The sequence below is a fragment of the Streptomyces sp. MGP-P1 genome, assembly GCF_057766565.1.
Map to the genome: position 1 here is coordinate 3,069,213 of NZ_JBYMEM010000007.1, position 57,671 is coordinate 3,126,883.

33 protein-coding genes and 12 pseudogenes (1 of these 45 only partly in view) are annotated in these 57,671 nt (G+C 68.1%); 26 read left to right on the top strand and 19 right to left on the bottom strand.

Annotated features, from left to right (window positions below; translation table 11 throughout):
• Positions 1-47: 47 nt before the first annotated feature.
• The 3 genes and pseudogenes from AC3CH1_RS35460 to AC3CH1_RS35470 form a co-directional block, all read right to left on the bottom strand.
• Positions 48-793 (bottom strand): annotated as a pseudogene (locus AC3CH1_RS35460) (PA14 domain-containing protein); the annotation flags it as partial.
• 123 nt (positions 794-916) lie between these two features.
• Positions 917-1,573, bottom strand: a complete 657-nt coding sequence (locus AC3CH1_RS35465) for a DUF5701 family protein (protein ID WP_488466632.1) — start codon at positions 1,571-1,573, stop codon at positions 917-919.
• 604 nt (positions 1,574-2,177) lie between these two features.
• Positions 2,178-2,741, bottom strand: a complete 564-nt coding sequence (locus tag AC3CH1_RS35470) for a DinB family protein (RefSeq protein ID WP_488466633.1) — start codon at positions 2,739-2,741, stop codon at positions 2,178-2,180.
• A 593-nt stretch (positions 2,742-3,334) separates the two neighbouring features.
• Between AC3CH1_RS35470 and rph the strand changes: the two genes are divergently transcribed.
• Positions 3,335-6,010 carry a rifamycin-inactivating phosphotransferase gene (gene rph, locus AC3CH1_RS35475; protein ID WP_488466634.1) on the top strand — a complete coding sequence of 892 codons (2,676 nt, stop codon included), beginning with the start codon at positions 3,335-3,337 and terminating at the stop codon, positions 6,008-6,010.
• Between the two features lie 73 nt (positions 6,011-6,083).
• On the opposite strand, the gene AC3CH1_RS35480 is transcribed toward rph, so the two are convergent.
• Entirely contained in the window at positions 6,084-6,872 is a 789-nt protein-coding gene (locus tag AC3CH1_RS35480; protein WP_488466635.1) for an SDR family NAD(P)-dependent oxidoreductase, read from the bottom strand.
• Between the two features lie 74 nt (positions 6,873-6,946).
• Positions 6,947-8,755, bottom strand: a complete 1,809-nt coding sequence (locus tag AC3CH1_RS35485; protein WP_488466636.1) for a flavin-containing monooxygenase — start codon at positions 8,753-8,755, stop codon at positions 6,947-6,949.
• Between the two features lie 197 nt (positions 8,756-8,952).
• Between AC3CH1_RS35485 and AC3CH1_RS35490 the strand changes: the two genes are divergently transcribed.
• Complete coding sequence (locus AC3CH1_RS35490; protein ID WP_488466637.1) at positions 8,953-9,972, top strand: SMP-30/gluconolactonase/LRE family protein; 1,020 nt, start codon at positions 8,953-8,955, stop codon at positions 9,970-9,972.
• 13 nt (positions 9,973-9,985) lie between these two features.
• Here the strand turns inward: AC3CH1_RS35490 and AC3CH1_RS35495 are convergent, their stop codons facing one another.
• Positions 9,986-10,576: a TetR/AcrR family transcriptional regulator gene (locus AC3CH1_RS35495; protein ID WP_488466638.1), complete on the bottom strand. Its 591-nt coding sequence runs from the start codon at positions 10,574-10,576 to the stop codon at positions 9,986-9,988.
• 667 nt (positions 10,577-11,243) lie between these two features.
• Between AC3CH1_RS35495 and AC3CH1_RS35500 the strand changes: the two genes are divergently transcribed.
• The 4 genes from AC3CH1_RS35500 (at position 11,244) to AC3CH1_RS35515 (ending at position 14,128) form a co-directional block, all read left to right on the top strand.
• Entirely contained in the window at positions 11,244-11,816 is a 573-nt protein-coding gene (locus AC3CH1_RS35500) for a hypothetical protein (RefSeq protein ID WP_488466821.1), read from the top strand.
• Positions 11,817-11,910: 94 nt separating this feature from the next.
• Positions 11,911-12,803 (top strand): IS5 family transposase gene (locus AC3CH1_RS35505; protein ID WP_488466822.1). Its coding sequence is split into 2 segments (ribosomal slippage): positions 11,911-12,261 and positions 12,264-12,803, totalling 891 coding nucleotides; the frame shifts between segments, so codons are not numbered across the junction.
• A 406-nt stretch (positions 12,804-13,209) separates the two neighbouring features.
• Positions 13,210-13,383, top strand: a complete 174-nt coding sequence (locus tag AC3CH1_RS35510) for a hypothetical protein (RefSeq protein ID WP_488466639.1) — start codon at positions 13,210-13,212, stop codon at positions 13,381-13,383.
• Between the two features lie 184 nt (positions 13,384-13,567).
• The gene (locus tag AC3CH1_RS35515) at positions 13,568-14,128 is read left to right on the top strand and encodes a hypothetical protein (RefSeq protein ID WP_488466640.1); all 561 of its coding nucleotides are present in this window, start codon (positions 13,568-13,570) and stop codon (positions 14,126-14,128) included.
• Between the two features lie 62 nt (positions 14,129-14,190).
• Here AC3CH1_RS35515 and AC3CH1_RS35520 read toward each other — a convergent pair whose 3' ends face one another.
• The gene (locus AC3CH1_RS35520) at positions 14,191-14,829 is read right to left on the bottom strand and encodes an HAD family hydrolase (protein WP_488466641.1); all 639 of its coding nucleotides are present in this window, start codon (positions 14,827-14,829) and stop codon (positions 14,191-14,193) included.
• Positions 14,830-15,374: 545 nt separating this feature from the next.
• On the opposite strand from AC3CH1_RS35520, the gene AC3CH1_RS35525 reads away from it, so the two are divergent.
• Positions 15,375-16,001 carry a hypothetical protein gene (locus tag AC3CH1_RS35525; RefSeq protein ID WP_488466642.1) on the top strand — a complete coding sequence of 209 codons (627 nt, stop codon included), beginning with the start codon at positions 15,375-15,377 and terminating at the stop codon, positions 15,999-16,001.
• Between the two features lie 255 nt (positions 16,002-16,256).
• The gene (locus tag AC3CH1_RS35530; protein WP_488466643.1) at positions 16,257-16,523 is read left to right on the top strand and encodes a hypothetical protein; all 267 of its coding nucleotides are present in this window, start codon (positions 16,257-16,259) and stop codon (positions 16,521-16,523) included.
• Positions 16,524-17,080: 557 nt separating this feature from the next.
• Here AC3CH1_RS35530 and AC3CH1_RS35535 read toward each other — a convergent pair.
• Positions 17,081-18,046, bottom strand: a complete 966-nt coding sequence (locus tag AC3CH1_RS35535; RefSeq protein WP_488466644.1) for a hypothetical protein — start codon at positions 18,044-18,046, stop codon at positions 17,081-17,083.
• A 123-nt stretch (positions 18,047-18,169) separates the two neighbouring features.
• Here AC3CH1_RS35535 and AC3CH1_RS35540 point away from each other — a divergent pair.
• The 3 genes from AC3CH1_RS35540 to AC3CH1_RS35550 all read left to right on the top strand — a co-directional run bounded on the left by AC3CH1_RS35540 (position 18,170) and on the right by AC3CH1_RS35550 (position 23,095).
• A protein-coding gene (locus AC3CH1_RS35540; RefSeq protein ID WP_488460925.1) for an IS5 family transposase occupies positions 18,170-18,978 on the top strand; the annotation gives its coding sequence in 2 pieces (ribosomal slippage) (positions 18,170-18,518 and positions 18,518-18,978; 810 coding nt in all).
• 401 nt (positions 18,979-19,379) lie between these two features.
• The gene (locus AC3CH1_RS35545) at positions 19,380-21,092 is read left to right on the top strand and encodes a UvrD-helicase domain-containing protein (RefSeq protein WP_488466645.1); all 1,713 of its coding nucleotides are present in this window, start codon (positions 19,380-19,382) and stop codon (positions 21,090-21,092) included.
• A gap of 743 nt (positions 21,093-21,835) precedes the next feature.
• Positions 21,836-23,095: a DUF6357 family protein gene (locus AC3CH1_RS35550; RefSeq protein WP_488466646.1), complete on the top strand. Its 1,260-nt coding sequence runs from the start codon at positions 21,836-21,838 to the stop codon at positions 23,093-23,095.
• A 557-nt stretch (positions 23,096-23,652) separates the two neighbouring features.
• On the opposite strand, the gene AC3CH1_RS35555 is transcribed toward AC3CH1_RS35550, so the two are convergent.
• The gene (locus AC3CH1_RS35555) at positions 23,653-24,015 is read right to left on the bottom strand and encodes a helix-turn-helix transcriptional regulator (protein WP_488466647.1); all 363 of its coding nucleotides are present in this window, start codon (positions 24,013-24,015) and stop codon (positions 23,653-23,655) included.
• Between the two features lie 114 nt (positions 24,016-24,129).
• Here AC3CH1_RS35555 and AC3CH1_RS35560 point away from each other — a divergent pair, with 114 nt between their 5' ends.
• Complete coding sequence (locus AC3CH1_RS35560) at positions 24,130-24,534, top strand: STAS domain-containing protein (protein WP_488466648.1); 405 nt, start codon at positions 24,130-24,132, stop codon at positions 24,532-24,534.
• Between the two features lie 741 nt (positions 24,535-25,275).
• A complete protein-coding gene (locus AC3CH1_RS35565) occupies positions 25,276-25,722 on the top strand; it encodes an ATP-binding protein (protein ID WP_488466649.1) in 447 nt (148 codons plus the stop codon).
• A gap of 471 nt (positions 25,723-26,193) precedes the next feature.
• Here AC3CH1_RS35565 and AC3CH1_RS35570 read toward each other — a convergent pair whose 3' ends face one another.
• Positions 26,194-26,538 (bottom strand): hypothetical protein, encoded by a 345-nt coding sequence (locus AC3CH1_RS35570; RefSeq protein ID WP_488466650.1) that lies wholly within the window; start codon positions 26,536-26,538, stop codon positions 26,194-26,196.
• Positions 26,539-27,158: 620 nt separating this feature from the next.
• Between AC3CH1_RS35570 and AC3CH1_RS35575 the strand changes: the two genes are divergently transcribed.
• Positions 27,159-27,548 carry a hypothetical protein gene (locus AC3CH1_RS35575; RefSeq protein ID WP_488466651.1) on the top strand — a complete coding sequence of 130 codons (390 nt, stop codon included), beginning with the start codon at positions 27,159-27,161 and terminating at the stop codon, positions 27,546-27,548.
• A 289-nt stretch (positions 27,549-27,837) separates the two neighbouring features.
• Here AC3CH1_RS35575 and AC3CH1_RS35580 read toward each other — a convergent pair whose 3' ends face one another.
• Positions 27,838-27,984, bottom strand: coding sequence for a hypothetical protein (locus AC3CH1_RS35580; protein WP_488466652.1), 147 nt, complete (start codon positions 27,982-27,984; stop codon positions 27,838-27,840).
• Between the two features lie 28 nt (positions 27,985-28,012).
• Between AC3CH1_RS35580 and AC3CH1_RS35585 the strand changes: the two are divergent.
• Positions 28,013-28,129, top strand: a pseudogene (locus tag AC3CH1_RS35585) (class F sortase); the annotation flags it as partial.
• A 28-nt stretch (positions 28,130-28,157) separates the two neighbouring features.
• On the opposite strand, the gene AC3CH1_RS35590 reads toward AC3CH1_RS35585, so the two are convergent.
• The 3 genes and pseudogenes from AC3CH1_RS35590 to AC3CH1_RS35600 all read right to left on the bottom strand — a co-directional run bounded on the left by AC3CH1_RS35590 (position 28,158) and on the right by AC3CH1_RS35600 (position 31,139).
• Positions 28,158-29,552 carry an eCIS core domain-containing protein gene (locus AC3CH1_RS35590; RefSeq protein WP_488466653.1) on the bottom strand — a complete coding sequence of 465 codons (1,395 nt, stop codon included), beginning with the start codon at positions 29,550-29,552 and terminating at the stop codon, positions 28,158-28,160.
• A 408-nt stretch (positions 29,553-29,960) separates the two neighbouring features.
• Positions 29,961-30,428: pseudogene (locus AC3CH1_RS35595) on the bottom strand (transposase); the annotation flags it as partial.
• A 135-nt stretch (positions 30,429-30,563) separates the two neighbouring features.
• Positions 30,564-31,139 carry a GNAT family N-acetyltransferase gene (locus AC3CH1_RS35600; RefSeq protein ID WP_488466654.1) on the bottom strand — a complete coding sequence of 192 codons (576 nt, stop codon included), beginning with the start codon at positions 31,137-31,139 and terminating at the stop codon, positions 30,564-30,566.
• A 207-nt stretch (positions 31,140-31,346) separates the two neighbouring features.
• Between AC3CH1_RS35600 and AC3CH1_RS35605 the strand changes: the two genes are divergently transcribed.
• The gene (locus tag AC3CH1_RS35605) at positions 31,347-32,177 is read left to right on the top strand and encodes a hypothetical protein (protein WP_488466655.1); all 831 of its coding nucleotides are present in this window, start codon (positions 31,347-31,349) and stop codon (positions 32,175-32,177) included.
• Between the two features lie 365 nt (positions 32,178-32,542).
• Here the strand turns inward: AC3CH1_RS35605 and AC3CH1_RS35610 are convergent.
• A pseudogene (locus AC3CH1_RS35610) lies at positions 32,543-32,674 on the bottom strand (hypothetical protein); the annotation flags it as partial.
• Positions 32,675-33,075: 401 nt separating this feature from the next.
• On the opposite strand from AC3CH1_RS35610, the gene AC3CH1_RS35615 reads away from it, so the two are divergent.
• Both AC3CH1_RS35615 and AC3CH1_RS35620 read left to right on the top strand, forming a co-directional pair.
• Positions 33,076-33,618, top strand: coding sequence for a hypothetical protein (locus tag AC3CH1_RS35615; RefSeq protein WP_488466656.1), 543 nt, complete (start codon positions 33,076-33,078; stop codon positions 33,616-33,618).
• 760 nt (positions 33,619-34,378) lie between these two features.
• Positions 34,379-35,134: pseudogene (locus AC3CH1_RS35620) on the top strand (transposase family protein).
• Positions 35,135-35,284: 150 nt separating this feature from the next.
• On the opposite strand, the pseudogene AC3CH1_RS35625 reads toward AC3CH1_RS35620, so the two are convergent.
• Together AC3CH1_RS35625 and AC3CH1_RS35630 are read right to left on the bottom strand one after the other, a co-directional pair.
• Positions 35,285-35,857, bottom strand: a pseudogene (locus AC3CH1_RS35625) (GOLPH3/VPS74 family protein); the annotation flags it as partial.
• 7 nt (positions 35,858-35,864) lie between these two features.
• Positions 35,865-36,125, bottom strand: a pseudogene (locus AC3CH1_RS35630) (hypothetical protein); the annotation flags it as partial.
• A 117-nt stretch (positions 36,126-36,242) separates the two neighbouring features.
• Here AC3CH1_RS35630 and AC3CH1_RS35635 point away from each other — a divergent pair.
• The 5 genes and pseudogenes from AC3CH1_RS35635 (at position 36,243) to AC3CH1_RS35655 (ending at position 51,016) form a co-directional block, all read left to right on the top strand.
• Positions 36,243-37,000 (top strand): annotated as a pseudogene (locus AC3CH1_RS35635) (transposase family protein).
• Positions 36,997-37,924, top strand: a pseudogene (locus AC3CH1_RS35640) (UvrD-helicase domain-containing protein); the annotation flags it as partial. The pseudogenes AC3CH1_RS35635 and AC3CH1_RS35640, both read left to right, overlap by 4 nt.
• A gap of 759 nt (positions 37,925-38,683) precedes the next feature.
• On the top strand, positions 38,684-40,186 hold the full coding sequence (locus AC3CH1_RS35645) for an FG-GAP repeat domain-containing protein (protein WP_488466657.1): 1,503 nt from the start codon (positions 38,684-38,686) through the stop codon (positions 40,184-40,186).
• Between the two features lie 98 nt (positions 40,187-40,284).
• Positions 40,285-43,887, top strand: a complete 3,603-nt coding sequence (locus AC3CH1_RS35650; RefSeq protein ID WP_488466658.1) for a LamG domain-containing protein — start codon at positions 40,285-40,287, stop codon at positions 43,885-43,887.
• A 133-nt stretch (positions 43,888-44,020) separates the two neighbouring features.
• The gene (locus AC3CH1_RS35655) at positions 44,021-51,016 is read left to right on the top strand and encodes an RHS repeat-associated core domain-containing protein (RefSeq protein ID WP_488466659.1); all 6,996 of its coding nucleotides are present in this window, start codon (positions 44,021-44,023) and stop codon (positions 51,014-51,016) included.
• A 648-nt stretch (positions 51,017-51,664) separates the two neighbouring features.
• Here AC3CH1_RS35655 and tpg read toward each other — a convergent pair.
• Both tpg and tap read right to left on the bottom strand, forming a co-directional pair.
• Positions 51,665-52,221 (bottom strand): annotated as a pseudogene (gene tpg / locus AC3CH1_RS35660) (telomere-protecting terminal protein Tpg).
• A 15-nt stretch (positions 52,222-52,236) separates the two neighbouring features.
• Positions 52,237-54,483, bottom strand: a complete 2,247-nt coding sequence (tap, locus tag AC3CH1_RS35665) for a telomere-associated protein Tap (RefSeq protein WP_488466660.1) — start codon at positions 54,481-54,483, stop codon at positions 52,237-52,239.
• Positions 54,484-54,679: 196 nt separating this feature from the next.
• On the opposite strand from tap, the pseudogene AC3CH1_RS35670 reads away from it, so the two are divergent.
• From AC3CH1_RS35670 to AC3CH1_RS35680, 3 genes and pseudogenes are all read left to right on the top strand, one after another.
• A pseudogene (locus AC3CH1_RS35670) lies at positions 54,680-55,894 on the top strand (DEAD/DEAH box helicase family protein); the annotation flags it as partial.
• Between the two features lie 308 nt (positions 55,895-56,202).
• Positions 56,203-57,108, top strand: coding sequence for a helicase associated domain-containing protein (locus AC3CH1_RS35675; protein WP_488466661.1), 906 nt, complete (start codon positions 56,203-56,205; stop codon positions 57,106-57,108).
• A 315-nt stretch (positions 57,109-57,423) separates the two neighbouring features.
• Positions 57,424-57,671: pseudogene (locus AC3CH1_RS35680) on the top strand (GmrSD restriction endonuclease domain-containing protein); its annotated part runs 229 nt beyond the window's last position; the annotation flags it as partial.

The following is a 57,671-nucleotide window of genomic DNA, read 5'->3' on the forward strand; positions in this document are numbered from 1 at the left end:
GGTGACCCCACCGGGCACGGGACGGGCGTCAGGGCCACGACCGGTGCGGCGGGCGGTGGGAGCGCCGATGCGGCCGGCTCCGAGGTGACAGCCGACCGCTGCCACCCCGGAACCGTCAGGTAGAAGAAGCCGTCCCGGTGGAGCAGGCCGAAGGCGAACTCGTGGGAGTTCCCGCCGTACGGCCAGGTCGCCACCGTCCGGCGTTCATCGGTCACGTCGTCGCCGTCGGTGTCGGCCAGCGCGCGGTGAGCTCGTGCTTCTGGGACACGTACAGCTTGCCGTCGACGGCCTCGATGCCCATCGGTTCCTTGAGACCCTCGGCCACCTTGTCTGTGCCGACCCAGGTGGTCACGGCGAGTCGGCCGTCGGGCAGTCAGTCCACCGCGGTGACCTGCGGTTCGAAGCCGCGGGCCGTAGATCGGTGAGCGCGTGGTCCGGGTGCGTCCCGGTCAGCGGCAGCCCGTCGCCGGGGGAGTCGAGGGCACCCTCGCACTCCTTGCGGCCCGGCGCCGTCACCCGTACGACGTCCGTGTTGGTGCTCAGCACGGAGTTCGGCACGACGGCGGAATCACCCGCGCCGGGCGGCTTCCACTCAAGGGTGACCTGCTGGTCACCGGTGCGATCGAAGTGGTCGACCCGCAGGGCGTCATGATCGGCCGTCAGTTCGGCTGCCCCGTCCTTGGGCTGGGCGCCGTGCAGCCCGTCGTGATCGATGACGGTGGAGCCGTCGATCCGCAGCCCGCGAACCGTCGTCGCTGGTCAGGCGGAAGGCGTACGCACTGTCGTCGGCAACAGTCGGAGCTGGGGGCCGCGCACTCCGGGGCAGTGTTCTCGCGCGCCGATGAAGCGGGCCCGCGCGGCCCGCTTCATCGGAGGTGAGTCGACGCAGATGGGTCAACAGCAGGCCGGGCGGGCGCTACTGGGCCTCGCGACCCGTGGCGGAGGCGAATCCCAGCCACGTATGGCGGTTGCCCCACCAACACCAGCCGACCTTGGGGGCGTTACGCCGCTCCTTGCCGTCCCGTCCGGTGCCGTTGCTGATCCAGAGCGCAGGGGTACGCGCGTCCAGGACGCCGTTCGCCTTGCGCAGCCGGGACCCGATGGTCATGAAGCAGAGGTTGCGCTCAAGCACCGCCGGCTGCTGCAGGACCCAGTGGATGCCCTCGGTGAGCACCAAGGGGGTGCGGCCCTCCTCGGTGAGGGCGGGCAACGCCTCTTCGGGGCTCCAGTTGGCCATGTGGTCCCCGCGGTCGGGTCCGGCGACGAAATAGAGAGGCGCGTCGGGAAGTTCGACCGCGTCGGGGGCGAACCGGTCGACGTCGGGCATGTCGACGACGACGAAGCCGGGCTTGCCGTCGCGCAGGAGCAGGGGCGCGAGGGCCGAGGCGGGGGCGCGCTCCGGATGGACGGCGAGCAGAACGTCACGGCCCCGCCCGGCCGTCTGGGCGAACGCGCGGACGGCCTCGGCGGGAATCCCCGCGATCTCGTGCACCCCGAGCTCGATCAGGCGCTCCGCCTGGGCGGAGGGCGACGGGAGCGGGCGCACGGCGTCGGTGGCGGAAGTATCGGGCAAGGCGGTTCCTCGGGTTCACGGTTCACGGTAGGGGCCGGAGGTCGAACGAGAAAGTTCGCCGAAGTGTTCCCGACGCGACCACCTCCCTCCGGGCGGGCCCGCTTCCGTGTTGCCGCCCCGACGCCGGCGGGCACGCGGGCGATCCGCCGTTCACCCGACGCCCCGGACGCCCTGCGAGCCTCTCTGCCGTCCGTCCGCCGGCCCGCCGACGGGACCGCCCCCACCGCCCCCACCGCGCCCGCCGCACTCGCACCGATCCGCACCGGCGGCTCGACCCGTTCAGTCGGCCAGAACGCACACGCTCCGATCCCCGCCGTGGATGCCCGAGCATCGGATACCTCAACCGGTCGGCAGAGACGTCGCGCTGATCCTCCCGAACCGTCCCCGGCCGACGCGAGTCACTGGTGATCGCGTCTTGGCGCGCGGTCAAAAGGTGTTGCAGGTTCGCGGGCGCGGGGGAGACGCCGGCAGCCACCCTGCGCCACTGGCGCGACGAGCTGATACTTCTGCTCGCCGCCCGCGCACCTCGCTTGGACCGCGCATGCAAAAAGACGCTCTCCTGGTCCTCTCGAACCTCGAGTTCTCACGTTGCCAGACGGATCAGTCAGATTCGGCGCGGTACGGCTCCGTCCTGCCGGCGGTAGAGGTCGCGCAGCAGGGAGATCTCGGCGCCGTGATGGATCAGCTCCCTGTTGACGTGCAGGACCCTGTTCTCCATGGGAAACCGCTCGGGACCCACCGCGGGCGGCTCGTCCAGGTCAGCGTCCGAGAGCGAGCGGACCCCCGCGTTCCATCTCCCGTACATCTCATCGAGCTGTTCCAGCGCCTCGTCAGCGGTCCCCGCGTAGGCGATCGCCCGGGACTCGAGGTCCTGGCCGCCGAAGTACCACCCGACCCGATATCCCAGGCAGGAGACGATGATGTGCGCCAGCCGCCAGGCAATCGTGGTCACCGGCGCAGGTACCGGAGCAGGGGACGCGAAGTCCATCGTCCATTCCCCCGGACCTTCCGACATCGGTGCGGTCGACGTGCCACGGGGGCGGATGCTCCAGCAACCGCGCACCGGCTCCCAGAAGTAATCCTCGTCGGTAAGACCCTCCAGCCGTGGCCGCAGGTTCCTGCTCCAGTACCAGTCCAACTGGTCCGCGAGTCGCTCGCTTCTTGTCATTTCCGCACATTACCTACAGCGGAGGCCTGGCTGAGCCCACGGACGCCGTCGCCGGCCGAGGGCCGCGAGGCGTACCGCACCGGGAAATGACTCCGGGGCCTGAAGTGCCCTTCGGGCCGCGTCGCCGCGAGCGGTTCAGCCTCGACCGATGACATGACGGGTGATCAAGACCGCAGAAGTCCGCCCGAGATCGGCGTGACTATCCCGATCGAGTGCCACGCCAGAGCTTCCGACCTGCGTGTTCGAAGACGGCAGAGACTCAATGAACGCGGAGGAGCGCCCCGGCGCCCGGGGAAGCCCAACAACAAAGGCAAGGAGAGAGACCTCTCCTTGCCACTCTCAACTTATAGCTCACCGGGGGGCTTGCGGCAAGACCCCGGTGGCGGCGCAGATCCTCGGGTCGATGCCACCACAGCGGGAGGGGTGGCACGACGTGCGCCGACCGGCCGAGAGGATCCGCCGGTCCATTCGTCGGAGGGAAGACGACCAGGAATGAGTACGTGCCCGACAAGAGGCTCGACAGAGGGCGAGGCGCCGGTGATCCGACCGGCCGCCGCAGTGCAATGTAATACGACCGCTCCGGAGGTGTCGCGATGACGAACCCGTACGTGTTGGACCTCAGCGAGGTCGACCAGACGCGTGTCGCGGCCGTCGGCGGCAAGGGCGCACACCTGGGCGGACTGTCGCGGATCGAAGGCATCCGCGTGCCGGACGGCTTCTGCGTGACGACGGACGCCTTCCGGCGCACCCTCGCGGAAGCCCCGTCGATCGACGAACGGCTCGATGAGCTGTCGCGGCTGAACCCGGAGGACCGGGAGGCGATCCGCACGCTCAGCGCACGAATCCGCCGCATCATCGAGGAGATCGTCGTCCCGGGCGACATCGCGGCGGCGATCACCGGCTCGATCGCCCGGTTCGGCGAGCAAGCCGCGTACGCCGTCCGGTCCAGCGCGACGGCGGAGGACCTGCCGACGGCTTCCTTCGCCGGCCAGCAGGACACCTATCTCAACGTCCTGGGGCCGATCGCGGTCCTCCACCACATCAGCCGGTGCTGGGCCTCGATGTTCACCGAGCGGGCCGTCGTCTACCGACAGCGGAACGGCATCGACCACCGTACGGTCCACATGGCCGTGGTCGTGCAGCGGATGGTCTTCGCGGACGCGTCCGGGATCCTGTTCACGGCCGACCCCGTCACCGGCAACCGGAAGGTCGCCACCGTGGACGCCGGCTTCGGCCTGGGCGAGGCACTGGTCTCCGGCCTGGTGAACCCGGACGTCTTCACGGTCAGGGACGGCGAAGTCGTCACCAGGACCATCGCCGCCAAGGAGCGCGCCGTACACGCCCTGCCCGCCGGCGGTACGAGGGAAGTGGCGCTCGACGCACGACAGCGGGAGCGGCCGTCGCTGACAGAAGAGCAGGCTGTCCGCCTCGTTGGTTTGGGCCGCCGGATCGAAGCGCACCTCGGCCGCCCGCAGGACATCGAATGGTGCCTGGTCGACGACGGCTTCCAGATCGTGCAGAGCAGGCCGATCACCACCCTCTTCCCTCTCCCCGCCATCGGGAACGGCGACGAGGGAAATGATGACGGGAAGAACACCGACGGGAATGACGGGAGGAACCGCGTCTACGTCTCCGTCGGCCACCAGCAGATGATGACCGACCCCATGAAACCCCTCGGGTACTCGATGTGGCAGCTGACGGCCATGGTGCCGATGGTCGAGGCCGGCGGGCGGCTGTTCGTCGACGTCACCCCGCGCCTGACATCGCCCAGGAGCCGCGACAGCCTCCTGGACGCCATGGGGAAGGGGGACCCGCTGGTCAGGGACGCGCTGGAGACCATCCTGGAACGCGACGGCTTCGTCCCCTCGCTCCCGGACGCGGCTCCCGTCGGGCAGCCGTCCACCGGCGCGCCAGCCCCGATCGAGACCGATCCGGCCGCCCCGATCGAGACCGATCCGGCCGTCGTCACCGAACTGATCGAACGCAGCCGGACGTCCATCGCAGCCCTGGAACGTGACATCCGTAGGAAGCAGGGTCCGGCGCTGTTCGACTTCCTGCTGGAGGCTTTCGAGGAGCACAAGCGGGTGCTGGCCGACCCGCTGAGCATGCGGGCGCTCATGGCGGGGATGGACGCCACCTGGTGGCTCAACGACAGGCTGCGGGAGTGGCTGGGCGAGAAGAACGCCGCGGACACGCTGACGCTGTCGGCCCCCGACAACATCACGTCGGAAATGGGACTGGCACTGCTCGACGTCGCGGACGTGATCCGCCCGCTGCCGGAGGTGCTCGCTTTCCTGCGGGACGCCGAGCACCTTGAGGACGCCACCTTCCTGGACGACCTGGTGAAGACCGAGGGCGGAGGCGAGGCACGGGAGGCCATCGAGGCGTACCTCGACCGGTACGGCATGCGCTGCGTCGGCGAGATCGACATCACCAGGCCGCGATGGCGCGAGCGCCCCACCACGCTCGTTCCCGTGATCCTCGACCATGTGCGGAACTTCGGGCCGGGCGCTGCCGAGCAGCGCTTCGAACAGGGCCGGCGCAAGGCCCGGCAGAAGGAACAGGACGTGCTGTCACGGCTGCGGGCCCTGCCGGACGGGGACCGGAAGGCCGGCGAGACCCAGCGGATGATCGAGCGGGTCAGGACCTTCATCGGATACCGGGAGTACCCGAAGTACGGCATCGTCAGCCGCTACTTCGTCTACAAGCGCGCCCTGCTGGCGGAGGCCGAGCGACTCGTGCGGGACAAGGTGCTCAACCAGAAGGAGGACGCCTTCTACCTGACGTTCCAGGAACTTCACGAGGCCGTACGGTCCCACCGGGCGGACGCACGGCTCATCCAGCGGCGCAAGGAGGCGTTCCGGTCGTACCACGCGCTCACCCCGCCCCGGGTCCTCACGTCGGACGGCGAGGCCGTCACCGGCGCGTACTGGCGCGACGACGTGCCGGCCGACGCGCTGACCGGCCTGCCGGTGTCCGCCGGGACCGTCGAGGGAAGAGCCCGCGTCATCCTCGACATGGCGCAGGCCGACCTCGAAGCGGGCGACATCCTGGTCACGACCTTCACGGACCCCAGCTGGTCGCCGCTGTTCGTCGGGATCGCGGGCCTGGTGACGGAGGTCGGCGGTCTGATGACCCACGGCGCGGTGATCGCCCGGGAGTACGGCCTCCCGGCCGTCGTGGGTGTGGAGCGGGCCACCCGGCTGATCCGGGACGGGCAGCGGATCCGCGTCCACGCAACGGACGGGTACGTGGAGCTCCTGCCCTGACCGCCCGCACCGAGGCCCCGGTCTCCGCCGCGGCCCACCCGTGACGCGCCGCGCGCACCTCGGCCCGGCCGTGTCAGACGGCCGACCAGCCATCGTCCACGGCCAGGACGGCGCCGTTGACGAAAGAAGCCGCATCGGACGCGAGCCAGACGATGGCGGCGGCCTGTTCGTCCGCCGAGCCGATGCGGCCGATGTTGGCGTCGATGAGGCTCCTGAGGACGGCGGGACCGTGCGCGTCGGGGCGGCTGTCGACACCGATGCCGGTCGCCGTGGGTCCGGGCGCGATCATATTGGCTCGGATGCCCTGCCCGCGGTACATCACCGCCAGGTTCTTCACCAGCCCGGTGATCCCGTGCTTGGCGACTGTGTAGGCGGCCCCGGCGGCGGCTCCGCGCAGGCCGGCCTCCGAGCCGGTGAAGACCAGGCAGCCGGCGCAGGCGGTCAGCATGTGGGGGAGTACGGCGCGGGTGAGGAGGAAGGGAGCCGTGAGGTCGATGCGCAACACCCGGTCCCACTCGGCGTCGTCGGTCTCGTGCGCCGCCGACATACGGTCCATGATTCCCGCGTTGTTGACCAGGACATCGACGCCGCCGAACTCCGCCACCGCGCGGGCCACCACGGAGTCCACCACCCGCTGCTCGGCCAGGTCCCCGACGGCCGCCAGGGCGATGCCCCCGGCGGCCGTGACCCTCCGTACGGTCTCCTCGACGCCCGCCGCGTCGAGGTCGGCCGCGAGGACCCGGTCGCCCTGCGCGGCGAAGGCCAGAGCGGCGGCCCGGCCGATGCCGGACGCGGCCCCGGTGACGACCACGCTCCGCAGGGCGCGAGAGGCGATGTCCGGTACGGGAACGGGTGTGTTCACGGCTCGGTCCTTCCGGCATTGCCAGGGCTGCGGGCTGAGAGTTCGAGGTCGAGGGGCGGGCCGACCGAGCCGCGTCAGGCGGGTCGGACGGTCCTGCTGCGGAGGACTTCCGTCATGGACTCGTCGCGCCAGCGTTCCAGAAGCTCGTGGAAGGCGACGGCCCCGTGCGGATAGGCGAGGGGACCGTTGGGCCGGCCCCGCCCTTCACGGTTGTAGTAGCCGGGAGTGCACTCGGCGTGGAACCACTCGTGGTCGGGCGCGCCCTCGGCCAGTACGCCGATCCAGGCGTCCTCGGTCTCGGGGGAGGGTTCGATGAGGTCGCCGCCGGCTTCCGCGGCTGCGACGAGGGCGGCGGCGTGGATGGCCTGCTCGTCCAGGATGTGGGTGAAGTTGACGCTGCTGGCGTTCTGGAGGGGCCCCATCTGCAGCAGGTTGGGGAAGCCGTGGCTCATGAAGCCGTGGAGCGTGCGCGGGCCCTGCAGCGCCCACCTGTGCAGCAGTTGGACGCCGCCCCGGCCGTGGACGGGGAGCTTGCCGGAGTGGATGCCGGAGGTCCCGACGTTGAACCCGGTGGCGAAGATCAGGCAGTCGAGTTCGTACGTGGTGCCGGCGACCGTGACGCCCTGCTCGGTGACGCGTTCGATGCCGTGGGTGTCCGCGGTGTCGACGAGAGTGACGTTGTCGCGGTTGAACGTCGGGTAGTACAGGTCGGAGAAGGTGGGGCGTTTGCAGGCGTAGCGGTACCAGGGTTTGAGCTTCTCCGCCGTCCGCGGGTCCGTGACCGTCTGTTCGACGCGGGCGCGGAGCTCGTTCATCCTGGCGGCGTCGGCGGCCTCGTAGGCGGCTTCAAAGGCCTGCCGGTCGCCCTGCCGCCGGAAGCTCGGAAGGAGTTTCTCCAACAGGCCCGCCGACGCGGTCCACCGGTCCGCCACCAGGTCCTGGTCGGCGCTCTCGCCGGAGACGATGCGGAGGTAGTTCTCCCGTCGCTCCCGCGCCCAGCCCTCACGGTCGGCGCCCACGTCCCTGGCGGTAGTGCGGCGGTTGCCGCGTACGTCCACGGTGGAGGGGGTGCGCTGGAAGACGTGGAGGTGGGCGGCGTCCTCGGCCAGCATCGGGATGACCTGGACGCCGGTGGCACCGGTGCCGACGATACCCACCCGCTTGTCGGCGAGTTCGGCCATGCCGCCCTGGGGGGTGCCGCCGGTGTAGGCGTAGTCCCACCGTGAGGTGTGGAACGTGTGGCCGGCGAAGTCCTCGATGCCGGGGATCCCGGGAAGCTTCGGGTCGGTGAGGGTGCCGGTGGCGTTGACGACGTACGTGGCCCGGAAGGTGTCGCCGCGATCCGTGGCCACGACCCATGTCTCGGACGCCTCGTCCCAGCTCAGTGAGGTGACCGCGGTGGAGAACAACGCATCTGCGTACAGGTCGAACTTCCGAGCGATCCGCATCGCGTGGCGGCGGATCTCGTCACCGGGGGCGTACTTCCACTCCGAGACATAGCCGGTCTCGTCGAGCATCGGCAGGTAGACGTGGGACTCGATGTCGCAGTGGACTCCCGGATACCGGTTCCAGTACCAAGTGCCGCCAAAATCACCGCCCTTCTCAAGAATCCGGACGCGCTCGACGCCTTGCTGCCGCAGGTGCGCCCCGGTGAGGACGCCGCCGAATCCGCCGCCGATCACGGCGACCTGGATGGTGTCGTGGAGAGGGTCGCGCACGACCGGGCCCTCCGTGTACGGGTCTGCCGCGTAGTAGCCGAACTCGGCGTCGGCGTCGCGGTACTGGGCGGCGCCGTCGGGACGCACACGTCGTTCGCGTTCGAGGCGGTAGCGCCGCCTCAGTGCGGCGAGCTCGTAGGGAGCCGGTGCTTGAGGAGTCGTCATGTGGGGGTCCTCGATCCGGATGGTGGGGCGGCCCCGGTCGGGCGGCCGTCCGCTACGGTAGCAACTACCGGACAACACTGTCCGGTTGAAGTCGACGCGGGACGGCGACATTCGGCCAGGCATCCCCCTCCCCGCAGGCCGCTTACTCCCTTCCCCCCCCGTAACCCGCCCCACTGGACAGGAAGTGTGATCCCCCCATGCAGCGACTTTCAGCCCGGTCCCTTTCCGCGCTCGCCACCGCGGGCGCGCTGATCCTCACCGGATGCGGTACGGAGAACGGCGACCCCGAGGGCGAGACGGCCTCGGTCTCCGCGGACAGGACCATCCGGGCGCAGAAGGTCATGCGGCTGACCCAGGTGCACAGCGAGACCGGGATGACCTTGCTGGAGGGTCCTGTGTTCGGAGACGACGGCGGCCTGATCGTTGTCGACGTCACGGCGCCCGAGGGCAGGCCCAAAGTCATACGCGTGGACGTCGCGAAGAAGACGTCCCGGACGCTCCACACCGACGGCAAAGGGGCCTATACCTCGGCACAGTTCAGCCCGTACGACGGACGGCTCTACCTCAGCGACTTCGCGCACGGCGAGGTCGTGAGCCTGGCCCCCGACGGCGGCGACCCGCGGACCTTCTTCTCAGGCGAGGTCGACGGAGCGCGGATGAACCCCGACGACATCGCCTTCGACCAGGAGGGAAACCTGTACGTCAGCGACTCACGCGGGCTGTCCGAGGGCAAAGCACACGGGCGTGTGGTGCGGATCGACCGGGAGAACGGCCGGGCCATCGTTCTGGCCGAGGACCTGGCCGCCCCGAACGGGGTCTCCTTCGACGCGGACTACCGAGGGCTGTGGTTCAGCGAGCTCACCGAGAACCGGATCTCCTATCTGCACCTCGACGAGAGGGGTGGGGTGACGTCCCGGCACACCGCCATCCGCGTGGACGGCGGACTCGCCCAGACCGACTCGATCGCCGTGGACGCGGACGGCAACCTCTACCAGGGGCTGCACGGCCGGGCGGCCATGGCCGTGTACGACCGGCACGGTGAGCGGCTGGCGACGGTGGAACTTCCCGCGCGGGCCGAAGGCCTGGAGTCGGCGACCAACGTGGCCATCACTCCCGACGGGACCAGGGCGTACATGACCGTCAGCGGTCCCGCCGGAGGCTACCTGTACGCCTTCGACGCGCTGGCGGAAGGCACTCGGCAGTCCAACGGCGGCTGACCCGGACCTCGGCTCAGCCGCCGAAGGCCCGCACCGGCCCCACCTCGACGCCGAGCAACCGCCAGGCGGCCAGCGCCCGTTGCTCGCGCTCCTCGCGGGTGGGGCCGATGACGGCGGCGGAGACCATGGCGACCGAGAGCACGAGGTCGTCCCCCGCACTCAGCCGATGACCGCGGGGGAGGTGCTTGCGCAGAGCCCACTCCACCCGCTCCGACAGGGCAAGGGCGTGCGCGCGGATGCCCGAGCGCCCGCCCGCCCGGTCGGCGTGCAGAAGACCGATGAAAGCCGCCGATTCGGCAAGATGCCACGTCAGCACACCGAGCACGGCGTCGAAGGTGGCGTCCTCGTCCGCGGCGGCCTGTTCGACCTGCCGCACGTTTTCCTCCAGGACAGCCGCCACCGCGGCACTCCGGTCGGGAAAGTGCCGGTAGAGAACGCCCTGCCCCACCCCGGCCCTGCGCGCGATCGCGGAGAGCGGCGCCTCCAGACCATGCTCGGCGAAGACCTCCCGCGCGGCGATGACCAGAGCGGCCCGGTTACGGGCGGCGGCCTTCGGCCCGTCGTTCGCCGGCCGCCGCCCGTCCTGCTGGATCTGCTCCGTCACTCCGGCAGGGTACCGGCCGGGCAGGCGCCCCTTCACCTCCTACCTCACCTCCTCGGCCGAGCCGGCAGGCGGCAACGCCGCATCGGGGCATGGGCATCGCCTACGACAGTGCCTGCAAGCTGACGGACCACGGCTTAGTGCCGCCCCGACACCTACGCCGCGTCCGCAGGAACACCCCCCACAGCCCAGCCCGGCCCAGCCCGGCTTGGTAAGCGGTGGTCACGAGACCCATCCGAGGCGCGTCGCCCGGCGGCACTCCGTGAGCGCATGGACTCGACTGTCTCCTCGTACGGCCACCGTGCCTCCGCGTGCTGGCTGAGCAGGGTGCGCTGCACGGCCGGGATGTATCGGGACAGTCCCGGTCCAGCAGATGCGCGAGCGCTTCGAGCGGCTGATAGACACGGCCGGCGGACGGACCACGACCCGGCGACGCCGGCTTGCCGCCGCCGGTGCCGGGCCTCGGCCGGATGTGCTCGGTCCAGAACTTGCAGACCAAACTTTTGGCCATCAGCAGAAGGAGCGAACGCATGTGACTGGTGCATACCCCCTCCACGACCGGCGGGAGAGCAACCCAGACGGCTGTTCATGTCACCAGGCGCACGGGCGGCTTGGCTTGATTCGTGTGGGTACCATCGTCGCTACACCCACGTCGAAAGCCGAGGACTACATGTCTGGAAACCTTCCCGCTCCGAGCCTCACGGCAGACTATGCCCAGCGGGTCGCCGACGACCTGTCGGCGACCCGGAGCGAGCAGGAGCGTGTGCGCACCGAACTCGCACGACTGCAGGATGAGCTCGTCCGCCTGGAGGACAGCGAACAGGTCCTGACGAAGATGCAGGATGTGCTCGGCGGCACGCCCAAGCAGACGACCAAGCAGAAGAAGAGCCCCAAGGGAACCGTGGTCCCCGCGGCCCGGCGTTCCAACAGCAAGACAGCAACAGGGAAGCCGACTGCCCCCAAGCACAAGAGTTCCAAGAAGGCGGCCACGCCCAAGAAGGCAGGAGAGCCGACGTGGCTGGAGCTGACCACTGCCTACCTGGGAGATCAGAACGAACCCAGGTCAGCAGCAGAAATCGCAGCGGCGCTCACCGAGGCGCATCCGGAACGTTCGGTTCAGGTGCCGGTGGTGCGTAACACACTGGAACAGGGTGTGGCGCAGGGGCTGCTGGAGCGTTCCAAGCAGGGGCGTTCGGTCTTCTACAGCCCCGCCTCCGCTACCTCGGCCCCGTCCGAGTCCTAGGCACTGTTTCTCGGATCTCCTGACGTGGGTGGGGTGTTGAGGCCAAGCTGGCTGCAGGGGCCGTGGCGATCCGACGAATGCGGAGTGGGATCGGCTGGAGTCGTTCTTGCCTCGTGGTGGTGCGCGTAGTGGTCGGTGGAGTGACCACCGTCGGGTGATCGACGGGGTGCTCTACCGGGTGCGGACCGGCGTGCAGTGGCGGGATCTGCCCGAGCGGTTCGGGCCGTGGGAGACGGTCTACAAACGACATCGTCGCTGGTCAGCTGATGGGACCTGGCAGATGCTGCTGTCCCGCATTCAGGCAGCCGAGGATGCGGCGGGCGGGATCGACTGGGATGTGTCGGTGGACTCGACAGCAGTACGAGCCCACCAGCACGTCGCCGGCGCAAGGAAGGCTCCTCCGGCCACTGTTCCTCAAAAGGGGACCGGTCGAGGGGCGAACCAGGTCGATCCGACCCTGCGGAAACTGGCCGCCCGCTTGGAGTAGGTGGTCAGATCGGCGAATGCCTGGGCCGTTCCCGCGGCGGATTCACCACCAAGATCCACCTTGCCGCCGAGGGGCGATGCCAGCCCCTCACGTTCGTCCTGACACCCGGACACTACGGTGACGGACCCCGGCTCGAGCGGGTCCTGGAGCAGGTATCGGTGCCCCGAACTGGAGTCGGCCGACCTCGAACCCGGCCTGACCGTGTCCTGGCGGACAAGGCGTACACGTCGCGTAGAAAGCGCCGCTACCTGCGACGACGCGGAATCCCGCACACGATCCCCGAACGCCTCGACCAGCAAGGACACCCCAAGAACCGAGGCTCCCGAGGCGGTCGCCCCACCGGCTTCGACAGCGAGCGCTACAAGAAACGCAACACCGCCGAACGCACCATCAACCGCCTCAAGGGCTTCCGGGCCGTCGCCACCCGCTACGAGAAACGCGCCTACATCTACCTCGGAACCGTCACCCTTGCAGCCCTCGTCATCTGGCTCAGAACATGATCCGAGAAACAGTGCCTGGTGCTGCCGGTTCTGTTCCACCTGCTGTGGGTCCGGCGTGCTGAGTGCCGATCTTGAGGGCGAGCTGCTGTCATCCGACAGCCTCGTCGTGACGACGAGGGGAGAACGATGAACGGGCTGCAGCGGCCGGTCGGAATCCAGGTCGGCGCATGGGTGCGCTTCGCCGGGCAGGTCCGTGCCGTTGTGGGCGTCACGGCCAGGACGGTGACGCTGACGGACACGGAGGCCGGCCAGCGCGTCATGGCGGTGGAGGACCTCACAGGCGAGGCGGACTGCGCCATCATCGACATCCCGGTCCGGATGCCGCTTCCGGCCTCGTCACGGCTGGAGACGTTCCCGGCCAAGGCGGTCGAGAAGGCGTTGTGGTGGGAGGGGGCACATCCTCGAGGTGCTGCACGGGCGGCAGCCGGAGGCCGGTCCGGACACCACGCCGCGGCCGGAGTACGGTCCGGACCGCTCGCTGACGGCCCGCCAGCGGGCCAAGGCCGCTGAGCTGACGGCGGCCGGCGACAAGGTGTCGGCCAGCGCGGTCGCCAACCTGCGGCGCCGTTACCAGGCCTAGGGCGTGCTCGGCCTGGTCGACCACCGCCAGGCCGCGAAGCGGCCCGCATTCGGCTCGGTGGACGAGCGGGTGGTGACGGCGATGCGCACGGCCATCAGTCGACGCCTCCACCAGGACGGGATCGTTCATCCTCTGGCGGACCGGGGAAATCCTGCGCGAGACCTCCGGGACCCAGGATCTCGAGGTGCCCTCGGAACGCACCCTCTACCGGCTGCTGGCGAAGCCGACCGGCGGCACCCACACCTTCAGCGCGGCGAGCACCCGCCACTCCAAGGCCCACGGGGCGAAGGCCCCGTTCGGCGAGCTCCCGGCGTTCGCCCCGGGCGAGGTCATGCAGATCGACTCGACCCCGCTGGACGTGATGGTCCTGCTGGACGACGGCGTCCCGGGCCGGGTCGAGCTCACGGCCATGATCGACGTGGCCACACAGCCACTCACCGCGGCGGTGCTGCGGCCCACCACGAAGGCGGTCGACGCGAGCGTGCTGTTGGCCCGCACCGTCACTCCCGAGCTGATGCGGCCCGGCTGGGCGGACGTGCTGAGGATGTCCCGCTCGGTGCTGCCGCACTGCCGACTGCTGAGCCTGGACGAGCGCCTGGAGCACGCCGCGGCCCGCCCGGTGATCCGGGCGGCGACCCGGCGGTCGCGCCTGGTCGCCTTGGGTTTCGGTCCGTTGCCACGCCAGGAACACCCGCACACAACAGGCCGAACTGGCCCTCTACGAGAATTGCGACGCAGCCAATGACGAACCAGGATGACTCGGGCGGGTGCCTGGCCAGCACCCGTTGAAGGCGGGTCAGGGCGACGTCATCCGAGCAGGACATGCCCTCCAGCGCGAGGACCAGTGGCCAGATGAGCCGCGACGCGCGTGATCGTCCGGGCGTTGTCCTCGTACAGATGCGCCTGCATGCCCACCGCCTGAGCAGCCTCTACGTTGGCCGCGACGTCATCGATGAAGAGACAGTTTTCCGGACGCGCTTCCAGGCTGGCGCATGCGGCCTCGAAGGCACGTGGGTCCGGCCTCTCGATGCCGATCTCGTGGGAGTAGACGATCTGCTCGACCAGTTCGTCGAAGCGGTACAGCTCTGTCTCCCGCTCCCGGGCGCCGACAAAGCTGTTGCTCAGGATGCCCAGCCTGCAGCTTCCCCGCAGCCCTCGCACATAGGCGATGAACTCCTCATTGGGCGTCCCCAGATACTCCGTCCAGAGATCAGCCATGAAGGCTTCGACGTGGGGCGCATCCAGCCCCAAGCGTTCCGCCACCTGTTCCTGCACCACTTGTTCACTAACGCTTCCGACGCTCCCTGCCTGCCAGACGTCGTGCATCCGCCCGTGCACAGTGCCCGACGGCAGCTCCAGTCGCTCTTCCCACTGTTGCACCCACCCTGTTTCCGGCGTGATCTCCAGAACGCCGCCGATATCGAGAATGACGCAGTTCGCCATCACGCGAACTTCCTCTTCGTTCTGTCTGACTGATGAGCGCACACCGCCCGCTTACGTGATCTATGCAGACACTGTTGGCGTTCCCCCAGGGACAAGGTCAAGCGATCTTGGAACCTTGTGACAGCCCTGTCACGGTCGTCGACGCGCCTCAGTCGCCGTCAGCGGGGTGCACCTGCCGTCCAGGCTCGTGACGATCCTGGGAGCCCTCGGCCTCGTCGCAAAAGGTGATCGGAGATAGGCGGTCAAACTCATCTGGCAAACGGTCAAGATCTTCTGTCGCAGGTCACTATCCGGCGAAAGTCAAGTCAAGGGGGCTGAAGTCATCGTCGTCTGGCAACCGGGACCTGGCGGCCTGTCACCAGCAGGATGGGTTGCTTCCACCAGCTCCAACGAGCCTAAAATATGGACTTTCTAGCCAAAATTTCTTCAATATATATACTTTCAGACATTGAATCGCATTTTTGAATGTGAAGTATTTTTTTGGACGTAGGTTGATGAAGCGCTAGTTAAGGAACATCCTCGACTGCGCACACCGAAAGGCGTACATCATGCGTGTTACGCGCAGCACCTTCGTCCCCCGGACCCTCCTGATCTCCGCGGTCGCCGTTCTCGGCCTCGCCGCGACCCCCGCTCTCGCTTCCGCGCCCGCCCATACCGAAGCGGGCAGCGCCCGAACCCAGGCCAGTCTCAGCATCCTCGGCCTGCCGGGCCTCAACGGCACCAACGGTGTCGGAACCAACGGCGGCGTCGGTGGCCTCGGCGGCCCCGGTGGCGCTGCCGGGGCCAACGGCAACGGAGGCAACGGAGGCGCAGGCGGCAACGGCGACGGCAGCGCGAGCATCGGTGGCGCCGGGGGCGCGGGCGGCGCGGGCGGCGCCAACGGCAACGGCGGAGGCGGAGGCGCGGGCGGCGCCGCCGCTCTCGGCGGCAAGGGCGGCAAGGGCGGCGTCGGCGGGGCCGGTAACGCCGGTGCTGGCATCCTCGGCGGCAAGGGCGGCAAGGGCGGCGCCTCCACGGTCGGCGGCGGCTTCGCCGGTGGGGCCGGTGGGGCCGGCGGGGCAGCGAGTTCGGTGTGTCCGGGCAAGCCCGGGGGGAACGGCACTGCGGCCACGACCACGGCGAACGGCACCGCTGGTGTCACCGGCGCCGCAGGGAACACCACTCTCCCCTGCTGAGCACGGCACCGGGCGAGGCCTCAAGCCCGTGCCCCGGCCCTCTCACGAGCCGAAAGACGGAGGGTCATGAGCCCCCGGAACACGCGTCCGACGGAACGTGGCGCCAGATGATCACCGCTCAACGACAGATGGTGAGCGCAGGCGAATAAGCGCTCGGCCGGATTTCCCGGCCGAGCGCTTCCTTGTCCGCGGGCTCTGTCCGTGTCCTCCCCGTCCGGCCTACGTACGCGGACTCTGTCCTCACCACCCGGCTCCGTGACGCCCACAGCGGCCTGCAGACCCTCGATATGCCGACCATGCGCGCCTGGTCCGCCAAGCAGTCCGCGACGTCCGCTCCGCGCCGATCCCGCCGCCCGCCGGTCCGCCGGCGGAGATCCCGCGCTCGCCGAACTGCGACGCGTCGTCAACGACCTCGCCACCACCCACCAGCTCGGGGAGCTGATGCTCAAAGTCGCCCCGGCCCACCTCTCCGACACCGCGGCCGCCAACATCCTGGCCCCGCTGTGCGACCAGATCGGCTAGGCCCTCGCCAAACGGCCTCGCCGCCCGCCGCTACGCCCTGTCCGGCGACCGCCGTGCCTCGTCCGGCCGTCCTCTGACGTCGCAGTCGGATCGGCTGACATCGAAGCTGGACGGCCTGGGCCCGCGTTCTATCTCCTGCGCGCCCTGCTCCGCAGAAACGCCACTCCAACGATGACGATCAAACCAACGGCGATGGCCCAGAAGGGCGGGGAGCCTTGCCCCGCTCCTTTGGCCAAGTGCTGTAAGTACGACATGCCGCTTCCCGTCCCATCCTTGCGGTAACTGACCGTGGCCGGGCAATCCGGTGCCCTGTCAACGCGTACCCCAGGAATTCGTCCAGCTTCGATGGCAAACGGTCCAGGTTCACTGGAGAGGACACCGGTGTCCTCTGACATCGAAGCTGGACCGTTTGTCGCTGAAGTCGAATCGAGGAAACGGCTGCCTGTGATTGGTCGCGATCGACGTCGGCCGGAAGAGCGATCATGGTCTTCGGCCTTGTGGTCTGCCCGGATGAGCCGTTGGAAGGCGGCGCCGGGCTGGGTGGTCGTGCTCGGCGGTCAGGCGGAAATGCAGGCTCTGTCCAGGACGGCGGCCATCTCTTCCTCGGGGAGCGCCGGGTTGGCGCCCGCGCTGGAGGCCAGTTCGGGGACGTGAAGTGCCTGGCGGAGCCGATGGAGCGGGAGGCGTGGGTCGCCGACCGCCGCCTGGCGCGTCCAGACCTCGGGGTCGTGGCTCAACTGTTCGATCAGCGCGGGTGTGGCGGCCGGGTCCCGGACGGCCAGGCGGCGGTATTTTCCATCGGGGTGGTGTGCGTAGCGGACGGCGAGGCCCTTGTGGGGGAAGCGGGGATGGGTCTCCGCCATCCAGGCGGAGAACGTGCCACCGAGTCGCGCGTACACCCTCATCAGGACTTCCTCCGGGGTATCGGGGTGGTGAATGCCCAGGCGGTTCTCCACCACCGGGTCCTCTGTGCGTGCGAGCAGCCGCAGAAGATCGGGCGACAGATGGGGGCTCCGAGCGGCGGCACGCTGGAGCAGCGGGTGGGCGGAGGTCGCGGCCCTGCGCAGCACCTCGGGGTCGGCGAGCCCGTCTCGTACCCACCGCACGGCGTCCCCCCTGTCCAGGTCCCCGACCGTGAAGTCGATCGCCATGCGCCGTGCCTCGTCCAGTTCCGGCCTGAGGGAGACCGCGAGCCGTACGGCCTCGTCGGGGTCGACAGCGAGCCGCTCCACGAGGTCGGCGGGGAACGACGGGTTCTCCGCGAGGGCGGTCAGATGTGCCCGTTCGGAGAAGCACTGCTCGGCGTCGGCACGGTGCAGAAGCCCTCGGCGCACCACCTCGGCGGCGTAGGCCGGATCGCGGAGGAGCTCCGCGGTGACGCGTGCGTCCCGTCGGCACTCCCACAGCGCGGCGGCCCGCCGCACCTCGGAGTCGGGGTCGGCCAGCAGAGCCGAGCGCTCGCCCGGCGTCAGGATCTCCCACGCACGCGCTGCGTTCCGGCGCGCCGCCGGATCATGGTGCATGGCCAGTGAGGCGAGGAACGACGACGTCGCTCAACCCCCGTACCTACCCCCGCTGGAGTTCTGAATGAGCGGGGCCGCGTCTTAGAAGCCATCTCATTTGGGCGACTCGGTATTCTGTGAGTCATGGTGGGGATCGTTGAGCGGTTGGTGCCGGACGAGTTGTGGGAGTTGTTCCAGCGGGTGGTGCCGGAGGCGCCGTCGCGGCCGCAGGGCGGTGGCCGGCGCCGGCACGGCGACCGGGAAGTGCTGGCGGCGATCGTCTTCGTGGCGACATCGGGTTGTACCTGGCAGCAGCTGCCTTCGGCGTCGTTCGGCCCGTCCGGCGCGACCGCCCACCGGCGGTTCTCGGAGTGGTCGAAGGCCAGGGTGTGGGCCAAGCTCCACCGCCTGGTCCTCGACGAACTGGGTGCCCGCGGCGAGCTGGACTGGTCGCGGTGCGCGATCGACTCGGTGAACATGCGAGCCCTGAAAAGGGGGACCTGACAGGTCCGAATCCTGTCGACCGGGGCAAGTACGGCTCGAAAATCCACCTGATCACGGAAAGGTCGGGTCTGCCCATATCCGTCGGCATCTCCGGCGCCAACCTGCACGACAGCCAGGCCCTGATCCCCCTCGTGAAGGGCATCCCGCCAATCCGCTCGCGCCGCGGCCGGCGACGGCGCAAGCCCGCCAAACTCCACGCCGACAAGGGCTACGACTACGCCCACCTGCGGCAATGGTTACGCGAACGCGGCATCACCCACCGCATCGCCCGCAAGGGAGTCGAGTCCTCGCAACGGCTGGGCCGCCATCGCTGGACCGTGGAGCGCACCATGGCCTGGCTCGCCGGCTGCCGCCGCCTCCACCGACGCTACGAACGCAAAGCCGACCACTTCCTAGCCTTCACCAGCATCGCCTGCACCCTCATCTGCTACCGCAGACTCACCAAATGAGATGGCGTCTTAGGACCCGACGCCAGTCCTCGACCGGCCACTCTTTTGGATACCTGTTTGCTATTCCAAACAGTCATTCCCCATGTAACTGCGGATTGTCAGTGCGCCGCGTCATGCTGCACCTGACCAGCGTCTGTTCGTTCTGCTGGTGCCCACCAGCAGAACGAACAGGCAGCAAACGCGCGAAGGGGACCACGCAGTGGAAGTGAAGGCGACCGAGGAGCAGGCAGCAGCACGAGATGCCTTCACCGCCGGCCGCGACCTGGCATTAGTGGCACAGGCGCCGGTACGGGGAAAACATCAACGCTGGTGATGATGGGTGCCGCGTCCCGCCGCCGCGCCATGTACATCGCGTTCAAAAGCCCATCGCGCTGGAAGCCAAGGCCCGGTTCGGTACCAACGTGCACTGCAGCACCTCGCACGGACTGGCCTACCGCGCAGTGGGAACCGGCTACCAGGCCCGCCTGGAAGCCACACGGCACATGCCGCTGTGGCGCACCGCGCAGCTCCTCAACCTGGACCGGGACCTGGCCGTCGGTCCCCGCCGTCTTAAGGCTACGACCCTGGCTCACCTCGTGATGGAAATGGTCAAGCACTTCTGCTACTCCACCGACGAACAGGTCATGGCGCGCCACCTGGGCACGGTCAACGGGCTCGACGACGCAGCTCAGCAGTACGTCGTGCAAGGACTGCTGCCCCGGGCCCGGTGGGCATGGGACGACATCTGCTCCGAGAACGGCACCCTTCCCTTCAAGCACGACCACTACCTGAAGATGTGGGCGCTCACCCGCCCCCGCCTGCGCGCCGACTACATCCTCCTGGACGAGGCGCAGGACACCAACCCGGTCCTTGAAGAGATCTTCCTCGCGCAACAGGCCCAGCGTGTCTGCGTCGGAGACCCCTCCCAGCAGATCTACGAATGGCGTCACGCCAAGGACATCATGAGCGGCTTCCCCGGCACGAGGATGGAGCTCACCCAGTCCTTCCGCTTCGGCCCTCCCATCGCGGAGGTCGCCAACCACTGGTTACGCGCGGCCACATCGAGCATGCAACTCACCGGCCTCGCCGCAGAACCGTCCGAGCTGACCGACGTGGACGTCCCCGACGCGGTTCTGTGCCGGGGCAACGCCGACGCCCCCGCCGAAGTCCTGCGCTTCCTGGACCGGAAGGCGCCTGTCGCCCTGGTCGGCGGAGGTAAGCCCCTGCTGAGCATCGCGAAGGCGGCCATCGACCTGCAGGCCGGCCGCCGCACCTCGCACCACGACCTCGCCCTCTTCTCCTCCTGGGGCGAGGTCCAGGAGTACGCGGAACAGGACTCCGCCGCCGCAGACCTCAAAGCGATCGTCGACATCGTCGACACCTACGGACCCCACCAGATCATCCGCACGGTCCAGCAGATGAGCGACGAACAACAAGCCCGCGTCGTCGTCTCCACCGTGCACAAGGCCAAGGGCCGCGAATGGAACCGCGTCCGCATCGGCCCCGGCTTCAGCCCGCCCGAGGACACCGGCGCCGTACACCCCGCCCTCGCGCGACTTGTCTACGTCGCGGTCACCCGGGCACGCACCCAACTCGACACCGTCGGCATCAAACGGCTCCAGACGCGCTTCACCACCGCGACCGCCCACATCACCCCCGAGGGGATCTCGTTGGCCCGGCTTCCCCTGACCGGCCAGCTCAAGTATTCACGCTCCCCGATGTCCACGTTCATGGCCCGGCACCTGCCATCCCCCGAACGCGTCATCGCCTCCTACATCCAGCACATCCAAGCCCTCCCGCACCCCGTACAGCCCCTGAACGAACGCCGCCCCGACTTCGCCGCCCTCGGCCACACCATCGACTACCGGCTACGCCTGAGCCTCGGCTCCGACCCGGCCCCGCCGCGCAGTCCGGCATCGACCTCATCGGCAGCAACCCCCCCCGGTCGAAGGAGCACCCAGCACCGCGGTGCGCACCAACCTCTACACGATCGGCAGCAACATCCTGGGCCGCCTCCGCGCCCACCTGACAGACCCCGATCGCCTCCTCGGCGACGAGGATCTCACCAGGCTCTGTTTCATCACCAGCTACTTCGAAGCCATCTACCGAAACGGCACCTTCCCCCGCAAACGTAACTTCCTCACCCTGGTCGACGCCCACACCACCATCAAAGGTCTGACTGATGCCGTACCGGCCTACGTCATCGAAGACATCGACGAGCAGATGAACCTCGCCGGGAAGCCATTCGCACCCCTGCGAGACCTCCCCGCCCACCAACGGGTCTGCGGGCCGACGTTCACCGGCAGCACCGACGTCAAGGCTGACGCAGACTTCATCACCGGCGGCTTCCTCATCGACTGCAAAGCCGTCACCCGACCCCGCCGCCTCGGCAGAGAAGAAGTACAGCAACTCGCCGGCTACCTCCTCCTCGACTACGACGACCACTACGGCATCGACGACATCGGCTTCTACCTCGCCCGGCAAGGCTCCCTGGTCCGCTGGAACGTCCCGGACTTCCACAACGCGCTCGGCGCCCGCACCACACTCCCGAACCTGAGAACCGCGCTACGCAAACACCTACGCGGCCCCGCCCTCTCCGGCAGGAAGGGCTGACTGGGCTTCGCTGCGACTCTGCAGAGCTACTACCAGAGAGGGAACTATGCGCTGCCCTCAGCCGCAAGATCACGATCTACGACTGGAGCTAAGTGGCCCGGAGTAACCGCCCGGTACCTCCGTGGAGTTTTGAGTGAAGGCCGCTTTCGCGTACGGCGGCTAGCGACCCGAGTGATCAAGTACGACGCACCGCAAGTACGACGACCGTTCGACGGCGCACGTCGGAGATCAAGTCCGGGGCTGTCCGGTGGGGAAGACTGAGTCCATGACAGATATCGTTTTCACGCGCTGGAGCGGCTGGATCCCGAAGGTGATCCGCGAGGGCGGCGAGCTGAAGCTGATGCTCGGTGCCGGGGCCGATGCCAACCATGACCCTCGTACGTTCACGTTCCCGATCGGTGAAGCCCATCTTGCGGTGATCCGGGAGGACCTGGGCAGACACCTGCTGTTGTGGAGTACGGTCCTTCCCCTGTGCGACGCCGCAGGAACCGGGGGCCCGCTCGACGAGGACGCCGCGGTCGCGCTCCTGGACCCGGTCCTGCTCGGCGCGCCGGTGGATGTGGAGGCGCTCTTCCAGCGTATCCAGTGGGACAGGGGCCGGCTCATCGCCCATGGAGCCGACATCGATCTGCTCGAACGCGGTCAGGTCTGCGCGGCGGTGCGCGCGGTGACGGAGACGTCCGACGGGAAACGAGCGCAGAAGCACCACGCGGACCGCCGTCGCGCCGAGCGCGGAATAGTGCTGGGTCCGCTCGACGCCGCGATACTCACCTACACGGGCCAGTACCTCTACGGTGCGACGGTTCCCAAGCGGATACCCGATGCCGTCGATCCCGCACTGCTGGGGAAGGTCATGCGTGTGATCGCCACCGCGGAGCAGGCGTGCGCCGGGATGCGGATAAGCCGTGACCCGCGAGGGGGAAAGCGCGCCACGGACAAACGCGACTGGAAGAGGATGGCGGCGGCAGTCGAGGCGGCCGTGCGCCGTGCACACCCCGAGCTCGTCGATGACGCGGTGGCTACCGTGAGCTTTCTGATGTGCTCGGAGGCCGCGGACCGCGCCAGGAACACCCCCATGCAGGACGACGAGGAGACCGCCGGCACCCACGCCGGCTTCGGTGGGAGTGCCAGGAAGACAGCCCTGTCGTTCACCGACGACAAGGGTGCCGAGAAGAAGTGGCTCCACGACCATCCCCGCACTGCCACCGCGGAGTTCTGGGAGTTCGTCGGCGACTGTTCCGCCGGGAACAACCAGGTGTTCACCATCGAGGACGAGGAGATGGGCGAGGGGATCCAGCTCCAGTTCCGCACCGACTCCATCGCCCGGATAACGACCGCGCGCGAGACCGAAGACGTATCGGAGCCGGAGTACCTGGTCGAGTACGGCCGGGCCGACGGGATCAGCGAGTACCGGAAGCTGGTGGCCGCCTTCGTCCGGGGCGGCTGCGCCGCACTCGAAGAGCACGGCCCCTGGATATCGGACCTGGCCGAGTTCGAGCGCGGACGCCGGCGCGACGCCGAATAAACTCGACCAGGCCCCGCCCACAGGCTCCCGCGTTTCCACTACCGCAGTCGGAGACACAGCACCGCCGAAGCAGCCCGCCCCCGCCCAACAAGGACGCGGCAGGTAGGAGGCGGGCGCCGCGGCCCCGCCCCTGTGGTGAACAAGGTCGGGCGGGAGCCAGGAGGCGTCGGTCACAGGTCGTCAGGCCGTGAGCCCCGCACCGGTCTCTTTCTGACGGGGCTCAGAGCGGGTCGGGCCGTCGCCGGGACGAGGATGCCGAGCATCAGGATGATGCCGCTGCGCAGGCCGAGCAGCGGCCCTTCGCCATGGAGGGATTGCGGCGAGTGTGGCCCGGTGGTGTCCTTCAGGAGCCGACGATCCGTCAGCGCACAGAAGCGCAGTCGACCTGGCCCTCATCCGTCTGCGCGTCACGCAGGTCCGCGCCGCTCAGGTTCGTGTTGCGCAGTTACGTCATGCGCAGATCTGTTTGTCCCAGCTCCGCTCTGCCCAGCAATCCGCGCTGCCCAGCTCCGCGTCGCTCAACGGGCCGGGGGAAACTTGGCCCGGGCGGTCCTGCGCTACCTCGCGGCGGTGATGTCCACCGGGTGCTGCTCGTGGGTGCTCGGTGTGCCGGTGCGTTCGGTCTCGTCCTGGACGAGCAGGGAGAGCAGGGAGGCTACGGGCAGGCCGGCTTCGGCGGGATGACGCAGCACTTTGTCCGGGCCGATGCGGTAGGTGTTGGTGCGTCCTTCACGGGTGTGTGAGAGGTATCCGTCCTGTTCCAGGTCGGAGATGATGCGCGACACGGCGCGCTCGGTGAGTCGGCAGTGGGCGGCGATCTCGCGGATGCGGATGTTGGGGTTGTCGGCGATGGCTGCCAGCACGCGGGCGTGGCTGGTGATGAACGTCCATCCGGTGTGGGACTCAGGTACAGCGGCCATGGAGACCATTTTAGGGGACGTGGGTTGCCGGAAGCATGTTGCATGACATATTTTTCCGGTAACCGATGACGTGTTCCCGTGTTCCCCTACGGGAGAAGCCGGAAGGAGCCCGAGGTGTTCTGGAACGAGGCCGCCGCATCGACGCGCACGAGCAGCGCCAGCGGGACGCTGGCTCCGGAGCTGAACACCGTGGACGCTTCGTACGGTTGCGCACCTCGGCAGTACGAGTACCGCGGGGTCCGGGTGATCGACGCGTCCGGCGAGTACGACCTGGGCTCGATCGCGCCGCTCCGGGAGGCGCTGCAGGCCGCGGCGAGGAAGTACCCGAAGGTCGTCCTCGATGCCTCCGCCGTCACCTTCGCCGACTCGGCGTTCCTGAACCTGCTGATCCTCACCCACCAGACGGCATCGCTGCGCATCGTCGCACCCTCACAACAGGTACGGCGCCTTTTCGGGATCTCCGGCGTCGACAGCGTCCTGGAGATCCGCCAGACGATCGAGGAAGCGACCGCCTGGTAACCCAGCGCGCTCCGGCGGCATCACACAGGGCCTACCGGTAGACGATTCACCGCACTGTGCGCACCACGAAGCCCAGCAACCGATCTCCGCACCGCACGCGAAGCGCACCTGCCGGAATCATGCGCACCGCCGACCGACGGCCGCGGGCAGCGGCCCTGTGGGCGTTCACCTGCACCGCTCCGGCCGGCCGGGTGTTCGGGGCTGTGGAGACGATTGCGGTGGTGAGCCCCGGGCTGGTGCCCTGCCGGAGGGCCGTCCGGCGGAACCCTGTGGGGCGCCCTGGGGCTCTTCCCCCGCTTACCCGCCACCCTGAGGTCTAGACCCTTCTCCGTCGGTGGTGGTCTCCCGGTTCCCGGGCAGGGGTTCCGGAGGGCGTGCCGTGACGGCCTCCGCCCCCGCGTCTTCACCACCGCAGCCCGCTCCCGCTCCACCACCACTCGGACACCGCGCCGCCGAAGCAGCCCGCCCCCGCCGGATTTGCCGCGCCTGTCACCACCCCCGCGCCACGACGCGGTCCCGGACGAGCGGGCCCGCCTCTTCGTCAACAGCCCCGCCGACATGCTCAACCTCGTGGGGCTTGGTTGAGCATGTCGGCGTTCCCATGGCGACCGGGTCCGGGGCACCGCGCCTGAACGCGGCTTGGAGCAGGTCGGACGTCATCTTCCCGTGGGCGGGTAGGAGAGGTGGCGGAAGACGACGAACGACTCTGGCTCCCTTGATGAACGAATGAGAGGCACCGGCGTGGCTGATTCGGAGATGAGAGCGGTGGGCTGGGCGCAGTCTTTCCCCATGTCCCAAGGGGCGCGGGCCGGGCGCCGCTGGACGCGGGAGCATATCGACTCGCTGGAATGGGCGCAGAACGCACCCGACTTGGTGGACTCGGTGCTTCTGACCGTGACCGAGCTCATTACGAACGCGCACAAGCACGCTCGTAGCGATGCCCAGCTCGTCCTGACCTGGGACAGTACCTGCCTCCACGTCAGCGTTCACGACGCCAGCCCGAACCCGCCGGCCCCGGCCGACCGGGGCCTTCACGCGACCGGCGGCCGGGGTCTCACGATCGTCGCGGCACTGTCCGACAGCTGGGAACACCATCCACAACGAGACGGCAAGACCGTGACCGCCTGCTTCGTCCCGCCTGGATACCCCGCACCGGATCACCTTCTCAACCCCGACGGCACCACCTGACCAGCAGCGCACTGCCCCCACGCAACGCCAAAGACACGGACGGTAGACCCGCTCGCACGCTATTACGACGTACCAACCCTGACATCCCGTCAGAAGTGCTCCCGGGCTTCCGACGGTACGCTCCCCTCACGCCCGTGCAGGTGTGGAGCGCACAGGGGCAGGCCCCAGTCTCCCGGAGTACGGCCGGAGCTGAAACCGGCCTGGTGCCGCCCCCCGGTGCCGGCTGCTGACCCTCACTGCCGCGCCGGGTCGTGTTCTCGCTCTGGTGGCTGAGGGAACGGGTTCTGCGCAGCGCTGCCTCAGCACCTGGCGAGACGACGGTCGGCGCCTCGTGAGAATGCCCAGCACAGCAACACGAGAATCAGCAGCCGGGCTCCTGCAACTCGACTTGCCGGATCACGTGCCCATCGGTGTCCAGCTCGAAGTAGAAGCAGACGGCCTCCTCGTCCCAGAAGCAGCGAAGCCGGCGCGTCACTGGTTCTCCATGTCGATGGGATCGTTGTGCCAGTGCCGGCCGGCGGTGCCGTCGTCGTGGATGTTCAGCATGAACTCGGCGACGGGATTCCCGTCAGGAAACGTCAGGGTGAGCGCACTGCGGATCCGGAAGTAGCACTCGTCGATCTGTTCCCATGCCTCTTCGTCGACGGCCCGCTCCTGCTCCGCGAACAGCGGACGGAACTCTTCGAAGCCGGGAAGTGTCTCGACGCCGGCGTGCATCCAGGGCCAATCGGCACCGGTCACCGCCAGCCGGGCAACCTCATGGTCGCCGCGGTAGAGCCGCCAGACACTGCCGGTGGCCCGATTCGGGTTGCTCATCTCGCAATGGTGGCGATCACCACTGACATTGCGATACCCATCGTGTCCCTCAACGGCCGCCGGACCTCGACCCCATCCTCCACCCAGGTCACAGCGAAGCCCGCCACCTCCAGCGGGGCGTCATCGGAAAGCGCACGCGTCCGGTGAGACCGGACAGACACCAGCACCAACGGACCAGATCATCTGAGACGACGAGCGAATCGGACCAGATCATCTGAGACAGGGACCAGATCGTTTGAGACGGGACACCGGGAACCCCTGGCGCAGCGCGCGGCTGACCTGTGACAGCGAAGTTGGACGGATTGCCACCGAAGTTGAACCAACGCTGTTTAGCGACGCGAAAGTTGGACCGATTAGGGTTGGTACATACGGTGCGGGTGCCTCGCTGGGGTATTTCGTGGGGTTTTGGTATGGGATCGTGTGGCCGCTGGCTTCTACCGTCGCGGGTGACGAGCCCGCCGAGGTGCGCGGGCGTTGAAACAAGAGTGGGCGGAAGCGGTGCCGTCGTTGATGGCCGCGTTGCAGGCCGGAGCGGACAAGGCCCAGATGCGGGCCGGGCAGGACTGCGGGCCCACTGGATTTCCGGGCGGTCAGGCCGTCATGCTAACTAGGATTGACCCATGACTAGTCGCCGTCAGCTGATACTTCGCCTGGCACTGCCCCTACCCCTGCTGTTGGCGTCCACGCTCTCCGTGGCGGCCTGCAGCTCGACGCCCTCCAAGGCCACGGTGGCGGCGCGCGAGTTTGCCAAGTCCGCTTGCGCCTCCCTGCAGCAGCTGACCGACCAACTCGCCCGTCCCCGGCCGTCGAATCTGACCGACCCCTACTACCAGACCGCCGAGCAGTACCTGAACACGGCGACCAACCGCGCCGCTGACGCGGCCCAACAAGACCACGGCTACCAGAAGTTCGCCGATACCCTGCACCGGGCGGCCGAGACCTGGCAGGTCACCTTCACGCTGGACGAGGCCGAGCCGCTGATTCAGCAGGCGCGGAAGGAGAAGTGCTGACGCTCTCGACGTGAACCTGGTCGGGTACAGATTTTCTGGGTGCGCCTGTTCGTCCTGGCTGACAGTTCGCTGTCCGTTGGGAGTGCTTCGAACCGCTGGCGGAGGTCGGCGGCCACGCACCGTGTGTGGCCGGTGAGCTGGAGGCCGATCTGCGCACAGTCCGCCGCCCGCACACCGACCGGGTTCGGACCCCAAGCCAGAACGGCGGCGGCGAGCGCGAGGTGGGGTTCACGGTCCAGCGGCAGCCCGCATGTCACCGCACCCGAAGGGTCGTACACCACAGTGCCCCTCATGCCCTCAACTCCGCCGGTTCCAGGCCTGCCTGGAGTTCGGTGGGATCGGTCGCGACGACGAACAGCCCCTGCTCCAGCAGCCAGGAGCGTTCCCCATCCCAGTCCGCCGCACGGTAGGCGACGTGCGCGAAGGAGGGGACCACTACCCCATGGACCAAGCGACCGGTTGCCGCCGCCCCCCGCCCCGAACTCCGGGTCATCACCTGCGGGGGCGGCTACTCCAAGTCCACCGGCTACCAGGGCAACGTGGTGGTCTTCGCCCACCTGACGGGCAGCCGGGCGATGTGACGGCTCCCCGGCGGCCCATAGCCCCGGCCTACTTGCGCCGGGTGCGGCGGCTTCGCTCCATGATGCTGTTGATGATTTGGGTGTGGCGGCCCTTGAGGGCGGCGACCGGGACGACGACCTTCCGGTAGTTCTCGGCGTTGGAGCTTCGCTCCGGGATGCTCATCTCGTCGTGCCAGCGCAGGTTCTGCGGACCGGCCTCGATGTGCTTCTTGCCGGGAACCGTCTGGAGAAGGACGCGGGAACCCGGCTTGTTCGGGACGGGCAGTTCGATCCAGAAGTGCTCCGGGACGGCCATGGTGCCGTCGGTCGTGTACTGACAGATGATCCACCCGGCCGGGTTGTCGTCGGCGATCTCCAGGCCATGGGCCTGGACGAACGTCCGGACCCCTTCTTCGACGAAGCCATCGACCGTCGCCTGGTCGTGCTTCTTGTCGATATCGGTGAGATCGAACACCATGCCCGCGGCAGCGATTCTGTCGCGCAGTCCGTCGAGGTCGCTCCTGACCGCGGGCTCCAGTTGATCGATCTCCTCTACGTCCCCGCTCTCACGCATGCCGATCAGGTAGTCCCAGTACTGGCCCCGGTCGAGGCCCCCGGACTGCTCGGCGGCCCGCACCGCCCATTCCCAGCAGGCGATGCCCTCATCCGACTTGGGAATCTCCAGGCCCCTCCCGCCGCCGTCCTCTTCCTTGTACGGCCCCCACCCGGAAGGCTCGGCGATGTAGTTGACCGCATCGGAGATGTCGCCCTCGGCACTCTCGTCACGGTTGCGCTTCATCCGCTGCACGGCGGCTGCACCGTCGCCGCCGGACGCCTCGCCGTGCTCGTGGGCGCCGTGTCCGGCGTGGCCGTTATGAGCCGGGGCCGGACCGCGCAGCGCGCGCCGGGCATTGGCCTCGGCCGCCCGTTCGAAGCGGTCACCGGGGTCGGAGATGGACAGGCCGGCACCGTTGTCGGTGCCCGCGACGGGGCCCTTGCGCTGCTGGATGACGTGGGTGAGCTCATGGGCGAGGGTGTGTCGGTCGCCACCTCCGTCGCCAAGGACGACGTGGTTGCCGGAGGTGTAGGCGCGGGCACCGATCTCGGCGGCCGAGCGGCGTGCCTGGCTGCCGGTGTGCAGCCGTACGCCGGAGAAGTCGGCGCCGAGCCGGCCCTCCATGTCGGAGCGGGTCGTGGCGTCCAGCGGCCGGCCGTTGCCGCTGAGCACGCTGCGCACCTTCGACCGCTGCACCGGGGCCTCGTCCTCCTCCTGCGCCCCGGGATGCCCGGCCCTGCGCAGCAGATACACCACGGCGTCATTGCCGACGGCCCGCTGCAGGCCGAGCAGCCCGGCCGGGGGCCCGCCTCGCTCGGCACGCCGCGGGGCTGAGGCCGGCGAGGCAGCGGATTCCCGCTCGGTGTCCCGGCTGCTGTGTGACCGCACGCTGACTCCTCCTTTTCCAGGGGATCAGAACCCTGTCTACCAGGACCCCGACACCGGGTACGAGGGTCGCGGGGGCAGACTTCCCTGCCCGGGGAGGCAACTGAACAGGGCTTGCTCGCCTTCGTGCTCACACCCGGCCAGGCCGGCGACGCACCCGCGTTCACCCAGGTCATGTCCCGCGGCGGCCGTCCATCGGCCTTCGACCCGACGCGGAGAGGGCCACCGCCCAGGCCCTGCGCCTGCTCGGCCCCTCCATGCACCGCAACCGCGCCTACTACAGCGTCCAGCTCGCCCAGCTCCAGCTGGCCCAGGGCGACACCACCAGCGCCAAGGCGACCGCCACGGCGGTCGAGACCACGGCGGTCAACAGCCCCCGCATCGCCCAGCGCCTCGCCACCCGCCACCGCCTAGGAACGCGGACCAGGAGGTGCGGCTGCTCTCCAGCGCGACGACGACCGAGTACGGCCAGCCGGGTATCATCTGGTGCTTCGCGTTGCCGCGACCATAAGTGTGGCAGAACGAGGGGTCCGGCACGGTCCCCGCATCCGGCCGAAGCCACGGAGAAACGTTCACCGCCAACACCAGCCAGCCGTCAGCGGCCCTCGGCAGCGGCACTCCGGCCAGGGCCCGCCGCAGCCGGGCGACGTTCACCCGTCCGCGGTTGAGACCGGCATAAAGGGCGCCGCGGCCCCGTCGGTGCTCGGGCGCCAGCGCCAGATCGACGAGCGACCGCACCGGCCCGTCCGTGCACAGCACCGCGTCCGTCAGCTCGAACAACGCGTCCGCGCGGGCGGTCAGGCAGTCGTAGAAGTCGGTCCGGAACCGGGATAACACGATCAGGGACTCGACGCGAACAGCGTCGTGCAGCAGACTCACCCTCGCGGCCTTGGCATGATCAACAGCGTCTCGACAACGCACGTGATCACACCAAGGCCGCACCCCTGTCACACCGGCGTCAGCGGTCGTCCGACACTCAACTGGCTCTTCTGAGAAGGGCGTTCAACCAGCAGCTCACGGGTTCATGGAGAAGCGTCGGCAGACATGGATGCGGGTGAACTCGGCTTGGAGCGCGTCCTGCTGGTCCAGGGTGGCGTGCGAGAAGGAACTCATGGGGCGCATGCCGGGGCGGCGGGAGCCGATGGCCCGGTCGGGCTCGTCACGGTCATCGCGATAGTCGGCGTGCACGTGCAGGTAGTGGTCGCTTTCGGCGAAGCCGACGGCCCGGTACCAGGCGAGGGCGCCGGGGTCGTCGCGGGTCCAGGCGTCGAGGGTGGACAGGCCCAGGGCGCGGACGCGGGCACGGGTGTGGTTCAGCAGACGGCTGCCGAGTCCATGGCGCTGGTGATCCGGGTGGACTGCGACGGTGTCGATGGTGGCCAGATCGCCCTCGATGGTGGTGTCCATGATGCCGACAACGGTGCCGTCCGGGGTGACGGCGACCAGGTCGAGCCCGGGGCGCGGCGCGGCGGCGACCGGCTTGGCGGGTAGGACGTTGTCGAAGTAGGGGGTGGTCAGGAAGGAGAGCACACGGCAGCGGAGCCAGGAGCGCTCATCGGCAGCGGTGAACTCGCGGATCTTGTGGGTCATTGTGGTGGTCCTCACGGGGGTTCACGGCCGTGACAGCGGTGCGGAGTCGGCGCGTGGCGCCCTGCGAGGTGTTCACCCCGGGATTGTCGGGCCGGTGCCCGGTGATGGCAAACCGATTTTGGACGTAGTGCGGGTGCTGTCCTGTGACGCCGGCGAGGTAGACCAGCGACCGATCGACCACAACCGGTACCGAACCCGAGGAACCGGTTGAACAACAAGCTAAGGGAGGGACGACCGTACGTGGAACAGAGTGGTGAAGTGCAACGGCCAGCCAACGAAGATGCGGGCGCAGGCGTTCAGGGGGCGGAAAGAGAAGTCGCCCCGGGCTCGGCGACGCGGCAGGAGAGTGAAACTGAATTTGTCTCAGAGCTGGCTGCAGTGGGGGAATCCCAGGCTCAGGAGCCTGGCCGCGTCACCTCTCAGGGGAGCGCAGGAGGCCAGAGCAGAAGCATCGAGCACAGGATGCTGAAGCTGTCAGCGTTGGGAACATTTTTTGCCGGAATTGCCGCCGCAATAGGTCTGCTGTTCTCGGCGTGGACTATCCATTCCCAAACGCAGCAACAGCTTGCAGATTCAGAAACAAAAGATCGTTCCCAGGCGGTGAGACTCAATGCCTGGATGTCTACTCCGATTCCGGGCACATCAACAGATCCAATAATAGTAGTTGTAGAGAATACGTCCAGTGAACCTATCTACAACGTCAACGTCACTGCCACGCAATATCTAATCGGCAAAGATCCCGGACCAAGGGTCCGGAAGTTCCTTTGGGGAACGATTTCTCCATGCTCGCGACTTGCGCTCGATATGGCGAAGTTTGAAAAGGATAGCGCTAGCGGTGGCAAACCGATTTGGCAGCTTGACGGTCTTACCGTGCGTTTTTCCGACGCGAACGGTGTGGCGTGGTTCCGTGACGCCGGTATTTCAGTGTACGGACGTGCGCAACCTAAACTGGTGCGCGTTGATGCGCCCAAGAGGAATCTAACCTGGACTTATTGGCCAGGTGAATTCGTGATAACACCCGCCTCCAACTGCGGATGACCAATGTCGGGGCGCCCTCGACGACGGGCCCGGGGCGGGCGTTCGGTATCCGGCGCCACACGTCGGCCGCCCGCCCCGGCCTCGCCACCCTTCCACCTCACCGCGCCCGCCGGGCGAATGGGCGCGGTGAGGTGGAAGTGGATGAAAACTGGTGGGTGAGGGCGGTAGCGTCGCAGGTCATGAAGGGTGCTCCCGGCGCGTGCGGGGGTGGTCCCCAGCCGTTGCACTCGGCGCACACGAGCAGCAGGTGGTGCTTCCCGCGCTTGCGGGGCTGGTCCCGCGAATGCGGCGTTCATGATCGTGCTGACCGTGTGGTCCCCGCGCGGGCGGGGGTGGTGGTCGGGTGAGGTGTGGCTGGCGGGTTCCTACGGGGCGAGCTCGGTCCCGGCGGCGGCGATCGCCCCTTCCTGGGCTTCCTGGAGCGCGGCGGGTCTGTTGACCGCCCGCATGTCGTACGCCGTCTGTACGGCGCACTGCGCCAGCTCGGGCAGCAGGAGACGTACTCGTAGGAGTGAAGCTGTCGCCGCGGATCGCGTCGCATGGTTCTCCGCATGCGCGCCGCATCAAGGACGCGGTGACCCCCGCACCCGATCAGGCCGGATGTCTGCGCCCCGTGCGGTAGGGGGCCTGTACCAAGAGGACGCCGCCCGGCGGACCGGGGCGCGGGCGGGGCGGTGGTGGCACGGTCCAGGCGCTCCGCCCGCGAGTGGGGCACACTGCCGCTCGTTGGAGGAGGGCATGAGTGGCGGGTTACTTGTCCACTTCTAGTGTGGACCCGGATGACCTTATGGCGGTTGGATTATGCACACGGGATCGCCACTTCAATTATTTGGAGTCAATCGTGCGAGTTCTCTCAAGATTTTCCGTTCCGACACTTGCCGCACTGACGCTCTTCGGGATGTCTTCGGCAGCGCAGGCGGCCGACACGCCCGCACCGCTGACGCGGGAAGTGGTCAAGGTGGCCAAGCTGACCCCGGAGCAATTGCAGCAGGCGAACGCAGCGGGCGCGCAGCGAAGCGAAGCAGCCGAGGGCCGGGCCGTGTGCTTCCAGGCGCATGTCCGGAACCAGGGGTGGTCGGCCACGCTCTGCACAGACGGCAGTCCGGGCTACACCGGCACCGTGGGCCAGAACAAGCCGATCGACAGGATCAAGTTCTACGTCGGGACGACCGGCGCCATGAACTTCAACGTGCAGGCGCACTGGGCGGAAACTGGCACCGGCCCCGAGCGCCACATAGCGCCCGGCAACAGCTTCGAATTCTCACACGCCGGCGGTCAGCCGATCCAGGCGCTGCGCTTCAGGAGCACCAACGAGTCCATAAAAGCCGCCGCGCACGTGCAGGACGTGGGCTGGAAGGGCACAGACCTATGGTCGTACGACCAGTGGATCGGGAGCATCGGTGAGAACCGCTGGATGGAAGCGTTCTGGATAGCCATCTGAAAAAGAGGCGCGCGCGGGTGCCCGACCCGAATGACTCGGGCACCCGCGCGCCGCGGCAGCAGGGGGCACCCGCGCGGCAAACACGCTCATACCGATTGCTTCACTGCCGTGCGGACGGCAGCATGAGCCAGCGCGGCCCGGCAGTCGGGGGTATAAGCCCCGCACAGGACCCATTGCTCCGGGCGACGCACTGGGGAGCGTGGCGCAAGGCATGGCAGCCTTCAGAAGCTCATCCGGCGAGTGCGGCCCCGGCGGCGACCAGATCGTCAGAGGCCTGGAGCGCCTGCCCCCGCGCCTCTTGGAGCGCGGCGGCGGGGCTTGTCGGCGGCCCGGATGCCGTACGCGGCCTCTGCGGCGTGCTGCGCCGCTTCGGCCAGCTCGGGTGGGGGGATGATCTAGGAGCTCCTGGACGCGGAGATGTCCGTGCTCGGGGCGATGCTCCTGGACGAGTCCGCGATCGCGGACGTCACCGAATGTCACCCCGGCCCCTGACGGCCTCTTCTCGCTGGCTGGGCGTGTGTGCGCGGGCCGCCCACCGGCCCGGCACTCGAACGCTTGGCGGAGCCAGCTCTCACCGTTTCTGGTGGGGCCGCTGGGCTCCGTCGCAGAGAGTTCAGCGAAACCGTTGCCCCAGGCGGTCAGCAATGAGCCCTTTCCAACCTGACGCTGTGCGCCGTTGGTTGGCGGGTTAGGCGAAGTGGTGAAGCTCCTGGTAGACGGGTTCACGACCAAGATCACCCGTGCCGACCAAGAGCTTCACGTGCTTGTCTACCCATCGGCGATCGATCTGTCCAGTGGCCATCTGCGCCACCTCGCCGGGCACCTGGCTGCGCGCCGTCGTGAGATCGGCACCCGGTGGCGGCACATCACGCCGGGCCGCCAGGCCCTCCTGGTTCTGGCGCATCTGCGCTGCCGTGACACCTACGCCCAGCGCGCCACCGGGTTCGGCATCGGGGTCGCGACGGTCTACCGCTATGTCCGCGAGGCGTTAGAAGTCCTGGCCACGCTCGCTCCCAGCCTGGCCCAGGCCATGCGGACCGCGAACCGCCTGGCTTTTGTGCTCCTCGACGGCACCCTGCTGCCGATCAACCGAATCGCCGCCGACACCCCGTACTACTCCGGCAAACACAAACGTCACGGCATGAACGTCCAGGTTCTCACCGACCCGTTCGGCCGCCTGCTGTGGGCTTCGCCCGCGCTGCCCGGCTCCACCCACGACCTGACTGCGGCCCGCACTCACGGGATCGTCGAAGCTCTCGCCGCTGCCGAACTCAAGTGCTGAGCGGACAAGGCATACCAAGGCGCCGGCTCCCCGGTCCGGGTGCCCTTCGACGGCCGTCGCCTCAAGCAGCGGCAGCGCCGGCACAACAGCACGCACGCCAAGATCCGCCGCCTCGGCGAGCAGGCCATGGCCCCCCTGGAGGGCTGGCGACTGCTACGGAAGCTCCGCTGCAGCACAAACCGGATCACCGACGTGGTGAAGGCCGTTCTCGTCCTTCACCACGCGACAGCGTGAGGTTGGAAAACCCTCATTGGTTGATCCCTTGGGCAGCCGGTCCTTTGCGACAACGAGGCTGCTGATGCCCGTGCGGGTGCAGCCTGCCCGGATCGGCAGGCCACAGCCGACCGTGTGGCCCCTGCCCGTAGTGCGCCCGGCGCCGGGCGGTCAGCTGCCGACGATGGCTGATGTGATCACGGTAGTGGTGACAATCGCTGTCAGCGCCTGCTGAGCGGCTTGAATGACCTGCCGAACAGCGGGCGCCGCCCACTGCCCCTGCGCGATCACTGCCATTCTGGCTTCGACGAGGGGCTTGTCAGCGGCAGGGAAGGCCAGCTTGGCCAGTCCTGCGCCATGCAGGAGAGCGATCAGGCCCACCGTCTGCTCCTGCGGTTCTTCGCCGTGCAGCACAGCAGGTTCAAGTCGCTCCAGGACGGCCACCTCGCCTGAGCTGTCGGCCTCGGGGTAGCGGTGCACCGGGAAGAGCCCCAAGACCTTCTTGGTCTCCTCGCGGACCAGGCCCTTGTCCACCAGGCCCTTGCTCGCTGCGGCGACCGCGTCCTTCTTCAGGTACTCAATCCAGTCAGCGATCTTGCCAGGCTTCTTGCAGTCCGCTATGGCGCTGAGTGCGTCGTCCAGGATCGGGAGGCCGACCGGCATGGAGTCAGTCACCGAAACGATGTCGCCGTCCACGGCGATTCGGCCTGCGATTGCGAGCTCCACCAGGGACGCCCCGCGATAGCCGCAGCTACGTTCGCGGGCTCACGTGCGATGCCGGATTTGTCGTCCAGCGACAGGAGTAGAAGTTGTTCTCCCAGAGTTGTTTCCATGGAGACGTGTGGATCGCGAACTCCCGGCGCAGCGCCGAAAGTGCCGCCAGATACCCGGACATTCCATGCACGCTGGGTCCCGGCGGAGTCGAAGCCGAGCACAGATAGACCCAGGGCAGGGGGGTTCGATAGGGGTCGAAGCGTGCAGTGGGGCGCAGGAGGCTCTGCCGGATAGTGAGCCTTTCAACCCGCCCGCGATGCCGCGCTGTTGGGGGTCAACGGGCTGTACGTAACGATGAAGCTCCTGGTAGACGGGTCTCGACCAAGATCACCAGTGTTCGCCCAAGGAGCTTCTCGTGCTCGTCTACCCATCCTCGATCGATCTGTCCAGCAGCACCCGGCGGTACCTGACCGAGCAGCTCGCAGTACGGCAACGGGAGATCGGTACGCGGTGGCGGCGACTGCCTGCCAGCCGTCAAGCCCTGCTCGCCCTGGCCCACCTGCGGTGCGGAGACACCTACGCCCAGCTTGCCGCCGACTTCGGAATCGGCATCGCGACTGTCTACCGGTACATTCGCGAGGCCATCGAAGTCCTGGCTGCTCTCGCGCCGACCCTGGCCGAGGCGATGGAGACCGCCCGGACGAAGGCATTCGTGATTATGGACGGCACCCTGCTGCCGATCGACGACCGGATTGCCGCCGACGGCCCGTACTACTCGGGCAAACACAAACGGCACAGCATGAACGTGCAGGTCCTCACCGACCCGTTCGGTCGCCTGCTCTGGGCATCCCCGGCCCTGCCCGGCTCCACCCACGACCTGACGGCCGCACGGACGCACGAGATCGTCGACGCGCTCGCCGCTGTGGGACTGAAATGCTGTGCGGACAAGGCGTACCAAGGCGCCGGCCGACAGATCCGCGTCCCTTCCGTGGCCGCCGGCTCAAGCGATGGAAGCGACGACACAACAGCAACCACGCCAAAATCCGGTGCGTCGGCGAGCAGGCCATGGCCGTCCTGAAAGGCTGGCGCCTACTGCGGAAGCTCCGCTGCAGCACCAACCGGATCACCGACATTGTGAAGGCCGTCCTCGTCCTTCACCACGCCTCAACTTGAGGTTGGAAAAGGCTCACTACCTCATGATCTGGGCACTGACCAACCCCAGAATCTCCGCGGACTTCCTTCTCCTGGACGAAGCCCAGGACACCAACCCCGTCGTCGAGCAGGTCTTCAACGCCCAACGCGACCATGCCCAACTCGTCATGGTCGGAGACTCCGCGCAAGCCATCTACCACTGGCGCGGAGCCCGCGATGTCATGACCACATTCCGCGGTACCGGCCTCTCACCCTGTCCCAGTCCTTCCGCTTCGGCCCTCACCTCGCCACCGAAGCCAACCGCTGGCTCTCCATCGCCGCCGCACCCCTGCGCCTCGCGGGCACCGACTCGGTCCCCACCACCCTCAGCCTCGTCGAGCATCCCGACGCCATTCTGTGCCGCACCAACGTCGGAGCCCTGCGCCAAGTCATGCAACTCCTCGACACCGGCCACCGCGTAGCCCTGACAGGGGGAGGGCGGCCCTGCGAGCACTCGCTCACGCTGCAGAAGACCTCAGGGCTGGCAGGCCCACATCCCACTCGGAACTGCTCCTCTTCCCTACCTGGGGCGACCTCCAGGACTACGCGTCCAACGACTCTGCAGAAGGAGACCCCGAACCCCTCGTGGACCTCGTCGACACCCGCGGAGCCGACGCCATCCTCAACGCCGTCGACCGCCTCGACAACGAGAACAACGCCCAGGTCACGGTGTCCACCACTCACAAATCCAAGGGCCGCGAATGGGCGAGTGTCAAGATCGCCGATGGCTTCACCCCGCCTCGTGACACCGACCAGAAAGACGACAACGGGCGGCCCGTCCCGGGCCCTATTGAGGAAGCAGAAGCGCGGCTCGCTTACGTTTCTGTCACCCGCGCCCGCCACCAGCTTGACCTGGGCGGCCTGTCGTGGATCCATGACAGGCCCGATGGAACCCCCACGACGTAGCGGCTTCGAGCCTGCAGGACGGAGCCGAAGATCTTCTCAGGACGGCCGCCCTCGCTGCGGATGCCCGCGACGGCGATCGGGGGCACTCCTCGCTACCCGAGCCTCCTGAGCAGACCAACCCGCCTGAGCTCGGTGAGAACCAGTCAAGAATGGCCAATTTAGCGAGTCTTGGCGTCTCTGCGTGAGTAGAACCTTGACAAGAGCATGATCCGGAAAAGTAGTCTCCACTGCTGCATAGTCACAGTTTTTTCACAGATCGCACATGGGGGTGGGGATGAGGCGCACACATACGCGCTCGCTTGCTTTGGGCGCAGCGCGTTTCAGAGAGAGCGCGGCTGCACCGGCTAGGGCCGCAACGGCATTTCCGTCCGGTGCAGAGCCGGATCTCAACAAGAACGGGCAGCGGGACCGGCTCACTGCCTCTCCCGGCGCGACGGCCGTCGATCCTGCTGATGCCGACGTGGTTTACATGGCGTGCGCCGGTGGCAAAGGCAGCCTGCGGTTCTCGCAGGAGCCGGAGCGCTTCCGTGGCGGCCCTGACGACGACGGCCGGTTCAGTCGCTCTCCCGCGGTAGGAATGTCTTCGAGCCTCGGCAGCAAGCCCCTCGGCGCGGTGGTGAAGTGACGGAGTCCCGGCGTGTCCCCCCTGAAATCCCCGCTGGTTTCTGGCAGTCGAGCCACAGCGAGATCTCAACCAGAAGGGCGGGACGCCGACTCGCGCTGCGCGCAGCCCTGGCGGCCGGCCTTGCCGGGGCTGTAGTGGCCACCGCACTGGCCTTCAACGCTGCACCGGCGCCGGGGACGGTCGTCCAGAGCCCGGTGGCAGCCGCTGCCTGTTCCGGATCGGACTCCGACTTCAACGGAGACGGCATACGCGATGTGGCCATAGCGGACCCGGAAGCAACCGTTTCCGGAATCGAGCGGGCAGGACTCGTCCACATCGTCTACGGCGGCGGCAAGGGCACTCTCGAGCTGAGTCAGGAGACGCCCAACATTTCCGACGGGGCCGAGCGTGGCGACGAGTTCGGGTTCTCCATCGCTGTGTATGACGCGAACCTGGACGGATGCTCCGATATCGCGGTCGGCATTCCCTATGAGGACGTCGGCACCGTGAAAGACGCCGGTCTGGTGCATCTGATCTATGGATCGCCTAACGGCCTCGGACAGGGAACTGTTGCCTCGGTGGGGCTGCGACAGGGATCCGATGGAAAACTGGCCGACGGCTACGAGGCTGAGGACTGGGTTGGATACGCCCTGGCCGCAGGCACGTCGGCGACCAACGTTCCCTTCCTCGTCGTCGGCGTGCCGGGTGAGGACGGGCCCCGCGGTGCGGATATCGGGATAGCGCACTACGTCTACGGTATAAACCTGGAGTCCGCGCCGTTCGGCCAGGACAGCGCAGGCGTCTGGGAGGACACCGAACCCTACGACCGCTTCGGTTCCTCGATCGCATCCACCGACCGACACTTCGTCGTCGGTGCGCCCGGAGAGTCGATCGGTACCGTGCAGTTCGCCGGTGCCGTCCTCGCGTTCCGGCCCTCACTCAACACCAGTGGCATACCGGATCCGATGTTCGGCATGGGACAGGGCAGAGTCGAGGGCCCCGACAGCGCCGCGCAAGGCAGTGACGGCTACGGGACCTCGCTGGCGATGGCGCCCTACCGGCCCAGCGGGTCAGCTACCGCCACCGACTCGATGCTAGTCGTGGGAGCACCCGGTGAGGACCTCTCCACCACGGTCGATGCCGGAGCGGTGCAGGTCTACCACATCAAGGCCGACCAGTCCGTCGTACACACCCAGTGGATCGATCAGAATGCGACTGCCGTCGAGGGAGAGGCTGAGCCAGGCGACTTCTTCGGGCAGAAAGTCGCCGCCGTCAACACCGCCCCCAACTCGGTCAGTACGGCTGCGACCATGCGTCTTGCCGTCGGCGTGCCGGGTGAGGAGTACGGAGCCGAGCGCACGGAGAGCGGTGGCGTCGCCCTGTTCTCAATGCTGGGTGCGCCCGGCGCGGCGGACAGCTGGATCGAGCCCGGCCACGGCATCCCCGGGGAACCCGCACCCCGCCAGTTCCTCGGCATGAGCCTGGGCAGTAGTCCCTCGCTTCTGTTCGTGGGTATGCCCTATGGCCCGGCCCAAGACCGGGCTGTCTACGGCTTCCCATGGAACGTCGCCCCGGGCGGTGCCCCCACCCAGACCTTCAGGCCCGGTGAAGGCGGGATCCCGACCGACGTTGCCGCCTTCGGCGCAACCGTTCGCTGACCGCGATGAATGACATGGAGAGCGGACGAGTGTCCAGACGAATCGGGAGCGGCCTCGCGCTGCGCGCCGCCTTGGCAGCCACGCTTGCAGGGGCCGTGATGGCCACTGCCCTGGCCTTCGACTCCGAGCCGGACCTGAAGACCACCGATCCGGCGCTGACGCCGGCGCCGGTGGCGGCATCGGGGCCGGCGCAGACAGAAGCGGCGGCGTCGGCCGCAGCGGACAGGAGCGGCGCGCCGGTCGAGGTGGTCGGCCTGCGTTCGGAGCGCCGGGAGGTGTTCGCCCAGCCGGACGGCACGTTCGAGGCGAGGGAGTACACCGAACCGATCCGCACGATCCGGTCCGGCACGTGGGTGAAGGTCGACGAGACGCTCGTGAAGCGAAAGGACGGCCGGTGGGGTCCCAAGGCCGCGACCGTCGATCTGTCTTTCGCAGGGGGGGCAACGAACGAGCCGTTCGTGACGCTGCGCCGCGCAGGCAGGGAGATGTCGCTGACCTGGCCGAAAGGTGTGCTTCCTGCACCGAGCGTCGAGGGGGCCACCGCGACCTACTCGGAGGTCCACCCCGGAGTCGACCTCGTGGTGCGGGCCGAGGCCGACGGCTTCGGACATCTGCTCGTGGTCAAGACGCCTCAGGCAGCGGCCGACCCCGAGATGGCGAAGATCGACATTGGGCTGAAGACGTCAGGGCTGAAGGTCGTCGAGGACCCGTCCGGCGCGATCGTGGCGAAGGATGCTGAGGTCGACGGCACGGTCTTCGAAGCAGGCCGGCCCACCATGTGGGATTCGGCCGCGACCGCCGAGAGCGGAACGCCCCAGGCCGGACTGTCGGGAATAAAGCGGTCGCGGACGGCTGCACAGAACGGAGAAGCCCAGCTCGATCCCGCCCTGGAGGGGCCGGGCGGAGGCGGCCTCAGGGCACCCCTGGACATAGAAGTCAGCAAGGGCAAGCTGACTCTCATGCCCGACCAGGCGCTGCTGAAGGGCACCGACACAGTGTGGCCGGTGGTGATCGACCCGACCCAGCGGACCACCCCGCGCACGTCCTGGACCGGCGTAATGTCGGGGATGCCGTCAGAGCAGGACTGGAAGTACTCCGACTCCGCAGGGGTGGGTAAGTGCCCCACCGACTACAACCCGGTCTCCTGCAACGGCGTCGGCGTACGCCGGGTGCTGTTCACCATGCCGATCTCGTTCTACAAGGGCAAGCAGGTCCTGGGCGCTTCGTTCTCTGCCCGCGTCGCCCACATCTACAGCGCGACCCCGAAGGCTGAACCGATCCGGCTGTACAGGGTCGGTGGCAAAAACCGCGCACTGTCGTCCTCCAGTGACTGGAACAACACCAAGGACGAGTGGGTCGATCACCTGGAGACCGTGGACAAGGCGATCTCGCCGACCTCATGCGGCGGTGAGGCCAACCTGCACTTCGAGAGCGGCGCGTCCGGGGAGCTGACCGGTGCGCTCAAGGCAGCCGCGACGGACGGCTGGTCGTCGATGACTCTGGGGCTGCGTGCCGCAGACGAGTCGCGGTTCGCGGAGTGGAAGCGGATCTGTGGCAACGCCTACCTGTCGGTCAGCTACAACAACCTGCCCCGACAGATGTCGACTGCCAAGATGTCGTCGGACCCCGGCGGTTCCTGCAAGTGGGGCAGCTCGCGCCCGTATGCGGAAGAGCCTCCGATGCTGACTACCTACGCTTCCGACCCCGACCACGGCGACGGCAAGACGGACAAGGTGAAGGTGCAGTTCAAGGTGGCGTGGACGCCCAAGGGCGCAGCTACCGAGACCTCGTACACATACGACACCTCGTATCTATCCCCGACCTCCACCACTCCATACAGGCACCGGGTGAAAACGGTCATCCCGGAAGGCGTGGTCGTCTACTGGAGCGCGCGGGCCTACGACGGTGACGGCTGGGGGCCGTGGAGCACGGACGGTGCTCCGCAGCGCTGTGAGTTCATTCTCGACAAGACCAAGCCAGGTAAGCCACTGGTGAACTCGCTGGAGTATCCGTCGAATTCCGTCGAACACGACGGCGTGGGCACAGCGGGAACCTTCACCTTCGCTCCCAACCCCAACGACTCCGTCCCGGACACCGACGTGGAGTCCTACCGGTACGGCTTCAACAGCGACGCGGACCCCACTACGGCTGCCAAGCCCTCCAAGGCCGGCGGGTCGGTCTCGGTCACGTGGACACCTTCGAGGTGGGGCCGGAACTGGGTCGAGGTGATCTCCGTCGACAAGGCGGGGAACGCCGGCACCAAGGCCCGCTACGAGTTCCTGGTGACCGAGGGCAGGCCTGCCACCGCGCAGTGGAACCTTGCCGATGCGGCGGGCAGCACCTCTGCGCACGACGAGCGTGGTGAGTTCGCCGCCGACAAGGGTTCCGGAGTCGCCTTCGGGGCAGTCGGCCCGGGCGGCAAGGCGGATGCCGCAGCCTCTTTCGACGGCACGGAGAACTCCTATCTCGACTCGGTCAACACGGTGTTGGACACCGGCCGGAGCTTCAGCGTCAGCGCCTGGGTGCGGCCCACGGATCTGAGCCGTGACATGACGGTGGTCAGCCAGGACGGCACGGGAGTGCCCGGCTTCACCCTCGGCTACGACACCACGGTAGGCACGTGGGCGTTTGGAACGCCACTGACCGACGTGGACACCCTCGGGGAGTGGAGGGCTGTGGCCAGGGGAACAGACGGCAATCCCCTCGTCCCGGTCAAGGACGCGTGGGTGCTTCTGACCGGCGTGTACGACGCGCAGGCGCCCGGCGGTCCGCAGCTGCGCCTGTACGTGAACAAGACCTCCGTCGGTACAGCGCAGCGCCGCTCGGTCTGGAAGACCTACGGTTCACTCCAGATCGGCCGAGCCCTGGCAAAGAGCGGATACCGCAACCATTTCAAGGGCGACCTCGCCGAGGTGCGGGTGTTCGACCGCGTCCTGCCGGCCGGGCAGGTCGCGGAGCTGATGACGATCAAGCCGACACGCAAGGGTTACTGGCAGCTCGACTCCGCCAGCGGCACCACGTCGGCGGAGACCGGTGGTGGGCAGGCCCTGACCCTGGCCGGTGACGCGCGGGTCTACAGGCCCGCGCCGGCCGATCCAGATGACCCGTTCGCCTCACCCGATCCGCCGGCCCTGGTCGGCGCAGGGCACCTGGTGCTGGACGGGGCAGGCGACTACGCGGCCACCGCAGCCGCTCCGTCCAACGGGGCAAGCAGCTTCACGGTCACCGCTCGCGCCCAGCTCACTGCCATCGACGGCACGGTCCCGCAGACGGTGTTCTCCCTGCCGGGCGCGGCCGCCAACCGTGTGCAGGTGCGCTTCCGTCCTGATCCGAACGGCGGCACCGCATCGCGCTGGGAGCTGGCGGTGGCCGACACGGACTCCGCGTCGGCGGCGGTCAAGGTCTTTCAGGATGACCAGGAACTGCCCGACACCGGCGGCTCCGGCCAGCATCTGGCGGTGGTCTATGACGCCTTCGCGAACGAGATCCGTCTCTATGTGGAAGGCGAGCTCGCCAGCACAGCACGCGGTACGGACAACACGCTGTGGTCCACCACCAAGGGACTCCAGGTCGGGCGATCGGCGCTCGGCTCGGCTGAGCACTTCGCCGGAGCGATCGACGAGGTCCGCGCGTACGACGGGGCACTCGATCTCACCGTGGTGAAGCAGATGTCGGTCCAGACCGCCATACCCGACATGTAGCCCGGGGTGAGGGGCGGGACAAGAACGCCCTGCCCCTCACCGCTCTCGCGTCCTTCATTCCTCTCGCATGATGCATGCGCCCGGCCAACATGCCCGCGCGCCTGTTGTGCCGCTACCGATGTGTGGAGTCCAGATGCCGTTCCGTGGCCGGTTGGTCGACCAGCTCATACCCAGACGCGTGGGGGGATCTCTCGCGCTCGCCCTCTCTCTCGCGCTCGGCGGCGCATTGCTGCAACCGGTGGCGTCAGCCGCGGACAGGCCGACAGAACTGGAGCGGGCGAAGGACCCGGTCCCGGTGGTCGAGGGGGCCACGGCCAAGGCGGCCAAGCGGCCGGCAAACACCATGAGCAAGACCGTCGACCCTCGTCTGGACAAGCCGTTCTGGCCCGGCAGGGCTGACGCGGAGATCACTGTCGCGGCCCCGGGCGCAAAGACCTCCCGCGGCGTAATGGTCGGATCCCTCCCCGTCGCAGCCGCCTCCGTCCAGGGCAGGCGGACGACCACCGCCCCGGACAAGATCGCGGTCGAGGTGTTGGGCGCGGCCGACGCCAAGCGCCTGGGCGCGAGCGCCGTACTCAAGGTGGAGCGCGCCGACGACGCGGAACGCTCTGCACCCGTACGCCTCGACATCGACTACTCCTCCTTCGCCGAGGGCTACGGCGGTTCCTACGGCTCACGTCTGCGCATGGTCGAGCTGCCCGCGTGCGCGGCCGTGGCCACCCCAGGCAGCAAGGCCTGCCCGGCAATCCCCAAGGTCCTGGCGACGACCAATGACCCGCAGACCCAGACCCTGTCCGCCGAGGTGACCGCCTCTCCTCAAACCACCGGCAGCAAGGCCGGTGCACCCGGTCTGTTCGCGTTGGCAGCGGGGCCGTCCTCGGCGCAGGGTACCTACAAGGCAACCGGGCTCGCCCCGTCGTCGAGTTGGAGCGTGGCGGCTTCTTCGGGCGGTTTCTCATGGAACTATCCGCTCAAAGCGGTGCCCACGCCCGGTGGTCTGGTGCCGACGGTCGGCCTGGGCTACTCCTCTCAGGCAGCTGACGGCCGTACCGCAGCCACCAACAACCAGGGCTCCTGGGCGGGCGATGGCTTCTCCTACGACCCCGGGTACATCGAGCGCCGCTACAAGCCGTGCTCGGAGGACGGGCACCCCTCATCCGGTGAGCAGTGCTGGGCGTTCGAGAACGCCACCATCCTGCTGAACGGGCAGTCCAGCGAGCTGGTCCAGGACGACACCACCAAGAAGTGGCACCTGTCCAGTGACGACGGTGCCAAGGTCGAGCAGCGCACTGGCGCGACGAACGGCGACAATGACGGAGAGCACTGGGTCGTCACCACTACCGACGGCACCGAGTACTCCTTCGGCCTCAACCAGCTGCCCGGATGGGCGGCAGGCAACGAAGAGACCAAGTCCACCTGGACCGCGCCGGTCTTCGGTGACGACAAGGGTGAGCACTGCTACAACGCAACGTTCGCCTCCGCCCACTGCAAGCAGGCCTGGCGTTGGAGCCTGGACTACGTCAAGGACACGCACGGCAACGTGATGTCCTACTTCTACGAGCCGGAGACCAACTACTACGCCCTGAACGGCAAGACGGATGTCAATGGCACCGCCTACCACCGTGGCGGTTACCTCAAGCGCATCGACTACGGTCAGCGCGACGGCCAGGCCTACGCTGCCAAGGCCCCGGCCCGCATCGACTTCAAGGTCACCGAGCGCTGCCTGCCCACCGACACGTTCGACTGCGCCCCGTCCAAGCGGACCAAAGCCAACGCGGCGAACTGGCCCGACGTCCCGGTCGACCAGGAGTGTGCCGCGAGTACCAAGTGCACGGTGGGCCAGACCTTCTTCACCACCAAGAGGCTGACCGGAATCACCTCCCAGATCCGCACAGGCGCCACCACGTACCGGGATGTCGACCACTGGTCGCTCACCCACAGGTTTCACGACAACGGCGACGACTCCAAGGCCCTCTGGCTTGACAAGATCCAGCACGAGGGCCGGGACGGCACAGCCGTAAAGATGCCGGCCATCGAGCTGTTCGGCGAGCAACTGGTCAACCGGGTGGACACGGTCGGTGACAACATAGCCCCCTTCCATCGCTACCGCCTGGCCACCGTACTGAGCGAGACCGGCTCCCAGCTGACCGTCAACTACGCCGCCACCAACTGCACCGCGTCCACCCTGCCCAAGCCCGGCGAGTCGACCAAACGCTGCTACCCGGTGAAATGGGCGCCTCCAGGCTATCTGGAACCCACTACGGACTGGTTCCACAAGTACGTCGTCGCCGAGATCATCGAGACCGACCGCACCGGCGGCGGCGAAAGCAGCGTCACCCGCTACAACTACCAGGGCGACGCGGCATGGCGGAAAGCCAAGCCCGACGGCATCACCGAAGACAAGTTTCTGACCTGGGGCAACTGGCAGGGCTACGGCAAGGTCTCGGTCACCAGCGGCACCGCGGACAAGCAGTCCACCCGCATCGACTACACCTATCTCCAGGGCATGGACGGCGACAAGGGCGCCGACGGTGCCACACGCAACGTCAAGGTCAAGGACTCCCAGGGTACCGAGCACACGGATGCCGAGGAGTACACCGGCCACGAGCTGGAAGCAGTCACCTACAACGGCAGCGCCATCGCCTCCCGGACGATCAGCCAGCCGTGGAAACACAACACCGCAACACAGACACGCAGTTGGGGAACACGACACGCCGTGATCTCCAAGCCCCGCGTCGAACGGGGCTTCACCCCGCTATCGGCCGGCGGCTGGCGCGAGACCAAAAGCACCACCACCTACGACACCGCCACGCGCACCGGCCGGGTCACCCACGTCGAGGACCTCGGTGACGTCTCCACCGCCACCGATGACACCTGCACCCGCACGTACTACGCGGACAACGCGGGCAAGAACATCCTTTCGCTGCCATCCCGCAGCGAAGTGGCGACAGTCACGTGCGCCACCACACCGGACCGTTCCCAGCAGATCCTGGCCGACGAGCGCACCTCCTACGACAACGGTGCGTTCGGCACGCCCCCCACCAAGGGTGATGCCACCAAGACCGAGAGAATGACCGCCCACAACGGCACCACCGCCACCTACCAGACCACCGGCACCACCGGGTACGACGGCTTCGGACGCCCGTTGTGGCAGAAGGACGCCAAGAACAACGAAACAAAGACCCAGTACACCGAGACCAACGGCCTGCTGACCCGGACCACCGCCACCAACGCCGCCAGCCACACCACCACCACCGACTACAACCCCGCGCGCGGCGCCGCCACCGGCCAGAGTGACCCGAACGGCAAGCGCACCGATCTCGCTCACGACGCGATCGGCCGCCTCACCTCAGTCTGGCTTCCCGACCGCGCCAAGTCCCAGACCCCCAGCATCAAGTACTCCTACTTGGTCCGCACCAACCTGCCCACGGCCATCAAGACCGAAAAGGTCGAGAGCGACGGAACGTACGGCACCGAGTACGAGCTCTACGACAGCCTCCTGCGCGGCCGCCAGAAACAGACCGAAGGCCCCGGCGGCACCCGCATGGTCGCCGATGCCTGGTACGACGGAGTCGGCAAGATCGTCAAGACCAACTCGACGTACCGGGCCGCCGGAGCCCCCAGCGACGAGCTCCTGCCCGCGGGCAACGGTGCGGTCGGCGCACAGACACGCACCGAGTACGACGGCCTCGGCCGCCCCACCGCCGAAATCAGCCTCCACGCAGGCACTGAGCAGTGGCGCACCACCACCCGCTACGACGGCGAACTGATTCACACCGACCCGCCCGCCGGCGGCGTCGCCTCCACCGCCACCACCGACGCCGACGGCCGTACCACCACGCTGCGCCACTACCGCGGGGACCGCCCCGACGCGCTGCTCGGCTACGACGACACCAAGTACACCTACACTCTCAACGGCCAGCTCAAGACCGTAACCGACGCCAAGAACAACGTCTGGACCTACGAATACGACCAGCTCGGCCGCAAGGTCAAATCCATCGATCCCGACGCCGGCACTACCACCACGCAGTACGACGAACTAGACCGAGTGCAATGGGCAATCGACGGCAACGGCAAGAAGGTCTCCACCCAGTACGACTCCCTGTCCCGACCCACGTTCACGTGGGAAGGCGAGCCGACGACCGGCACCAAACTCACCGAGACCCGGTACGACAAGGCCGGCTGGCTCGGCCACGCATGGGCGTCCATGCGCTACGTGAACGCAACCCAGTACATCGGCTCCTCGGTCACCGAGATGGACGACCTCTACCGACCGCTGAAGAGCCTCTACGCCGTACCCAACACCGAGGGCGAACTCGGCGGAACGTATGAGTTCACAACGGCCTACAACCGTGACGGCACCGTCCGCGGGACCGGACTGCCCGCTGCCGGAGGCCTTCCGGCCGAAGCCCTTACCTACGGCTACGACGAGCTCCAGCGCCCCACCACCCTGACGGGCACCACCTCCTACGTCACCGGCACCACCTACTCCGGTATCAGCCAGGTCCTGGGCCTGGAGCTGTACACCGGCAGCGGCAGGAAGGTCGGCCAGACCTTCGCATACGAGGCCGGCACCGGCCGCCTGCGTACCGCCACCGTCGACGTCGCCGGCGCCACCAACCCGGTCAAACAGTCCTCGTACACCTACGACCAGGCCGGCAACGTCCTCTCCATCGCCGACACCGCCAACACCAGCTCCACGGCGACCACCGATGTCCAGTGCTTCGCCTACGACACCGGCGCCCGCCTGAAGGACGCGTGGACCCCCGCCGCGAGTACCGCCACAGCCCAAGGCGCGGGCACCCTCGGCAGCAGCGGCCTCGATGCCTCCAAGCCCTCCGCCTGCGACGCCGCTCCCGGCGCGGCCGCGCTGAACGGGCCGGCCCCCTACTGGAAGTCGTACAGCGTCGACGCGATCGGCAACCGGAACAAGGAAATCCTCCACGACGTCGGCCGCGACGCGGCCAAGGACATCACCCGCACCTACAGCTACGGCGGAGCGGGCACCGACGGCGACGGCCCGCACCAGGTCACCAAAGTCGTGGAGAACACTCCGACCGGCAACAGCCAGTCCACCTACACCTACGACGACGGCGGCAACACCAAGACCCGCGTCATCGGCGGCAACACGCAGACCCTCGAATGGAACGCCACCGGCCAACCCGCCAAGATCAAAACCTCCGCGGGCGACACCACCTACATCTACGGACCCGACGGCTCACGCCTGGTCCGCAAGGACCGCAACGCCACCACCGTCTACCTCCCCGGCATGGAACTCTCCCTCGCAGCCGGCTCCAGCACCGTCAAAGCCACCCGCTACTACAGCCATGCCGGCCAGACCATCGCCATCCGTACCAGCGACAACAAGCTGTCCTTCCTGGCCTCCGACCACCACGGCACCGGCGAACTCGCCATCGACGCCGCCACCGGAACCGTCACCCAGCGCCGCTCCGACCCCTACGGCGTCGATCGCGGCGAGGCCAACGGCACCTGGCCCGGCGAGAAGGGCTTCGTAGGGGGCACCATCGACGCCTCCACCGGCCTCACCCACATCGGCGCTCGCTCCTACGACGCCCAACTCGGCAAATTCATCTCCGTCGACCCGATCATCGACTACACCCGCCCTCAACAGATCAACGGCTACGCCTACGCCGACAACAGCCCCGTCACACTGTCCGACCCCAGCGGGCTCTACGCGGACTGCGGCTCCCACGACCCCCGCAGCTGCTCCCGCACACCGATCACCAACCGCGCTGACGCAGACACGGAAAAGGCAGAGAAGACGCGGGACGAGGCCGCATCAGGCCAGGCGGCTGCCGAGCAGCAGTTCTCCTCCGCCAGACAGCGCACCGTTCGGGCCGCCAAGGCCATCGTCAAGATCCTCATGGATGAGATCGGCATCACAGCCGGCCTCGACTGCCTCTCCACCGGAGACCTGGGAGCCTGTGGCGAAACTGTCCTCAACATCGCCGGGAGCTTCTCCGGCGGCCTAGCAGGAAAGCTCTTCGCGAAATATGGAGCCCCATGGGGATGGGAAAAAGGGGGAAAGCTCCTCAAGCGGGTCGTCGGCCTGGTGGATGACATTGTCGGCGGGGTCGCCGGAATGATCAGCGCCTCCAAGAAGGTCACCAAGGCGAAGGAGTCGTTGGCTCGGGCTGAATCAGCCCTGAAAGCAGCGCAGAAGCGTTCAGCGGAAGCTGCTTCCGGGATCTGCGAGAAGCACAGCTTCCTGCCCGATACCAAGGTTCTGGCCGCGAATGGCAAGACCAAACCGATCAAGAACGTCAAGCTCGGCGAAAAAATTATCGCCACTGACCCAAAAACAGGTAAAACGACTGTCCGTGAAGTCGTCCGCACGATCACTACCGAAGACGACAAGTACTTCATCGACCTCACCATCGGCACGAAGCCCGTCGGGGTGGACCGCAAGGCAGAGAAGGATGCCGGGGCCAGGCAGGGAGGCGTAACAGACGAGGCAAACAGCAACACCTCGAACGCTACCCTCACCTCCACCATCAACCATCCCTTCTGGTCCCCCTCAGAGCGGAAGTGGATTGAAGCCGGGGATCTCACACCCGGCATGACCCTCCGCACCGCCGACGGAGACATAGCCGCAGTCGCCGCCACCCGCACCTTTGAACAGCGCCAGCGCACCCACGACCTCACCATCCGTGACATCCACACCTACTATGTGCTGGCGGGTGCCACGCCGGTCCTCGTTCACAACTGCGATGTAGACCCCCAAAGTGCTCCTGGAGGGAAGAATGGCGCTGCCGTTAGCATCAAGCAGGTGAAGATGGCGCTCGGCAGGGCTAGCATGAGCGTTTCTCAATACGACATCGTGCACAAGCCGGAGATTCGCACCGCCGGAGATGGCCTGCCTGCTTACGGGAACAGCCCTCACGATGGTAGTGGAATGCCGAACCTGGGCCCGCGAGGACGTCCGGTAATTCAGATCTCCAACATGGGCCTGGCTGATATGGATACCGCCGTGGCCACGATTTTCCACGAGACCTATCATCACCAGATGTACGCCACTTGGCCAGACTCATTGGGTGGAACAGAGTCCGCTGCGGAGACATTCGGGCAGGCTATGCTCGGTGTTTTCAGACGAAGGACGGGTTCATGATTCAGGTAACACGCTTCACGCCCTCGGAAATCGAGGCTCTCGGGCGAGAGCGAAATTTTCTCCGGGATCAGTCAGAGTGGCTTTGCCCTTCGTGCGGAGAAATTTCGGTTCGTACCTACCTCAGAAACACGAAACACGCGGGTCGTCCTGCTGTGATCAGCTACACGTGGTGTGCTGCTTGCCGGAAGATGGCTGGCTCAACCGGTCCTCTGCCGACCGGTCTGATCATCTCGGATCCATGGCGGGAATTGGACCGGGCAGCGTGGGAACAGTTCGACACGAGCCTGCCCCGGCTTTTCGCTAGGCTCGACCGGCTATGGGAGGACGGCGTGCTGCCACAAAGCATCGTCTGGAGCCAGCGGTAGAGCGACGATCACGCCGGGATGAGCAAACAGAAGCTCCGACAGGGGACCTCCTGGCGGGGCTTCTGCATGAGGTGACGGCAGTAGTTGACGGCAACGTCAACGGGCGAGGCGTCCTTGCCGTCGACTCTGACGATCCGGCCGTCCTCCCTCGTGGCGTTGGATGTGAATCTTGCGCTTGCCGCTGGTTAGCGCGAGGGAGGCGAGCTACTTGTCAGCCTTGCCGCCGCGGTGTGGGGAGCCGTGACTGGCGCGAGCAGGTGAAGGTCATGGGGAGCCCCCCGGGCTACAGCCGGAACTGGAGGTCGAGGAGGTCGGTGAGTTCGACTTCGAGGCCGTGGGCGCGGCGTCCGTTGTCGCGGAAGTAGGTTTCGCCGAGTGCTTCGGCGGTGAGTTGGAGCAGCTGGTCCTCGGTCATTCCGGCGGCTTGGGCGTCGAGGAGGCGGGCGGCGTGGTGGGGTGGGAGGGCGAGGGTGAGGTGGCGGATGCGGGACTGGTCGGTGGAGCCCGCGGCGGCGGTGTAGCCGAACCGGGCCTGGACGTCGATCATGATGCCGTCGGTGCTGGCTGCCTTCTGCCGGGCCCGGCCCTGACCTGCGGCTGCCACCGGATGCGGACCTCTCCCTCCAGCCGGGTGGCCAGCTGCGGGCGGGGCTGTTTGATCTGGTCTTTCACATACCGCTCCACGGTGCGCTGGCTGATGCCGAGCAGGTCGGCTACCTGCTGGGTGCTGCCCCGGTGCCGGCGCACCAGGTAACGCATTTGCGCCCCGGCGGACCTGGGCACCGGGCGCGTAAACGCTCCTTGTACGGCCCGGCCGAGTTCTTCCTCAACGGTGACCATTTACCGCCACGCTCCCTATTCTCCGGTGTCCCGGGCGGTGACCTCGCCGGTCTTGATGTACCGGGCGAGGTTGGCGACCTTGCCTTCCGCGCCGAGCTGCTCCAGCACCCCAACACCCCACAGCACGTCCTGGGTGCCCTCGTGCTTGACCATGCCGGGGGAGACGCCGAGGCGGAATGACCCGGGCACGGTCTTGCCGTCCTTGTCGTAGGGCAGGACGTCCAGGGGGCTGGGGCCGTCGGCGGTGTAGACGGCGCAGTCGGAGAGGACCGCGACGGGGTAGCGGCCGGTGGCGGCGGCGAGGGCGAGCATCTTGCGGTGCATGTTGACGCGGGCCCGGGAGATGACGGTGGCCCGGATGTCGGGGCGCCACGTCGGCCGGGCCAGTGCCGGCCACGCCTGCCCCGGCACCCAGTTTCCGCCGCGGGCCTTCTCCTGCAGCTTGCCGATGCCGCCCTTGACGGTCATCTTCACCGCGTCCAGCACGATCCCCAGCTCAGGATCCCGCGCCTTGTGACCGTCCATCGCCTTCAGGAACTCGCCGGGGGTCAGCTTCTCCGCCACCTTGAGGTCGGCCATCGTTGCAACGTAGGCGTCGCGCAGCCGCTTGTACCAGCCGTCAAGGAACCGCCCGCTCCGAGGTCGCAGCCACGCCTCGACCGGGGTGACGTCGTAGCCGAGCTCGACGGCGTACGCCACGGTCGGCGTCGCGTACCAGGCCGGACCCTCAGGCCGTGCGCCGGTCGGGGTGAACGGGCTCGGCAGCAGATCACTGTTGAGCTCGCGCCACTGCTTGGCGACCTTCACTCGGTCCAGGTCGACGTGGGAGAGGTCCACCAGCCACGAGCCCGGCACCGCCGGGTCGAAGACCGGCTGGGTGACGTGCTCGGGTGGTGCGTCCAGGCCGACGACGGCGCCGTTGGCGGCCGCGCCGAACGCCAGGTTCACATCGACGCCGACCAGGTGGCGCTGCATGCACTCCGCGTCGGTCAGGTCCCGCGCCCAGTCGTACGCCTCCTCGAACAACCGCTCCTGGGGCCCGCGGATGTGGAAGCGGGGCAGGTGGGCCAGGACGGGGTGCCCGTCGATCGCCTCGCACGGTGCGGGATCGAGGCCCTGGGTGCCCAGGGAGCCGGGCCGGTGCTCGGAGTGCCGTTTGCCGTCCTGGTCCGGCTCGCTCGCGCGGGTGGGCGGGTTGAGCGCGGTCATCAGCTCCAGCCCGCTCACCGCGGTCGATCCGACCGGCGTCATCACCCGGTGCGCGTACACCCCTAGCACCCGGGCCAGCTCCGCCGGGCCGAGCTTTGCGGCGTGACCCCACGCGCGGTCGTCCAGGGCGTTCCAGGACGGGATACACAGCTGAACACACTGGCGGCGCCCGCCGGAGACGGGGCGGTAGATCCGCGCCCACGGCCCCAGCCCGCGCCGGGTTAGCTGCCACCCCGCCCGCTCCAGCAGCTTGATGACCTTGTGGCTCTCCGGGAGCCGCCCGGCCGACCTTTCCGCGTCCGACAGGGCGGGGGGCAGGCCGTAGCGCTCGCACACCGCTGCGGTCAGGACCAGCAGCGGGTCGGCGTCCTTGCCCGACGGGTGCAGCTTCTCCGCCCCCACCCGCGCCTCGGCCAGGGCCCATTCCACCAGGACGGGAAGGGACTTGGCGGGCACGTCCAGGAGCAGACCGCCGGTGCCGTAGCCGGTCACCTGCCGCCCGTCATCGGCGTCCAGGACGAGCAGCGGACCGTGCTCGAACCGGCTGGACCGTGCGGGCGCGGGAGTACCGGCAGCGGCGGCCTTCGGTGCACCGGGAGGGCGTGAACCGCGTGCCGGGCGCGGTGCGGCGGCCGGCGGGGGAGCGGCTGCGGAGGACTGCGCGGGAACAACCGTTGCCGCGGCGGGCGCGGGCGTCACCTCGCCCGCATCGTCGCGCGCAGACCCGGCCGGCACAGCAGGTTCGGCGGGTGCCACCGCGGCCGGTACCGCCCCCAGCGGGCCGCTCCCCGCGACGGATGAGGTGGCCGCCGGGGCGGGGTAGAGCTGCGCGAGCTGCTGCAGCAGGCGTGCGTACGGCTCCCGCTGGGGCGGGCGGGGTTCGGTCCTGCCCGACTCCCACGCGCCGACGGTCGCCCGCCGAACATCGAGGGCGGTCGCCACCTCTTCGAGGGTGAGCCCGTGGGCCTGCCGCAGGCGCTTTCGCTCGGGGGGCGGGGGCAGCGGCGACCGGGACGCGACGAGCGCGTCAACAGCATCGAACAACTCGGACATGGTGAACCTCCGTCACCACTGTATCTCTGAAACGAACATCAACCGTACAACTTGCGTTCGAATAACGCACATTAGCCGTACTTGGGGGAGTGGTGGTGTTAGCGTGAACCGGCCAGGGCTCTCAAGAAAGACCTGCCGCGCCCCTCAGCGGAGCGCGGCCACCAGCCGCCGCCCGCGCCACCCTCTGGAGTGCTGTATGACCGTGGATGCCGCCACCGCCCCCGGCCCGCCCGGTAAGCGGGCACTCTTCTCCGACCAGGCGGAAGCAGTGTCCCGGGTGGCACGGCATCTGCGCCGCCCGGGGACGCGAGGGCTGTTCGTCTCGGCGACCGGGACGGGCAAGACCCTCGTCTCGATCCGGGTGGCCGACGAACTCCAGGCGCGCCTGGTGCTGTTCGTTGTGCCCACCCTTGACCTGGCCGCCCAGACCGCACTGGCCTGGCGGCGCGACGGCCACACCGAGCACATGGTGATCGTCTCCTCCATGGACGCCGCCGGCCGCGACAACCTGGTGGCCCCCCGCGTCATGTCGAGCAACGACCCCATCACCCTGGCCGCCCTGATGTCGGTGGTGGGGGAGGGAGCAGACCAGATCCCGGCCCTGACGCTGATCTGCACCTACGACTCACTCGACAAGATCCAGGAGACCCGCAACACCGCATATGCGGTGCCGCCGTTCGGCCTGGCGATCATGGACGAGGCGCACCGCATCGCCGGCCGTCCGGACAAGAAGTGGGCCGCCGTCCACGACAACCAGCGCATCCGGGCCGACCGCCGCCTCTACATGACCGCCACCCCGCGTATCTTCGCCGCCCCGGACCTGGCCGAGTCCGCCGACACCACCCGCCCCCGCCGCCGCACCCCTGCCGCCGCCGGCCCGGCGGTCGAGCTGTTCGCCAACTCCATGGACAACGAACAGGTCTACGGCAAAAAGATCTTCGAATATCCGCTGGCCCAGGCGATCGAGGACGGCCGGGCACCGGACTATCGCATCGTGGTACCCACCCTCACCGACGACGACCTGCGCCAACGCATCAACCTCCCCGCACCCGACCCCGACGGCGAGGGCGAGGGACCGGACCAGGCCCTGCGCACCACCGCCCTGCACCTGGCCGTGCTACGCGCCATGGCCGACCACGGCCTGAAGAAGGTGCTCGTCTACTTCAACCTGACCTCCGACGCCCGCCTCTTCGCCCGCGAACTGCCCCACACCCTGCGCCAGCTCGCGGCCACCGCCCCCCACCTCGTCCCCGCCACCCAGCCGGAGACGCTGTTCGTCCACGGCGAGGACACCCCCCAGCAGCGCGAAAAGACCTTCACCCGCTTCGCCCAAGCCACCACCGCGATCCTGACCAACGCACGCCTGGTCGCCGAAGGCGTCGACATCCCCAGCGTCGACGCGATCGTCTTCGCCGACCCCACCCGCAGCGTCATCCGCTGCGTCCAGGCCCTGGGCCGCGCCCTGCGCCTGGACGTATCCGGCAAGACCGCCTCCTCATCGTCCCCGTCTGCCTGCCCCCCGACGCGAGCCCCGAGGACATCCTGGGCACCGCCTACGAGCCGGTGTGGGCGATCGCCTCCGCCCTGGCCAGCCACGACCACCGCATCCTGGAACGCCTGCCCGACAAGGCCAACCGCCTGCCCAAGGAGACCAGCGACGTCATCGAACGCCGCTGGCACTTCGACTTCACCGTCCACCCCGAACGCATCGCCCGGGCCATGGACCTCGTCTCCTTCGACCCCCGAGACCCGGCCACATCCCGCTCCCGCCGCCTCGGACTCGCCGCCGCCCAGGCCTACCACGACCAGTACGGCCACCTCGACGTCCCCGCCGACTACACCGACCCCACCGGCCACACCCTGGGCACCTTCATCACCGCCATGCGCGACGCCCGCAAAGCCGGCCGCCTCGAAGCCGACTGGGTCGCCGAACTCGACGCCCTGGACATGATCTGGGACAAGCACGAAGCCGCCTGGCGCTCCCACCTCACCGCGGCCGCCGACCATCACCGCACCCACGGCCACCTCGCCGTCCCCGCCACCACCCCGCTCGGAGCCTGGCTCGCCGAACAACGCCACCTCGCCACCACCGGCCACTTCGCCCCCGCCCGGATCGACGCCCTCACCGCCATCGACCCTGACTGGCGCCTGCCTCACGGGGCGGACTGGCACCGGAAATACCACCTCCTGCGCACCCACCTTCAAGCAGGCAACGACCCCAAAGCCCTCACAGCAGACACCCGCATCGCGGGGGTCAACATCACCTCCTGGCTCACCCGCCAGTTCACCCGGTGGACCACCCTGCACCCAGGCCAGCGCGACCTGCTCACCGCACTCGGCCTCACCCCCACCACCGGCCCCCTGGCGCCCGCACGCCGTACCCGCCGCACCTGCGCTCAGACCGTGCAGCTCCTGGAACTCTTCCTCCACCGCCACGGCCGCGTCCCGACCGCCCGCGAAACCCTCCGCGTCGACGGCGACACCGTCCAGATCGGCCCCTGGTTCGCCAAGACCCGCACCAAGCACCGCGACAGCCAGCTCCCCGCCGACCAAGCAGCCCTGATCGCCGCCCTCTTCGACGGCGACTGGTGCGCCCCCGACCCCGTCCCGGCCGCCCTGGCGTAACACGCCCCGACCCCAAGCCGTTCCGCCCGCCCCGCAGTGGCAGTGGTGGAACCCACCAAGCGGTCGGTGGCCCCACGGCCGTGAACACGACAGCAGACGTCGGCCTCGCCGACAGAAATGTCAGCACGGCCGACGTCACGCCGTGTTGTGTCCCCCCACGGGTGACACAACACGAAGCCCTTACCGGCCCGCCGCTGCCTCCCGGCGCTTGGGGACCGTGCAGTTGGGGCGGTTGCAGACCTTCTTGTCGCGCTTGACCGCCCTGCAGTACGCGGCGTGTGCCGGGCACCGGTCATCCCCCGCCACCGGGGCATCTCGGCAGATGACGGGTGCAACACGCGCGCGGCGGTGCTCATCTCCGAGGCGGTCATCGCACCGACGGTGGAGGGCGGCTGCAAGCTGACCGGCGGCACATGGATCTCCTACTACGACGGCCAGGAAGTCACCAGCGCCAGCTCCCTGGACATCGACCACATGGTGCCGCTCGCGGAGGCCTGGGACTCCGGTGCCTCCGCCTGGACCGAGGCCCGCCGCGAGGCCTACGCCAACGACCAGGAGGCACA

Coding starts and splice junctions, on each gene's coding strand:
- AC3CH1_RS35650 (WP_488466658.1), top strand. CDS start 40,285: ATGGCCACTGCCCTGGCCTTCGACTCCGAGCCGGACCTGAAGACCACC.
- AC3CH1_RS35485 (WP_488466636.1), bottom strand. CDS start 8,755: ATGACGACTCCTCAAGCACCGGCTCCCTACGAGCTCGCCGCACTGAGG.
- AC3CH1_RS35500 (WP_488466821.1), top strand. CDS start 11,244: ATGTCTGGAAACCTTCCCGCTCCGAGCCTCACGGCAGACTATGCCCAG.
- AC3CH1_RS35525 (WP_488466642.1), top strand. CDS start 15,375: ATGCGTGTTACGCGCAGCACCTTCGTCCCCCGGACCCTCCTGATCTCC.
- AC3CH1_RS35555 (WP_488466647.1), bottom strand. CDS start 24,015: ATGGCCGCTGTACCTGAGTCCCACACCGGATGGACGTTCATCACCAGC.
- AC3CH1_RS35535 (WP_488466644.1), bottom strand. CDS start 18,046: ATGCACCATGATCCGGCGGCGCGCCGGAACGCAGCGCGTGCGTGGGAG.
- AC3CH1_RS35655 (WP_488466659.1), top strand. CDS start 44,021: ATGCCGTTCCGTGGCCGGTTGGTCGACCAGCTCATACCCAGACGCGTG.
- AC3CH1_RS35490 (WP_488466637.1), top strand. CDS start 8,953: ATGCAGCGACTTTCAGCCCGGTCCCTTTCCGCGCTCGCCACCGCGGGC.
- tap (WP_488466660.1), bottom strand. CDS start 54,483: ATGTCCGAGTTGTTCGATGCTGTTGACGCGCTCGTCGCGTCCCGGTCG.
- AC3CH1_RS35570 (WP_488466650.1), bottom strand. CDS start 26,538: ATGAGCAACCCGAATCGGGCCACCGGCAGTGTCTGGCGGCTCTACCGC.
- rph (WP_488466634.1), top strand. CDS start 3,335: ATGACGAACCCGTACGTGTTGGACCTCAGCGAGGTCGACCAGACGCGT.
- AC3CH1_RS35550 (WP_488466646.1), top strand. CDS start 21,836: ATGACAGATATCGTTTTCACGCGCTGGAGCGGCTGGATCCCGAAGGTG.
- AC3CH1_RS35615 (WP_488466656.1), top strand. CDS start 33,076: ATGTCTTCGGCAGCGCAGGCGGCCGACACGCCCGCACCGCTGACGCGG.
- AC3CH1_RS35600 (WP_488466654.1), bottom strand. CDS start 31,139: ATGACCCACAAGATCCGCGAGTTCACCGCTGCCGATGAGCGCTCCTGG.
- AC3CH1_RS35575 (WP_488466651.1), top strand. CDS start 27,159: ATGACTAGTCGCCGTCAGCTGATACTTCGCCTGGCACTGCCCCTACCC.
- AC3CH1_RS35675 (WP_488466661.1), top strand. CDS start 56,203: ATGGACCTCGTCTCCTTCGACCCCCGAGACCCGGCCACATCCCGCTCC.
- AC3CH1_RS35470 (WP_488466633.1), bottom strand. CDS start 2,741: ATGACAAGAAGCGAGCGACTCGCGGACCAGTTGGACTGGTACTGGAGC.